Origin of the sequence: Citrobacter gillenii, assembly GCF_013337685.1 — a bacterium.
GTDB lineage: Bacteria > Pseudomonadota > Gammaproteobacteria > Enterobacterales > Enterobacteriaceae > Citrobacter > Citrobacter gillenii.
On the sequence record NZ_SUQN01000001.1, the window covers coordinates 632,863 to 690,150 of the forward strand.

A 57,288-nucleotide genomic window follows, 5' to 3' on the forward strand; every position below is an offset into this window, starting at 1 on the left:
TATGAATAAAAAAACAATTGTTGCCTATGCAATTGGGCCAATTGGCTCAGCATTAGTTAGTTTTGCAAGCCTTCCTTTAATAGCTTGGTTTTATTCGGTTGAAGATGTCGGAAAGATATCAATATTTAATGCCGTCGCCAGTCTTGCTACCTTAGTTTTTTGCCTCGGACTCGATCAGGCCTTTGTTCGTGAATACCATGGTAGCGCGAACAAACCGGGGCTGCTGAAGCAAGTTGTTCTGCCAGGCATCATATTAATGACTGCATTAGTCATACTGGTTACCGCATACGATACAAGATTGCTCTCAATACTTATATTTGATCAATCAAGTAAATTTCTTAGTATTATGGTGATTGTCTGCTTTTTTGTTCAATACATCGCTCGATTCTTATCACTTATTCTTCGTATGCAAGAACGTGCGATGGCATATTCGATGAGCCAATTATTACCTAAAATTTTCTTTCTCTTATTTTTATTGCTAGGGGTTGCATTAGGAAAGGACAAAACACTATATCAACTTCTGAGCGCTTATGTATTATCAGCGTGCTTGGTTTTTATTGTATATTTATTTAATACAAGACGAGACTGGTTACCCGCAATCAATACAAAAGTAGACCAAGACCAAATGAGTTCACTTTTCAAATTTGGTCTTCCTTTGGTATTTGGCAGTTTAGCCTCTTGGGGTTTGAATGTTGCAGATAGATTTTTCCTGCGTTATTACTCTAGCTTTTCAGAACTCGGTATCTATTCAGTAACTATGAGCGTTGCTGCTGTAGCGACACTTTTTGCAGGTATTTTTAATACAATTTGGGCTCCTTTAGTTTATAAATGGCTCAGTGAAGATAAAATAGATAATGAAAAAATTGACGAGATAGGTGAACATGTTTTGGCTGCAATATATTTTGCTATTGTAGGCTGTAGTACATTTGCATGGATAGTTCCATATCTGCTACCACCACAATATAAAGCTATTGAATACTTGTTGCCAATTTGTCTTCTTGCTCCTCTGTTATATACCCTGTCTGAAGTTACGGCTGTAGGAATTGCAATATCAAGGAGAACCATCTTTTCAATGTTGGCATCTGTTGCGGCCATGTTATGTAATTTGGCAGGAAACTACCTACTAGTACCTCACTATGGCGCTTCAGGGGCTGCAACGTCTACACTGTTGGCATTTATTGTCTTTTATGTCCTCCGAACTGAGTTTTCCAAGCGTGTCTGGCGAGGCATTGCAACAAGAAAAATTTACTTGATACTGACAATATTAACCATACATGTCTTAATTAATGTATGGAGTCTGAAGGGGGGCATGATTGAAGTCTTGATTTCACTATGCCTACTGCTACTAGGTATTTATATGTTTAAAAATACAATTACTAGTTTATGGAACAGTGTGCGCACTGTTGCATTTAGATAATTGGGAGAAGTGTGTGGGTCGCTATAATAATTCGCTCTTAAAGGATAATATTCTAATATCCAAGTTTTTTTTGCTTTGTTTTTTTTGTTTTTATATTTTGAGTTTTATTATTCCGCAACCGAGTATGTTTATAATACGAATTTCACCATTGGTTGTTGGTGTAATTGTGTATATTGCTTATTTCCTTTTTATTAATGCAAAGCTTCAAAAAGATGAATTAGTTCCATTAATTTTCCTTACCTATTTTTCTTTACTTGCCTCAATATATTTGATTTGGGATAAGGGGTTTCTTAGCATACTTTCAATGGAAAATTTCTTTTTCCTTTCCTTACCTCTTTTTTTTATTATTGCGGGACGATTAAACAATGAAGAAGGATTGAACTTTACGTATAAATTCTTCCTTTACTTTATCTATTTCCAATTATTCGTGATAATTGGGCAAAGTATGAAAATGTTAACTGGAATAGGGTTTAATACTCCGGCAGAGTACACTGCAGGCATTGAACAGGCTGATTATGAAAATATGCTTTCTGGAACATTTTTGAATTCGAATGATCTAGCGAGTTTAGTTGCTATGATCGCCGTTTTCTTCTTATTGCTAAAACATTATCGTGGTTATAAAGTAGAGTTGGGCTTAATAGCGGTTTTTGTAATTCTAATATTAACTGCTTCACGAATGTCAATTTTACTATTTACAATGAGTATAATTGTTTTCTGGTTCTGTAATAAAAAAGTTAAGAAAAAGAAAATACTATTGCTGTTACCAGCTGTTCTCTTGGCCTTGGTGGCGATTTATAACCTTATCGATAGTTACAGTAATAGCTTTGAAGCTCTAAATCGGGTTAAACAAAGAGTTGATACGATATTTATCGTACTTAATAACGGGATTTCTTTTGATAATTCAATGAGTATCAGATTTGAATCGTATCTCAACTTTATCGATAACCTGGATAGTCTGGGGTATGGGACGATGAAATTTCGAGATTATGGCATTTTCGTAAATCACTTAGGTGCGAAATTTAGTCTATTGGCTGTTAATCCCCACTCATTCATTGTTGAGATAGGCTATTGGATGGGATGGTTAGGCCTATCATTATTTTTAATGTTCATGATCTTCTTATTTGTTAAAAAATGTACAGTGTTGAATTTTTTTGTTTTCGTTTCTTTCATATTGATTACTATGATTAGTTCTTCAGTAATTACTAACTTTCTCTTATTCTTTTGTTTCTTCAGTTGTGCTCTAATATACAAAGAGAGTTTAAATACTGAGACGGCTTCTGTGAATAATATTATGTAATCCATGTTTTATTTTTGCCACAATATATACTCCAAACCATAGGTAATCATGAAGAAAATAATCATTATTAGACCGGATAGTCCAGAAGGAAGTCCTGTATACGAGAGAAGTAATTCCTTTTCTAACTACTTTAAAAGAAAGGGATTTCATGTCAATACTATTGCGTCGCCTGATGGAATATTACATCTTTTAAAGCTAATAATTACTATTGTGCGCTGTAACCCGACGTATATTTTCATTACTATGCCACCGTTTCGCAACTGGAGTATTTTTCTATTACCCTTTGCTAAAATAATTTTAGATCTTAGGGATGGTTGGTCTATTGCGATTGAAAGTGGTTATGGTGGTGTATTTGAACCAAATAAAAAGAAGGCTAAACTTGCTAAGTTTATAGAATACTTTGCCATTAAAAAAAGTTTTGCAACTATTACTTGTACCCCTGGGTTGGTACAGTACTTGAGTTCATTAACAAAGAAGAAAATTTACTTGGTGAGAAATGGCTTATCACAGGGTGACTATTTAATGGCTCAAAATCTTCTTGTTAACGAATCATTATCTAGTAATGAAAATATCAGAAGATTTATTTGTGCCGGCAAGTTCTCTGAATATGGTAAAGATAAAGTTAAAAAAATACTGTCTATAATCAATGAACGCTATGGTGACAAAAAATGTCTCATTCAACTCATAGGTTCTGATGTAAACGAAAATAAATGGATTGCAGAGTATTTAAAAGAAAAGCAGCTACTAAGTATCGATGTTGAAATATTAGGAAGACTATCAAAATACGAAATGTATAATGTAATGCACAATGCATTCTGTGCTATCACAATTATTCGTGATCCAGATTATGATTTTGGAACGAAGATATATGATTATTTGGCCTTAGAACTAAAATATTTAGATTATTTCGATGAGTCTAATAATTTTCAGGATTATTTCTATCAATATTCAGACACATATCATGGAGAGAAAGAGATAATTCAAATTGTAAGAGAGAAGATCCTGGAAGAGAGTGATTTTAATTCAATTATTGTGTAATGAAACAATTTTAAAACTACAGGTTTTGTTCTTTTATTTTGCATGTTGCAGTACATACAAAAAAGCAGGCAGATATTGTTCTTGACTTAGTGTTATTTAACTAAAAGAATAAATTGGTTTTCTGTGATGTCAATTTTACTATATTTTATACGTTTAATTTATGAATTAAGTACTCGAACACGACTGGGGAAAAAATGAAGATAGTATTACTCTCAGCAGCATCATCTATCCATACTGTTCGCTGGGCAAACGGTCTAAGTGAAGCTGGCCATGAAGTTTTCGTGATTTCTCAGCATGAAAATATTGATCCTTTTCTACCGTCCGTTTCAGTATATACTTTTCCATTTCGGGGAGTGTTAGGTTATTTCACCATAGTACCTGCAGTCCGTAAGCTATTAAAAAAAATACAACCTGATATTGTTAATGCGCATTATGCTAGCGGCTATGGAACTACAGCAAGACTAGTGGGACATCACCCGTGGATACTATCTGTATGGGGAAGTGATATTTATGATTTCCCGCATAAATCCCCTTTGCATAAGTGGTTGGTAAAAAAGAATTTACGCGCGGCTGATAGAGTAGTCTCTACAAGTCATTGCATGGCTGAGCAAACCCGCACGTTAACTCCTGAATTGAAAGATATCACTATAACTCCATTTGGGGTCGATTTAAGCGCCTATCAATCTATTGATATTGGAGGCGAAAAACAAACTGATAAAATTATAATTGGCACAGTTAAAACTATGAAGCCAAAGTATGGGATAGATACTTTAATCGAGGCTTTTGCGATTTTAATAAATTCATTACAATCTAAATCTGAAATAGATACTAAAAAAATAGAGTTACGATTAGTTGGGGGCGGTGAGCAAACAGCAGAATTAATTACGCTCAGTGAAAAGTTAGGTATTGCTGACAGTGTAAAATTTATAGGGCAAGTGCCCCATACATCAGTACCTCAAGAGCTTGCCCGTCTTGATATTTATGTTGCCTTAAGTCGTATGGACAGTGAGAGTTTTGGTGTGGCAATTATTGAAGCCGGGGCTGCAGGTAGACCTGTCGTAGTATCAGATGCAGGAGGCCTACCCGAAGTAACCATTGATGGTGTTACCGGTCTGGTGGTTCCACGTGAAGATTCTTCCGCCGCAGCTGCAGCATTAGAAAAATTGGTATTGGATTATAATTTACGTAAAGAAATGGGTTATGCAGGAAAAATTCATGTTGCTAAAAATTACTCATGGAGCGCTTGTATAAAGACTATGCTTGAAGTCTACAATACTACAGTTTCAAAATATTCAAGGAACTTAAATGAGTAAAATATTGACGATCATTGGAGCTCGCCCTCAGTTTATAAAGGCTAGCGTTGTATCGCGTGCAATTGCGCAAACCTCGGGTCTTAATGAAATTATACTACACACTGGTCAGCATTTTGATGCAAATATGTCTGACATCTTTTTCAAACAGCTAGGGATCTCAAAACCAGATATTCAGCTTGATATACATGGCGGTTGTCATGGGGAAATGACAGGGCGGATGTTGACTGAGATTGAGCGTGCATTAATAGAGCATAAACCTGATAGAGTGTTAGTTTTCGGAGATACAAACTCTACCTTAGCAGGTGCACTGGCTGCCGCAAAACTCCATATCCCGGTAGCTCATGTCGAGGCTGGGTTACGTAGTTTTAATATGCAGATGCCGGAAGAAATAAACAGAATACTCACAGATCAACTTAGTGATTTTCTTTTTTGCCCAACGGACACAGCAGTACAGAATTTGCATAATGAGGGTTTTGTAAATAAACCAGTAACAGTCCTGCAGGTAGGGGATGTGATGCAAGATGCAGCAATCTTTTTTTCACAAAATGCGCTTGAGCCCAATATTGACTTACCAAAACTGTTTATTCTAGCTACGCTGCATCGTGCTGAAAATACAGATAATCCTCAACGTTTAGCACAAATAGTTTCGGCATTAAACAAAATAAATTCCTCAATTGCACCAGTGATCTTACCGCTACACCCGAGAACTCGAAAACTGATTGCGGAACAAGATTTACGACTCGATGTCCAGATTATTGACCCTGTTGGCTATTTCGAGATGGTATGGCTTCTCAAGTCATGCAGTCTGGTTGCCACTGATAGTGGCGGCGTACAGAAAGAGGCATTTTTCTTTGGTAAAGCCTGTGTAACAATGCGTGATCAGACGGAATGGATTGAGCTAGTCAATATAGGTGCCAATGAATTGGTGGGTGCTGATGAAGATAAAATTCTCGCATCTGTTACTCGAAACATTGGACGGAAAGTGCAAGACCCACACCAACTTTATGGCGGTGGTCAGGCTTCTGTGAGTATAGTTCAGGCGTTAGTTTAATAGGGTTTATATATGTGTGGTATTTTTGGCATTATTTCAAAACAAAAAGTTAACTTGTCAGAGCTCAAGTTACTCGCAGAACATGCAAGGCAACGAGGACGTGATTCCAGCGGTCTTATTATTGATTCTGCTGATAAATACAATGTTTATCGAGCGGACTATGATATTAAGAAATTAATGTCAGGAATTAATGTATCCGACTCGACGATTGCCCTGGGACATAGTCGTCTGATTACTAATGGCCTTTCTGATAATCAACCAGTTATTCGCGGTGACGTATGTGTTATTCACAACGGCATTGTTGTAAATTATGAATCTCTGTGGGAAGAGCTTAAATTAGATCGTTGTCAAGAAATTGATACAGAGATTATCGCTGCAGTCACAGAACAATACATAAATGAAAAATTCTCACTTGAAGGCTTGTCAAATAAAGTCCTTTCTCTATGCAAAGGGGTAGTGGCCACTGCAATTATTGTCCCTAAGTTAGGGAAAATGATTTTGTTTTCTAATAACGGTAGCCTTTATGTTGGTAGCAAAGGAAATACATTTTACTTTTCTTCTGAGCAATACCCGTTAACCAAGCTTGGCTGTAGTGAAATTAGGCAAATTATTAATGAGGAAGTGATACTAGATATCCCTACGGAAGAACATATCATTGTTAAAGATGATAATTCTCGGAAATTTAATCTGATACCAAAATTTGTAAAAATTCAATCAGAGATTAATTTATTAGAGTACCCTCATCCGCAATTACGCCGTTGCACGAAGTGTATTCTGCCTGAAACAATGCCTTACATTTCATTCGATGAGCATGGAGTCTGTAACTATTGTCGCAGTTACAAGCCAAGAAATAACCCAAAACCAAAAAAAGAGTTATTTGAATTAGTTAAGCCATATAGACGTAATGGCAAGTTAGATTGTATTGTTCCTTTCTCGGGCGGGCGTGATAGCTGCTATGGTTTACATCTAATAGTAAAAGAACTGGAGATGAAACCTGTAACTTACACTTACGACTGGGGAATGGTCACTGATTTAGGACGGAGAAATATCAGTCGAATGTGCGCTGAGTTAGGCGTCGAAAACATCATTATTGCTGATGATATTGCTAAAAAAAGACATAATATAGCAATGAATTTGAAAGCATGGCTTAAATCTCCTCATCTCGGTATGATCAGCATCCTTACTGCTGGCGATAAACATTTTTTCCGTCATGTTGAATCAGTGAAAAAACAAACGGGAATTAATCTCAATCTTTGGGGGGTAAACCCACTCGAAGTAACACATTTTAAATCCGGATTTTTAGGTGTTCCTCCTGATTTTGCTGAAGAGCGTGTTTATAGTCATGGATGGCAAAAACAGCTCGAATATCAAAAGCTCAGATTTAAAGCAATGTTACAAAGTCCTGGTTATTTCAATAGTTCCTTGTGGGATACGCTGTCAGGTGAATATTATCGTAGTTTTACAGAGAAAAAAGATTACTATCACATCTTTGACTACTGGCGCTGGGATGAAAAATTAATTGACGATACGTTAATTAATCAATATGACTGGGAAACTGCAGTTGATACAAGCACTACATGGCGAATTGGCGATGGTACAGCGGCATTTTATAACTATATATATTATATCGTTGCAGGCTTTACTGAACATGATACATTCCGCAGCAATCAGATTAGAGAAGGCCAAATTACAAGAGAGGAAGCCCTTACCCTTGTCGCGGATGAAAACCAACCAAGATATGAAAATATCCGTTGGTATTTAGATGCTTTAGGAATGGATTTCTCTGATGTTATTAAAATAATTAATAATATCCCTCGTTTATATGAAGGTCTTCATGAGTAAAAGTATTTGGTATATATCTAAGTATTTTTCTGCTAAAACCAAAAACTCGGCCGGTGGTCGAGATTGGTTTTTAATGAATGAACTTGGTAAATTAGGTTTTGATGTCACAGTTATTGCTTCGGATTCTAATACTGCCAGTGAGGTGCCACTTATCTCATCAGCTGTTCAAAAGGATCAAAGAGATAATTTAGTTATTTATTGGCTTAAAACATACAAGTACACGATTCCAAAATCAGCTAAAAGGGTATTAAGTTGGTTTCATTTTGAATGGTTGCTCTTTAAATTTAATAAAAAAGAGCTTCATCGCCCCGATGTTGTTATAGCTTCAAGTTTATCTCTTTTTAGCATCATTAATGGATATCTGCTGCGTCGAAAATATGGTTGTAAACTAGTGCTCGAAGTTAGAGATATTTGGCCATTGACGATTGTTGAGGAAGGTGGATTTAGCCCTAAACACCCTTTTGTTATGCTTCTAGCCAGACTTGAACGTTTTGCATATAAAACTGCTGATGTCATTGTTGGTACAATGCCTAATTTAGGTGAACATGTTCATAATATCTTAGGCTTTCAAAAGCCAACATATTGTGTACCAATGGGTTTCGATCCAAATGTACTTTCTATACAAGAAAATGTTGATGAAGAAATAGTTAAAAAGTATTTCAAAAATGGAAAATTTCATGTGGTTTATGCGGGGACCATTGGCATTACCAATGCTTTGGATACTTTATTCGAAGCGGCGGAGAAACTCGTAGACAATGAAAATATTCATTTTGTGATTTTAGGTGAAGGCGCATTAAAATCTGATTATATGAGGCGCTATGCCCATTGCAATAATATAAGTTTTATGCCAAAGGTTTCACGACTTATGGTCCAGTCTGTTCTAAAAAATGCTGATGCTCTTTATTTATCGGCATTTGATTCCAAGGTTTGGCAGTATGGACAGTCATTGAATAAAATTATTGACTACATGGTTGCTGCAAGACCGATCATCGCATCTTACAGTGGTTATCAGTCAATGATTAATGAAGCGAAGTCAGGATTCTTCGTTCCTTCTGAAAATGCAAATGCTGTCGTTGAGAAAATACTTTTATTAAAAGATATGTCTAAACAAGATAGAGATGCTATGGGAGAAAGAGGTCGGGAGTGGATCTTGCATAATAGAAATTATGATAAGCTAGCCCGTTATTATGCTGATATTATTTTTGAATAGTTATCAGTATCAATATTTTCCAATCTTATAACTCATTTGTTTTGTGATCAACCTGCTGTCTTCGGTTTTAAATTATTAAAAATGAGATGCAGGTTGATTATTTTGGGTTAATCATTATTAATGCCATTGGGTTTGCTGAAAGTTAAATTAAAAACCCTGGCGATAGCAGTAATAACTCCGCAACCAAATAGCAGAATTATATCGAATAGGCTTTAATGTATGAAACGTTTACTAGATATTATTATTTCCTTTTGTGCATTGATTGTTTTATCGCCATTATTACTATATCTTGCATATAAAATAAAAGTAAAAATAGGTTCTCCCGTTCTATTTAAGCAGCAGCGTCCAGGGCTAAATGGTAAACCATTTAATATGATTAAATTTCGGACAATGCGTGATGCTTATGATAAAGATGGAAATCCGCTTCCAGATGATGAACGGATGACGGTTTTTGGTACTAAGCTAAGAAATATGAGTCTGGACGAACTTCCCGAGCTATGGAATGTACTGCGTGGGGATATGAGTTTGGTTGGCCCCCGTCCATTACTAATGCAGTATCTTAGTTTGTATAATACAAAGCAAATGCGTAGACATGAAGTTCGCCCTGGTATTACAGGATGGGCTCAAGTTAATGGTCGTAATTCGATTAGTTGGCAAGAAAAATTCGATTTAGATGTTTGGTATATAGATAATCATTCATTACTATTAGATTTGAAGATACTTTTATTGACAATTCAAAAAGCATATAAAAGAGATGGTATATCTGCTGAAGGGCACGTAACTGTAGAACCATTCAGGGGAAATGATGAAAAATAAAATTGCTGTCTATGGCGGTGGAGGCCATGGAAAGGTTGTTGCAGAAATTATTGAATTATCTGGTGATAATGAAGTTTATTTTTTTGATGAACAGTGGCCCTCTTTGCTTAAACACGAACATTGGCCACTTATTGGGAATTTGGATAAGTTAATCGAAAATATAAATAGCTATGATGGTGTTATTGTCGCAATAGGTAATAATAAAATCAGAGCTAGTGTGTTTAACAAGTTGAAAAGCATAAATGCTCCACTTCAATCATTTATTCATCCGTCGGCGTGCGTCAGTCGTTATAGCCAAATAGGTATTGGTTCCGTAGTTATGGCTCATGCTGTAATTAACCCATTTGTGACTATAGGCAATACTGTTATTATTAATACTGCAGCAACTATCGATCATGATTCAGTTATAAGTAATGGTTCGCATATATGCCCGGGAGTACACTTATCAGGTGCTGTTAAAGTTGGAGAGAGCGTTATGATCGGTGTAGGGGCACAAGTAGTTCAGTGTATTAATATCGGAAATGACGCTGTCGTTGGTGCAGGTGCGAATGTAATATCTGATGTTGAGCCTAATGCAATCGTTGTGGGTAACCCCGCTAAATTAATACAGAAGAAAGGATGAGATTGTGCTTAATACATTATTTTCTCCATGGCCATCATTTACGCAGGAAGAAGCAGAAGCTGTTTCTTCAGTTTTATTATCCAATAAAGTAAACTATTGGACCGGAAATGAATGTCGTCAATTTGAAGCAGAGTTTGCAGAATGGGTTGGCACGAAGTATGCCGTTGCTTTGAGTAATGGAACACTGGCACTGGATGTTGCTTTAAAGGCATTAGACATCGGGGCTGGAGATGATGTTATCGTAACATCGCGTACCTTCTTGGCATCTGCTTCATGCATTGTAACTGCGGGTGCTAACCCAGTATTTGCCGATGTCGATCTCAACAGTCAATGTATTACGGCAGAAAGCATTGCTGAAGTTCTGACTCCAGAAACAAAAGCTATTATTGTTGTTCATTTAGCGGGAATGCCTGCTGAAATGGATCCCATTATGGAGCTGGCTGAGAAGCATAACTTGTATGTTATTGAAGATTGCGCACAGGCGCATGGAGCCCGCTATAAAGGTAAGAGTGTAGGTAGTATTGGGCATATTGCAGCCTGGTCATTTTGTCAGGATAAAATCATGACTACGGGCGGTGAAGGCGGAATGGTGACAACGAATGATAAATCGTTGTGGTCTGCTATGTGGAGTTATAAGGATCATGGCAAAAGTTATGATGCCGTTTATAACCGGGACCATAAACCGGGATTTCGTTGGTTGCATGAATCATTTGGTACTAACTGGCGCATGCTTGAAATGCAAGGTGCAATTGGTCGCATTCAGCTTAGAAAAATGAAAGATTGGACTCAGCGTCGTCAGGAAAATGGTAACGCTATTGATAGCGCGCTTGTAGATTTGGCCGGTGTTAGGCTTGTTAATGTACCTGAGTACATTGAACATGCGGAATACAAGCATTACATCTTCATCAAACCTTCTGGTCTGAAAAATGGGTGGAGTAGAGATCGTATTATTGAAGAAATCAATGCTGCAGGTGTACCCTGCTATCAAGGTAGTTGCTCAGAGATTTATCTTGAAAAAGCATTCGATAACACCCCATGGCGTCCGCAAACGCCGCTTGCTAACGCAGTTGAGCTTGGTCAAACAAGCTTGATGTTTTTGGTTCATCCGACATTAACGCCAGAAGAAATAGATTTAACATGTAAAGTCGCACGTAAGGTATTGTGTGACGCATTAATCTAACATCAACGATTGATAGTTGATATAGGATAAACTTCTTGAGGTGGTTTTTGGACCACCTCGTATCTATTTAGATGTGGTAAAGAATGTTAACGCAACTGCTCAGTTTGCCTCGTAATATAAAGCGCATAATCATGGTGGCAATAGATTTCCTTTTATTGCTAATTGCTTTCTGGGGTGCCTTTTGGATCCGGATGGATATTTCTGCACCATATACAAGTTACGAGCACTGGAAGTTACTTGCTTGTCTAATAGCTATTACTGTTTTTATCTTTATAAAAATGGGGCTATATAGAACAGTCTTAAGATATGTAACTGCAAAAATATTTGTTACTGTCTTGTTTGGTATGTGTATTTCAACATTGTTCTTAATAACAATGGCTTATTTTTCCGATGTTTTTCTTCCTCGTGCTGTCCCTATTATTTATTTCGCGTTTTCTTTGTTATTTATTTGCGGTTCCAGACTCTTCTTCCGTATGATGCTCACCTACGCAGTCCGCGGGCGAATACCTGTAATTATCTATGGAGCAGGTGCTTCAGGTAGACAATTGCTAACAGCTTTAAGACAAGTCGATGAGTACTTCCCTGTCGCATTTGTCGATGATAACCCTTTGTTGAGTAAAGTGGTTATTCATGGAGTCACAGTTTATCCCAGTAAGAGTCTGGACAAATTAATTCCTCGCTATGGGATAAAGAAAATACTTCTTGCAATGCCTTCGATATCTGTCGAAAAACGAAGAGAAGTTATTACAAATCTAGAGAATTTTCCTTGTGAAGTGTTGTCTATACCGGGAATGGTCGACTTGGTAGAAGGCAAAGCTCAGATTATGTCCTTGAAAAAAGTCTCTATAGACGATTTACTTGGTCGAGAACCCGTAGCGCCTAGCGAACAACTTTTAGCAAAAAATATTCGTGGTAAAGTTGTTATGGTCACAGGAGCAGGGGGATCAATTGGTTCGGAAATTTGTCGTCAAATTATTACGCAAAAACCAAAAATTTTAATTTTGTTTGAGGTCTCTGAATTCGCATTATATTCAATTGAAAAAGAGCTCTCAATGGCGGTCAATAAAAGTGATAACGATATTGTGATCATTCCGCTTATGGGTTCTGTCCAGAAGCTGCACCGCCTGGAAACTATTATGCGAGTCTTTAATGTTAATACTGTATATCATGCAGCAGCTTATAAACATGTGCCGCTAGTCGAATACAATGTCGTTGAGGGTGTGCGAAATAATATCTATGGTACTTTTTATTGTGCGAAAGCAGCAATTTCTTCTCAGGTTGAGACCTTTATCTTGGTTTCTACTGATAAAGCTGTGAGGCCTACGAATACCATGGGAGCAACAAAACGTGTCGCTGAATTAGTTTTACAGGCATTAGCTAAAGAACAATCGGTCACATGTTTCAGCATGGTTAGATTTGGTAATGTTTTAGGTTCGTCAGGATCCGTAGTCCCACTGTTTGAAAAACAAATTGAACAAGGTGGGCCAGTAACGTTAACGCATAAAGATATCATTCGTTATTTCATGACGATCCCTGAAGCATCGCAGCTTGTCATCCAGGCAGGGGCTATGGCGAGAGGTGGTGATGTTTTTGTGTTAGATATGGGAGATCCAGTCCGTATTTATGATCTTGCTACCCGGATGGTTAAGCTAAGTGGCTTAACAGTTAAAGACGAATCTAACCCTGATGGCGATATAGAGATTTGTATTACAGGGTTGCGTCCGGGCGAAAAATTATATGAGGAGTTGCTTATTGGTGAGCAGGTTTTAGCTACAACGCATCCGCGCATTATGACTGCTCATGAAGATATGCTTAGTTGGCAAGAGCTTGAGGTCTATCTTAAACAGATGGATGAGGCGTGCAATAATTTTGAACATGATAAGATTCGCGAGCTTTTACTCAAGATACCAACCGGATTTCAACCAACTGATGGGATTTGTGATTTAGTTTGGCATGCTAAAAACAATGCATTAGAAAGTAATTTTAACGTTACATGCTGAATCAGCATATCAACTGCTAACTACTTTCAAGTATCCTGAGTTAACATCTAGAACACATTCAAGCCGCGCATATGTCGCGCGGTGACCACACCTGACAGGAGTATGTAATGTCCAAGCAACAGATCGGCGTCGTCGGTATGGCAGTGATGGGGCGCAACCTGGCGCTCAACATCGAAAGCCGTGGTTATACCGTCTCCATCTTCAACCGCTCCCGCGAAAAAACTGAAGAAGTTGTTGCCGAGAACCCGGGTAAGAAACTGGTTCCTTATTACACGGTGAAAGAGTTTGTTGAGTCTCTTGAGACCCCACGTCGTATCCTGTTAATGGTGAAAGCGGGCGCAGGCACCGATGCTGCCATTGATTCCCTGAAGCCGTACCTGGATAAAGGCGACATCATCATTGATGGTGGTAACACTTTCTTCCAGGATACTATTCGTCGTAACCGTGAACTGTCCGCAGAAGGTTTTAACTTCATCGGTACCGGTGTTTCCGGTGGTGAAGAGGGCGCGCTGAAAGGGCCTTCTATCATGCCTGGCGGCCAGAAAGAAGCGTACGAGTTGGTTGCGCCGATTCTGACTAAGATCGCTGCTGTTGCCGAAGACGGTGAGCCGTGCGTAACATACATCGGTGCTGACGGTGCGGGTCACTATGTGAAGATGGTTCACAACGGTATCGAGTATGGCGATATGCAGCTAATTGCTGAAGCCTACTCCTTGCTGAAAGGTGGTTTGAACCTGTCTAACGAAGAGCTGGCAAGCACTTTCACCGAATGGAACAATGGTGAACTAAGCAGCTATCTGATCGACATCACCAAAGACATCTTCACCAAAAAAGATGAAGAAGGTAAATACCTGGTTGACGTCATTCTGGATGAAGCCGCTAACAAAGGTACCGGTAAGTGGACCAGCCAGAGTTCCCTGGATCTCGGTGAGCCGCTGTCGCTGATCACTGAATCCGTATTCGCTCGCTACATCTCTTCTCTGAAAGAGCAGCGTGTTGCGGCCTCTAAAGTCCTGACCGGACCTAAAGCTCAGCTAGCGGGTGATAAAGCCGAATTTATCGAGAAAGTGCGTCGCGCGCTGTATCTGGGTAAAATTGTGTCTTACGCCCAGGGCTTCTCTCAGCTGCGCGCAGCTTCTGACGAACACCACTGGGATCTGAACTACGGTGAGATTGCCAAGATTTTCCGTGCGGGCTGCATCATTCGTGCGCAGTTCCTGCAGAAGATCACCGATGCTTACGCTAAAAATTCCGGTATTGCTAACCTGCTGCTTGATCCGTACTTCAAGAACATTGCTGATGAATATCAGCAGGCGCTGCGTGATGTGGTGGCGTATGCCGTGCAGAACGGTATTCCGGTTCCTACCTTCTCCGCGGCGGTTGCCTATTACGACAGCTATCGTGCAGAAGTTCTGCCTGCTAACCTGATCCAGGCGCAGCGTGACTACTTCGGTGCGCACACCTATAAGCGCACAGATAAAGAAGGCGTGTTCCATACGGAATGGCTGGATTAATCTGATTTAGCCCTAACGAAAATGCAGGCCCGGAGCACTCCTCCGGGCTTTTTTATGGGCAAAAAACGGCATTCGGTCAGGTCTGATAGGCGTAGCTGTGCTAAATCACGATATAATGCAACTATGCTGATCCGATACGACAACGTTGGGTCTAACGATGGTGAGTTGTTCACTCTTTAATGTTTAACCAGAAGAAGTTAGAGCTAATGAAAATAACGATTTCAGGTACAGGTTATGTGGGGCTATCGAACGGTATTCTGATTGCCCAGCACCACGAAGTGGTTGCGCTGGATATTGTGCAATCCAAAGTGGACATGCTGAATCAGAAACAGTCACCGATTGCTGATAAAGAAATTGAAGAGTATCTGGCCACAAAAGATCTCAACTTCCGCGCAACCACCGACAAGCAAGAGGCTTATCGCAATGCTGATTATGTCATTATTGCCACGCCAACTGATTACGATCCTAAAACCAACTACTTCAATACGTCCAGCGTGGAATCAGTCATCCGAGATGTACTGGAGATAAATCCGCAGGCGGTAATGATTATAAAATCAACTATCCCGGTTGGTTTTACCCAGTCGATTAAAGAGCGCCTGGGTACGGAGAATATTATTTTCTCACCGGAGTTTCTGCGGGAAGGTAAGGCGCTTTATGACAATCTTCATCCTTCACGAATTGTGATTGGCGAGCGTTCCGCGCGTGCTGAACGATTTGCTGCTTTGTTGCAGGAAGGCGCCATCAAGCAAGACATTCCCACGTTATTTACTGATTCTACCGAAGCCGAAGCCATTAAACTGTTTGCCAATACTTATCTCGCCATGCGCGTAGCGTACTTTAACGAGCTTGACAGCTATGCTGAAAGCTTAGGTCTCGATACCCGCCAAATCATTGAAGGCGTCTGTCTGGATCCGCGTATTGGTAATCACTATAACAACCCCTCATTTGGTTATGGCGGCTATTGCCTGCCGAAAGACACCAAACAGTTGCTGGCAAACTACCAGTCGGTTCCCAATAATCTTATCTCTGCCATTGTGGATGCCAACCGCACGCGTAAAGACTTTATTGCCGACTCCATCCTTGCACGCAAGCCGAAGGTGGTGGGGGTTTATCGCTTAATCATGAAAAGTGGTTCTGATAACTTCCGCGCATCGTCCATTCAGGGGATCATGAAACGGATTAAAGCCAAAGGCGTGCCGGTGATTATTTTTGAACCGGTAATGAAAGAGGATGAATTTTTCCATTCGCGCGTGGTACGTGATTTAGACGTGTTTAAAAATGAAGCGGACATTATCATTTCTAACCGTATGACGCCGGAACTAAGTGATGTCGCCGATAAGGTGTACACCCGCGATCTGTTTGGTAATGACTAATCTATATCGCGAATAAAAGAGGCCGTTTAAAAGGCCTCTTTTATATTTCAGAACGAATGAATTTATACCGCGTAGAAATCGCGATACCAGTCCACAAAGTTTTTTACACCATCTTTAACGGTTGTTTCGGGTTTAAAGCCAATCACGTCGTACAGTGCTTGAGTATCTGCGCTGGTTTCCAGCACGTCTCCGGGTTGCAGTGGCAGCATATTTTTAGTGGCTTCAATACCTAGCGCTTCTTCCAGTGCTTTGATGTAATCCATCAACTCAACCGGGGCACTATTGCCAATATTGTAGACGTGATAGGGGGCAATACTGGTAGCCGGAGTACCGGTTTCAACGGTCCATTGTGCGTCGGTCTGCGGAATAATGTCCTGCAGGCGAACAATCGCCTCGGTGATATCATCAATATAGGTAAAGTCACGCTTCATTTTACCAAAGTTATAGACGTCGATGCTTTTCCCTTCCAGCATCGCTTTGGTGAATTTAAACAGCGCCATATCCGGGCGACCCCACGGGCCGTACACGGTGAAAAAACGCAATCCCGTGGTCGGCAGGCCATATAAATGAGAGTAGGTATGCGCCATCAACTCGTTGGCTTTTTTGGTTGCCGCATATAAGGACACGGGGTGATCAACGGAATCATCTGTGGCAAACGGCATCTTGCGGTTCAGGCCGTACACCGAACTGGAGGAGGCATAGAGCAGGTGTTGGATTTGGTTATGTCGACACCCTTCCAGTACGTTCAAAAAGCCGGTCAGATTGGAGTCTGCGTAAGCATGTGGATTGTCGATTGAGTATCGAACGCCCGCCTGTGCGGCGAGATGGATTACGCGATCAAAGTGCTCGTCCGCGAAAAGTGCCGCCATGCTTTCCCGGTCAGCTAAATCAAGCTTATGAAAATGGAATCCGGGGTGTACCAGCAACGCCAGGCGCGCCTGCTTAAGGCTGACATCGTAGTAATCGTTGAGATTATCCATACCGACCACTTGGTGGCCAGCGTCCAGCAAGCGTTTACTAACGTGGAAGCCGATAAAGCCGGCGGCACCCGTAACCAGGTATTTCATTTTTGCACCTCTTTCTGGCTTTATAGTTGCCAGGCGCCATCAGGCGCCAGAAAGGGAGAATCATACCGTTTGACGATAAAAAAGATAATCGTTATGTGTTATTACCCTGTTCGGTTTTTCTGGTTACGTCATTTTTATTCACAACGTGAATTGATAGGATGGCATGAATAGTCGCGCCAGTCAGATTTTCATTGTTGACTGCGATGATTGCCCGCTTAACTTTTTAAGTAGTGATTAAAATACCAATCAATATCACTTAAATAATCTGTATTTTTTATCAGTAATCCTATGGCATTACCTGAATTTATGGCTAAACTATTGGCGTTAAGTCTTTCCTCATTTAGGGTAATTATGTCTGTCGGTGATAACAACGTATCCGGGCGCAGTAACGATCCGGAACAGATTGATTTAATTGATTTAGTAATGCAGTTGTGGCGCGGCAAAATGACGATTGTTGTCTGTGTTGTTGTTGCTATCCTCCTTGCTGTGGGCTATCTGGCGGTAGCGAAAGAGAAATGGACCTCGACGGCGATTGTGACTCAGCCCGATGTCGCGCAGATAGCCACTTATAATAATGCGTTGAACGTATTGTATGGCAGCAGTGCGCCAAAAGTGACTGAGCTACAGACTAATGTCATTGCCCGCTTTAGCACCTCGTTTTCCGCGTTGGCTGAAACGCTTGATCATCAGCAAGAACCAGAAAAACTGACTATCGAGCAGTCGGTTAAAGGTCAGCAATTACCCTTGGTAGTCTCCTATGTGAGTGATTCTCCTGAAGGTGCGCAGCGTCAACTTTCTGAATATATCCAGCAAATTGATGACAAAGTTGCCAAAGAACTGGAAACTGACTTGGTTGATAACATCAAGCTACGTACAACTACACTGAAAGACTCGTTGAGAACTCAAGAAGTGGTTGCGCAAGAGCAAAAAAACCTCCGTATTAAGCAGATTCAGGAAGCTTTGCGTTACGCTGAACAGGCGGGGGTGACCAGGCCACAAATTCAGCAAACTCAGGATGTGACGCAGGACAGCATGCTGCTGCTGGGCAGCGATGCCCTGAAATCAATGATTGAGCACGAAGCGACGCGTCCGTTGATTTTCTCTGATAGCTACTACCAGACCAGGCAAAACCTGCTGGATATTGAGGCTCTGAAGCCTGACGGTGCTGAACTACATACTTACCGCTATGTGATGAAACCAACCTTACCGATTCGTCGCGACAGCCCGAAGAAATCCATTACGCTGGTACTGGCGGCACTGCTCGGGGGAATGATTGGCGCGGGCGTGGTGCTGGGGCGCAATGCGTTACGGGTCTACAAAGCAAAAGCGCAGTAAGTCAGTATGACGCAGAGCTAAAAAAACCGGGTATCGCCCGGTTTTTTTACGCCCGAAGTTTACTGATGCCGCTGACGCAAATTCTCTATTACCGTGGTCAGATCGAGATCCTGATCCTGCAGCAGTACCAGCAGGTGATACATCAGATCGGATGCCTCATTGGTCAGTTCGAAACGGTCATGTACCGTTGCTGCCAGCGCGGTCTCCACGCCTTCTTCACCGACCTTCTGAGCGATGCGTTTGGTGCCGCTGGCATACAGCTTAGCCGTGTAGGAACTCTCCGGGTCTGCCGTTTTACGCTCAGCAAGTAGCTGTTCAAGCTGATACAGGAACAGCCACTGGTGGCTGGCCTCGCCAAAACAGCTGCTGGTCCCTTTATGGCAGGTGGGCCCAATCGGGTTCACCAGCACCAGCAACGTGTCGTTATCGCAATCGGGCGTAATGCTGACCACATTGAGGAAGTTGCCGGAGGTTTCGCCCTTGGTCCACAGGCGCTGTTTGGTGCGCGAGAAAAAGGTCACTTTGCCGCTTTCAAGCGTTTTGTCCAGTGCTTCAAGGTTCATATAACCCAGCATTAATACTTCGCCAGAGACCGCATGCTGTACGACAACCGGCATCAGTCCGTCGGTTTTTTCCCAGTCCAGTTCTCGGCATTGTTGCTTCGTTAACATATCCTGATCTCCACGCCCTGCGTTGCCAGGTACGTTTTTAATTCACCAATATTAATAATCTGCTTGTGGAACACTGAAGCGGCGAGCGCGCCATCGACATCCGCATCCTGGAAGGCAGCAAGGAAGTGTTCCATGGTTCCTGCGCCGCCGGAGGCGATCAGCGGAACGTGGCATACTTCACGTACTTTTTTCAGCTGTTCGAGATCGTAGCCGTTACGCACGCCGTCCTGGTTCATCATATTGAGGACGATTTCACCTGCGCCGAGTTTTTGCACCTCTTTAACCCAGTCGAGGGTTTCCCACTGGGTGACGCGGGTACGGCTCTCATCGCCGGTGTATTGATTAACGTGATACTTCCCGGTTTCGGCGTCATGCCAGGTATCGATCCCAACCACGATGCACTGCACGCCAAAGCGTTCGGCCAGGCGTGTAATCAGCGACGGGTCAGCCAGCGCAGGTGAGTTGACTGAAATTTTATCAGCGCCGAAAGTCAGTATTTTCGCGGCATCGTCCACTGACTTAATCCCGCCCGCCACGCAGAACGGGATGTCGATCACTTCTGCTACGCGCGATACCCAGCTCTTATCGACTACACGTCCATCGCTGGAGGCGGTGATATCGTAGAACACCAGCTCATCTGCGCCCTCGTCGGCATAGCGTTTCGCCAACGGGACGATGTCACCGATGACCTCGTGATTACGAAACTGGACGCCTTTCACTACCTGACCATCGCGAACGTCCAGACACGGAATTATGCGTTTTGCCAGCATTGAATGGCCTCCTCAACGGTGAATTTTCCTTCCAGCAGCGCGCGTCCGACGATCACGCCGCGCACGCCGGTTCCGCGCAGGGCGGCAACGTCGTCGATATCACCAATACCACCGGATGACTGAAAGGCCACCTGCGGATATTTAGCGCAGACTTCTTCATAAAGCGATACGTTAGAGCCTGCCAGCGTGCCGTCGCGGGAGATATCGGTGCACAGCACATGCTTCAGGCCAACGGGCAGGTAGGTTTCCACCAGTTCTTCCAGCGAAACGCCGGAGTCTTCCTGCCAGCCGCTGACCGCGACCTGCTTGTTGCCTTGTTCGTCAATACGCACATCCAGCGCCAGCACCAGTGCATCTGCACCGAAACGCTCGAACCAGCCTTTGACGACTTCAGGTGATTTTACCGCCGTCGAGCCAACCACCACGCGCGCCACACCGGCTGCCAGCAGGGCCGCAACGTCCTCTTCTGTGCGCACACCGCCGCCAACCTGCACCGGTATGTTGACACCGGCGACCAGCGTTTTAATCAGCGGGATCTGACGCTTGAGCGGATCTTTCGCGCCGGTTAAATCTACCAGGTGCAGAACCTCTGCACCCTGTGCGGCGTAATCCTGCAAGCGCGGCAGAGGATCGTTGCCGTAATCACGCTGGGTGGCGTAATCGCCCTGGTGGAGACGCACAACTGTGCCATCGATTAAATCTAATGCCGGAATAATCATCACATCTCCAGAAAATTTTTCAGCAACAGCGCCCCAGCGGCACCCGAGCGCTCAGGGTGAAACTGTACGCCGAAGAAATTATCTTTTTGTACCGCTGCAGTGAACGGTTCACCGTAATGGCACTGGGCGATGGTCGAGGGATTGACTGGCATTGCGTAGCTGTGAACAAAATAAAAATATGCGCCATCGTCAATGCCGCGGAACAGGCGATTTCCCGCCTGCGGATACACCCGGTTCCAGCCCATATGCGGCAGTGGCAGGCCAAAGTCAGTCATCTTAGGTACGTCTTGCTCAATAATACCCAGCATATCGACGCCATTGCTCTCTGCACTGCGCCGACCGAGCAGTTGCATACCCAAACAAATCCCCAGAACCGGTTGGGTACAGGCTTTGATCAGCTCAATCAGTTCGCGTTCACGTAGCTGATCCATCGCCGCCTGCGCGGTCCCGACGCCGGGCAGAAAAAGCTTATCGGCGCGCAGTACCACATCGGCGTCGCGGCTGACGATGGGGTCATAACCGTGACGCGCCACGGCAGATTTCACCGAGTTGAGGTTGGCGCAGCCGGTGTCGAGGATCACGACGTTCATCACAGCACTCCTTTTGAGGAGGGAAGGGTATCGCCCTCAACGCGAATCGCCTGGCGCAGCGTGCGACCAAAGGCCTTGAACAGGCTTTCCACACGGTGGTGATCGTTTTTGCCCTTGGTCTTCAGGTGCAGCGTCACGCCCATGGTGTAAGAGAGCGAACGGAAAAAGTGCTCGATCATCTCGGTGCTCAGATCGCCAACGCGCTGATAGGTGAATTCAGCCCGGTATTCCAGGTGCGGACGTCCGGAGATATCCAGCGCGCAGCGGGCCAGGCATTCGTCCATTGGCAGCACAAACCCGAAGCGGTTGATGCCACGCTTGTCACCCAACGCCAGTTTTAACGCTTCGCCCAGCGCCAGACCGGTATCTTCTACGGTGTGGTGATCGTCAATATACAAGTCGCCCTTGACGGTGATTTCCATGCGAAAACCGCCGTGGGTCGAGATTTGATCCAGCATGTGGTCAAAGAAGCCGACGCCGGTATTAATTTTGCTGCGGCCCTCGCGGTCCAGCCACACTTTGACGTCAATCTGCGTTTCTTTGGTATTACGCTCAACGTGGGCGTAGCGGTCGCGTTTGGTCAGCTGTTCGCTAATCATCGACCAGTTCAGGGTGTCACGGTGGTAGCGTAACCCGCCGATTCCCATGTTTTCAGCCAGCTGAATGTCGGTTGCGCGGTCGCCAATCACGTAGCTGTTCGCGGTATCCAGCGCCTGTTCAGCCAGATACTGTTCGACCAGCTTCACTTTTGGTTTACGGCAGTCGCATTCGTCCGCGGGCAGGTGCGGGCAGATCAGCACCTCATCAAACACCACGCCCTGCGAGGTGAAAATCTGCATCATCAGGTTATGCGGCCCGTCAAACTCAGCCTGCGGGAAGCTTTGCGTTCCCAGTCCATCCTGGTTGGTGATCATCACCAGTTTATAACCGGCTTTTTGCAGCTTGAGCAGGGCAGGGACAACCTCCGGCTCAAAGGCCAGTTTGTCAAAGCGATCAACCTGAAAGTCACTTGGCGGTTCTGAAATCAGGGTTCCATCACGGTCAATAAAAAGATACTTCTGGCTCATACTTGCTCCGCACGTAAAGCGTCAATGACGCGCTGGCTTTCTTCACGGGTGCCGACGGTGATCCGCAGGCAGCCGCTTAATGAAGGTTGTTTGTTCTGGTCTCGTAAGATAATGCCCTGATCCCACAAAGATTTAAACACAGAACTGGAAGCGGTAAAGCGGGCCAGAATATAGTTGGTTTCAGAGGTGAAAACCTGCTCCACGCAGGGGATAGTGTTCAGGGTATCCACTAGGTACTGACGCTCTTGTAGGATCTGCGCTACGCGTTCACGCATGGCGGCAATGCCTTGTGGCGTCAGCGCCTGGGCGGCGATATCGGCTACTGGCGTCGACAGCGGATAGGGGGCGATCACTTTCAACAGCAGATTAACCACCTCTTCATTGGCCAGCGTAAATCCGCAGCGCAACCCTGCCAGCGCAAACGCCTTGGAAAGGGTACGCAGAACCACCAGGTGTGGATATTCCGTTAACCAGCCGGCCAGCGTCGCCTGCGGACAGAACTCAATGTACGCTTCATCGGCGACCACAATGGCTTTACCTTGGGTCATTTCAAGCAGCGAGCGTAGATCTTGTGGGTTAATCAACTGGCCGGTCGGATTGTTAGGGCTGCAAACGTAAACCACCTTCACGCCATCAAGCTTGTCGGCAATGCCCTGGAGATCGAGCTGCCAGTCGGCAAGCGTAGGCACGGTGCGGCATTCCACGCCGATGGTCTCAGCGCTGACGCTGTACATGCCGTAGGTCGGCGGGCAGTAAAGAATGGCATCCTGGCCAGGTTCACAAAACGCGCGTACCAACAGTTCGATACCTTCATCTGCCCCTCGGCTAACCAACACCTGCTCCGGTTTAACGCCCGCGTACTGTGCGTAATTCTCAATCACCGCTTTTGGCTGACATTCCGGGTAACGGTTAAGCGTCTGCTGGCTGAGCTGAAACTCAACGGCCGTCGGGAACTCGTTGGCATTCAGCCAGACGTCGCCATTACCGCCCAGACGACGGGCAGACTGATAGGGCGTCAGTTCGCGGACATTTTTACGGGCTAAATCGGTGACGCTAAGAATGTTGTCAGTGCTCATGCTTGCTCCTTGAGGGCGTTAACACGCAGGGTGACGGCATTTTTGTGGGCGGTCAGTCGCTCCGCGGCGGCCAGCGTTTCGATGGTTGAGGCGAGAGCTGAGAAACCTTGTGGCGACAGTTCCTGGACGGTCATCCGCTTTTGGAAGTCTGCCAGCCCGAGGCTTGAACAGGTCGCGGTGTAACCGTAGGTCGGTAGCACGTGGTTTGTGCCTGAGGCATAATCACCGGCGGATTCCGGTGACCAGTCACCGAGAAACACGGAGCCGGCGCTGGTGATATCATCGACCAGTTCACGGGCGTTACGGGTCTGAATGATCAGGTGCTCTGGGCCGTACTGATTAGAAATGGCGATGCACTGCGCCAGATCCCGGGTCACAATCAGACGGCTGGCGCTCAGCGCCTGACGCGCTGTTTCCGCGCGTGGTAGTTCAGCAAGCTGGCGTTCAACGGCGTCAGCCACGCGGCGGGCCATCCCGGCATCCGGCGTCAGCAGGATCACCTGAGAATCCGGGCCGTGCTCGGCCTGCGAGAGCAGATCGGAGGCGACGAAATCCGGGGTCGCGCCACTGTCGGCAATCACCAGGACTTCGGAAGGGCCGGCCGGCATATCAATGGCCGCACCGTCCAGACGCTGGCTTACCTGGCGCTTGGCCTCAGTTACCCAGGCATTACCGGGGCCAAAAATTTTGTCGACTTTGGGTACCGATTCGCTACCGAAGGCCAGAGCGGCAATTGCCTGGGCGCCACCGACGTTAAACACCTCTTGCACACCGCACAGCTGCGCCGCATACAAAATTTCGTCGGCGATAGGCGGTGGCGAGCACAGCACCACGCGTTGGCAACCAGCAATACGGGCCGGGGTGGCAAGCATCAATACCGTTGAGAAGAGTGGGGCCGATCCCCCCGGAATATACAAACCGACGGAGCTGACCGGACGGGTCACCTGCTGGCAGCGCACGCCGGGCTGCGTTTCAATATCTACCGCGGGCAGTTTTTGCGCGTTGTGAAACGTTTCAATATTTTTCACCGCGACCGCCATCGCCTGCTTGAGGTCCTCACTCAGACGCGCGCTGGCGGCAGAAATCTCTTCGGCACTGACTTTCAGCGCGCTGACGGTGGTTTTATCAAATTTGGCGCTGTATTCGCGCAGCGCCGCATCACCGCGTGATTTGACGTTATCCAGAATGTCGCTGACGGTACGGATGATGCTGTCCGAAGCAGAGATTGCCGGGCGCATCAGCAATTCGCGTTGCTGTTCGATGCTGCAGGTATTCCAGTCAATCAGGGTATTGAAGCTCATGGTCGTTACTCCATTATCGGGTGTTGCCGGATGGCGGTGCTGCCTTATCCGGCCTACAAGACCCGTAATATCAATGATTGTGACAATTCTTGTAGGCCTGATAAGCGAAGCGCCATCAGGCATCAGATCACTCCATCATCTTCTCAATTGGCAGCACCAGAATCGAACTGGCACCGAGCGCTTTCAGTTTTTCCATGGTTTCCCAGAACAGGGTTTCGCTGCTGACCATGTGCATGGCCACGCGCTGCTGATCGCCTGCCAGTGGCAGAATAGTTGGACGCTCTGCGCCTGGCAGCAGGGCGATGACCTCGTCCAGACGTTCGGTTGGGGCGTGCATCATGATGTACTTGGATTCGCGGGCCTGAATCACGCCCTGAATGCGGGTCAGTAATTTATCGATCAGCTGCTGCTTGGCTTCCGCCATCTCGCCGTCGCGCTGGATCAGGCAGGCTTTGGAGCGGTAAATCACTTCGACTTCACGCAGGCCGTTGGCTTCCAGCGTGGCGCCGGTTGAGACCAGATCGCAAATCGCATCGGCCAGGCCCGCACGCGGGGCAACTTCTACTGAGCCGTTTAGCAGGCAGGATTTAAACGTGACGCCTTTCTGATCCAGATAACGTTTCAGCAGGTGCGGGTAGGAAGTGGCAACACGTTTACCGTTCAGCGAAGCCGGGCCGTCCCAGGCTTCGTCAGCCGGGGTGGCTAACGAGAGGCGACAGCCACCGAAGTCGAGACGACGCAGCGTAAAGTAGTGCGGATCTTCGCCCTGCGCCCGGCGGTTGAGCAACTCTTCTTCTAAAACGTTTTCACCAATGATGCCGAGGTCAACCACGCCGTCCATCACCAGACCCGGAATATCGTCATCACGCACGCGGAGAATATCAATCGGCATGTTCTCTGCCATCGCAATCAGGCGCTGGGTGTGAAGATTAATTTTAATGCCACAGCGGGCCAGTAATTCGCGTGAATCATCGCTTAAGCGGCCTGATTTCTGCATAGCTATGCGTAAACGGGTATTGTCTAACATTCTCTTGTCCTCGTTATCCTGTCTGAATCGGTCTGGGTCACGCACCAAAAAAAAAGCCCCCGGAAAAATTCTTCCGGGGGCTTTCTCATGCGCTCATGCACCACTGGAAGAGTTAAATGTCTCCCAGCACACATCGCCTGAAAGACTAGTCAGGATGATGGTGATGATGGTGTTTAAATTGAGCGCGTGTCATAAAATGTTCTCGATGAATGTTTATTCATTTGATGTCTTTTAACCTAAACCACTTTAGTCACCGAAAGCAAGGGCTTTTTTTGATCATTAATTCATTTCATATTGATACTATGAATTGTCAGCCACCGTGGGCTGGCGTAGCCTTGGGTAACAGGCCACAAGTCAGGAGAGAAGGCATGAAAAAGGTCGCAATTGTCGGGTTAGGTTGGTTAGGCATGCCGTTAGCCATGTCGCTGGCGGCGCGAGGCTGGCAGGTCACCGGCAGCAAAACCACGCTGGATGGGGTGGAAGCGGCCCGTATGAGCGGTATCGAAAGCTACTCGCTGCGCCTTGAACCTGAGCTGGTGTGCGCGTCAGACGATCTTGATGCGCTGATGGATGTCGATGCGCTGGTCATCACGCTGCCCGCCCGCCGTAGCGGTCCGGGTGAAGATTTTTATCTGCAGGCGATGCAGGAACTGGTCGACAGTGCGCTGGCATACCGCATTCCACGGATTATTTTTACCAGCTCGACGTCGGTGTATGGTGACGTACAGGGAGCCGTGAAGGAAGGCTCGCCGCGCAATCCGGTGACGGCAAGCGGTCGTGTGCTGAAAGAACTTGAGGACTGGTTGCATAACCTGCCGGGGACCTCGGTAGACATTGTGCGCCTCGCCGGGTTGGTTGGACCGGGCAGACACCCAGGGCGTTTTTTCGCCGGTAAAACGGCACCGGATGGACAGCATGGTGTCAATCTGGTGCATCTGGACGATGTGGTGTCGGCGATCGCTTTGCTGCTCCAGGCACCGAAAGGAGGACACATCTATAATATATGTGCGCCTATGCATCCGGCGCGTAATGTGTTCTATCCCCAGATGGCGCGTTTGCTGGGGCTGGAACCGCCGGAATTCCGGGACGGTGTGGATAACGGTAAAGGTAAAATCATTGACGGCAACCGAATTTGCAATGAACTTGGGTTTGAGTACCAGTATCCCGACCCGCTGGTGATGCCGATGGAGTGACAGACCAGCAGCGCGCCGTCATATACCGCCAGGGGGCGAGTATGAAACCACTGCTGGACGTTCTGATCATCCTCGACGCGTTAGATAAAGAGGGAAGTTTCGCGGCGGCGTCGGCAAAATTGTTTAAGACGCCGTCCGCGCTGAGCTATACCGTCCATAAGCTGGAAAGCGATCTGAATATTCAATTGTTGGATCGCAGCGGGCATCGGGCGACGTTTACCCGCACCGGGCAGATGCTGCTGGAAAAGGGGCGGGAGGTACTGCATACCGTCCGCGAACTCGAAAAACAGGCCATCAAACTGCACGAAGGTTGGGAGAACCAGCTGGTTATTGGCGTGGATGACACCTTTCCTTTTTCACTGCTGGCCCCGCTTATCGAATCCTTCTACCAGCACCACAGCGTCACGCGGCTTAAATTTATCAACGGTGTACTGGGCGGTTCCTGGGAGGCGCTCACCCAAGGGCGGGCCGATATTATCGTCGGGGCGATGCATGAACCGCCTTCCGCGAGTAACTTTGGTTTTGCGCGTTTAGGTGACCTCGAACAGGTGTTTGTGATCGCACCGCATCATCCGCTGGCGCAGGAAGACGAACCACTGCAACGGCGTACCATTAAACGTTTCCGTGCCATTGTGGTGGGGGACAGTCCTCATCTGGCGAGCTTGTCGGGTTCTCAACTGCTTGACGATCAGGATGCAATCACCGTTTTTGACTTTAAAACCAAGCTGGAACTGCAGATCAGTGGGCTGGGATGCGGGTATTTACCGCGCTATCTGGCACAACGTTTTTTGGACAGCGGTGCCCTGATAGAGAAGAAAGTGGTCGCACAAATTATGTTTGAACCGGTGTGGATTGGCTGGAATGAACAGACGTCAGGATTAGCCAGCGCCTGGTGGCGAGATCAGATTTTAGCAAATAGTGCTATCGCAGGCGTTTATGTAAAATCGAGTGTCGATAAATCAGGCGGTTAGATAAAAATATTTATTTTTGGCTATCTCATTCTCTTGTTATTTCTCTCCAATTTAGTGCAAAATACGCCGCTTGCAAAAAATGACATTAGCCGACGTTTTAATACGCGTCGGTTATTTTTTTGCATCAAACCAATCATTCATAAAAGAGGCCGGGCTTCGTACCGGATAGATACTTACTAAAAACCGACAGTTGTTGTCGCTGAGGAATTCGTAAAAATGGGGCAATTTTTTGCTTACGCGACGGTATTCACCGTAAAGGGGAATGACCATGTCGCATAACGTTACTCCAAACACCTCTCGCGTGGAATTACGTAAAACGCTTACGTTGGTTCCGGTTGTCATGATGGGCCTTGCCTATATGCAGCCGATGACGCTGTTCGATACATTTGGTATCGTTTCGGGCTTGACCGATGGTCATGTCGCGACGGCTTATGCTTTTGCGTTGGTTGCCATTCTCTTTACTGCGTTGAGCTACGGTAAACTGGTTCGCCGTTTCCCGTCAGCTGGCTCTGCGTACACCTATGCTCAGAAATCCATTAGCCCGACCGTAGGCTTTATGGTGGGCTGGTCATCGCTGCTGGACTATTTGTTCATGCCGATGATCAACATCCTGTTGGCTAAAATCTACTTTGAAGCGCTGGTGCCGTCGGTACCGTCGTGGATCTTTGTTGTCGCGCTGGTGGGCTTTATGACCATCTCGAACCTGCGCAGCATCAAGGCCGTCGCGAACTTCAATACCCTGATTGTTATTTTGCAGATGGGTATTGTGGCAGTGATTGTTGGCCTGATCATTTACGGCATTATGCACGGCGAAGGCGCAGGCACGCTGACCAGCACCCGTCCATTCTGGTCTGAAGGTGCGCACGTGGTGCCGATGATTACCGGTGCAACTATCCTGTGCTTCTCGTTCCTTGGTTTTGACGGCATCTCTTCGCTGTCAGAAGAAACCAAAGACGCAGAGCGCGTTATTCCGAAGGCTATCTTCCTGACCGCGCTGATTGGTGGCCTGATCTTTATTGGTGCCTCCTACTTCCTGCAGCTGTACTTCCCGGATATCTCTCGCTTTAAAGATCCGGACGCGTCACAGCCGGAAATCATGCTGTACGTTGCGGGTAAAACCTTCCAGTGGGGCGTGCTGGTGTTCTCCAGCGTCACCGTACTGGCATCCGGTATGGCGGCACATGCGGGCGTTTCTCGTCTGATGTACGTGATGGGGCGCGATGGCGTATTCCCGACCCGTTTCTTCGGTTATATTCACCCGAAATGGCGTACTCCTGCATGGAACGTGCTGCTGGTGGGTGCGATTGCGCTGCTGGCAATCAAATTTGACCTGGTGACGGCGACGGCGCTGATCAACTTCGGTGCGCTGGTGGCGTTTACCTTCGTGAACCTGTCTGTGATTTCACAGTTCTGGATCCGCGAAAAACGCAATAAGACGCTGAAAGACCACTTCAACTACCTGGTCATGCCGGTGTGTGGTGCTCTGACCGTCGGCGCACTGTGGGTTAACCTGGAAGAAAGCTCGATGGTTCTGGGTCTGATCTGGGCGGGTATTGGTCTGGTTTACCTGGCTTGCGTGACCAAAAGCTTCCGCAATCCGGTTCCACAGTACGAAGATATCGCGCAGTAATTGATGTTTGCCGGACTGGGGGCCTTGCGCCACCATCCGGCAAATTGCCTAACCGGAGACATGTTCTCCGGTTTTTTTATACCTGTGTGTTAGTTTCTCTTCTTACACAATCTCTTCGGCGTATTGCCAGAGTGATTTCAGCAGCACCAGCTTCTCTTTATTATCCGCATACTGTTGACTCAGCATCTGCAATTCATTGGCATATTGCTGTAAAAACTCTGCGGTAAACACCTGACGGCGATGCTCCAGCCAGCGCTGCTGTTCAGACTCATCCAGCGTGCCGGGGAAGTTACGCGCGCGGTAATTAAACAGCAGCTTTTCAATACGCTTATCAACAAAGGTAATATCCAGTGCCGGTAAATTGCGTGGGTCGGTTTCCAGCACGATTTTCATCGCAGCGCGGTCGGCATCGCTGAAAAAACCGTTATACAGTTGGGCATCCACGTTGTCTGACGGTGTGAAGGGTTCTGCCTCGGAAAAAATAGCCACCACTTTATCGCGAACCTGCGGGTTTTCACGCAGGATTTTGAGGTTATCCAGACAATGCTGGCGGTTAATTCCCAGTCGGTCAGCATCTTCCGGGCGTAGCGTGTTGGCCTGTGCCAGAACCGGGCATTTGTTGATGTGCACCAGTTTCACGGGTACCGCTACGTTATCGCCCAGGTCGGCTTTGGCGGTGTAAAGGCGCTCACGCAGCGTGTCGCTGTCCAGCTCAAGCAGGGGAGAAATATCACCGGCTAAGTCAACCATGATGACCGCGTTACGATTGTCCGGGTGCCAGGCGAGCGGCGCAACCCAACTGGTATTGCCGCGCCATGCGCCGAACATGCCAGAGACATGAACCAACGGTTTCATTTGTGGGACATCGATCAGGGCGGCCAGCTTGTGTTTGTTCCGGTGGCTATAGAGATAGTCGAACAGACGAGGCTGACGCGACTTAACCAACTGCGCCATCGCAATGGTGGCGTACACGTCGGCCATCGCATCGTGGGCGTTGGCGTGTTCAATGCCGTTGGCTTTGGTCAAATGCTCAAGGCGGAAACTGGGTAACCCGTCGTCGTTTTCTGGCCAGTTAATGCCTTCCGGGCGCAGGGCATAACAGGCGCGCATAACATCCAGTAAATCCCAACGTGAATTATCGTGCTGCCAACTCCAGGCGTAGGGGTCGTAGAAATTGCGGTACAGGATATTGCGCGTCACTTCGTCGTCGAAGCGCACATTGTTATAGCCCACAATACAGGTTTTGGGCACGGTAAACAGGGCGTGAATGCGGGCAGCAAACGTTGCTTCGTTCTCTCCTTTTTCACGCGCTTCCTGCGGGGTAATACCGGTGATAAGTACCGCTTCCGGGTGCGGCAGATAGTCGTCCGCAGGCTTACAATAAAAAACCTCTGGATCGCCGATAATGTTGAAATCGTTATCCGTGCGGATGGCCGCAAATTGCGCGGGCCTGTCCAGCGCCGGATGGGTACCAAAGGTTTCGTAATCGTGGAAGAGAAACGTAGGATGCTGCTTGCCGTCATTCATTGTTCAGTTATGTCCGGGATCAATTTAGCGCTTTTATAAGAGTACCAAAAATTAGCGAGGTAATCAGCAAAGCGATTATCTGTTCGGGGAATCAGGTCGCAATAAAATTGAGATGAACGGTGCTTTTATATATTTCTTGAATTAATTAAACGAACGAAACTGTATTTATTGGCATGATTATCATCAAGGATAATTTCATTTTAATAATTTGATTGATAACCATTATTGTTATTTTTACGGTTAATTGTTGAGTTTTGGAAGTTTTAAAAGTCTTTGTAAACAATAGGTTCTGATTCGTCAGGATGTTCTTGCTTCACTGTAAGGAAATGTGAGTGAGATTAAAAATTAATAATATAAACTCCATATAATAATTGGATATATCTAATAACAGGGGGTTATATGAGCATTAGTCGGCGTAACTTTTTGCGCGGCGTGGGTATTGGCTGCTCCGCTTGCGCAATAGGAACTTTTCCACCGGGGGCACTGGCGCGTAATGCACCAGAGAGTATCAAGGGGAAAACCTCACTCACGCCAAGTCTGTGCGAAATGTGTTCATTTCGCTGTCCCATTCAAGCTCAGGTCATTAATAATAAAACCGTTTTCATCCAGGGGAACCCTAATGCGCCGCAGCAGGGTACCCGGGTCTGTGCCCGAGGGGGCAGCGGCGTGAGCCTGGTTAACGATCCGCACCGTATTGTTAAACCGATGAAGCGTACCGGCCCGCGTGGCGCTGGAGAATGGCAGGTCATTAGCTGGCAGCAAGCCTATCAAGAAATTGCCGAAAAGATGAGTGCCATAAAAGCGCAATATGGTCCTCAGGGCGTTGTCTTCTCTTCTAAATCCGGCTCGCTTTCCGGTCATTTATTTCACCTGGCGACGGCCTTCGGTTCGCCGAACACCTTTACCCATGCCTCGACATGTCCCGCCGGGAAATCCATTGCCGCTAAAGTGATGATGGGCGGCGATCTGTCCATGGATATTGCCAACACCCGTTATATGGTCTCTTTTGGCCATAACCTCTATGAAGGTATTGAGGTTGCCGACACCCACGAACTGATGACCGCGCAGGAGAGAGGCGCGAAGATGGTCAGCTTCGACCCTCGCTTGTCCGTATTTTCCAGTAAAGCGGATGAATGGCATGCCATCAGGCCTGGCGGCGACTTGCCGGTACTGATGGCAATGTGCCACGTCATGATTAAAGAAAACCTGTATGACGCGCAGTTTGTGGAGCGTTATACCACGGGGTTTGCACAGCTGGCAGAGGCCGTACAAGAGACAACGCCTGAATGGGCGCAAAAGCTGGCTGATGTTCCTGCTGAAGTTATTACCCGCGTAACCCGAGAAATGGCGGCCAGCGCGCCTCGTGCCATCGTCAGCCCAGGCCACCGCGCGACGTTTTCTCAGGAAGAGATCGACATGCGGCGGATGATCTTCACCCTCAACGTGCTGCTGGGCAATATCGAACGTGAAGGTGGCATGTACCAGAAAAAGGCGGCGGCAACCTACAACAAGCTGGCTGGCGAAAAGGTCGCGCCAGTGCTGGCAAAACCGGATGTGAAATTACCGAAGCCAACCGCGCAGCGCATTGATCTGGTGGCACCGCAGTTTAAATACATCGCCGCGGGTGGCGGGGTCGTGCAAAGCATTATTGATGCCGTGTTAAAGCAGACTCCTTACCCGGTGAAGGGATGGATCATGTCCCGACATAATCCTTTCCAGACCGTGACCTGCCGGCCCGATCTGGTCAAAACCGTGGAACAACTGGATCTGGTGGTCAGCTGCGATGTCTATTTAAGTGAAAGTGCGGCCTATGCTGACTATCTGTTACCGGAATGCACCTACCTTGAGCGTGATGAAGAAGTCTCTGATATGTCAGGGCTGAATCCAGCTTATGCATTACGCCAACAGGTAGTTGAGCCCATTGGCGATGCTCGTCCGAGCTGGCAAATCTGGAAAGAACTGGGTGAACAGTTGGGTCTCGGGCAATTTTACCCGTGGCAGGATATGCAGACGCGCCAGCTGTACCAGCTCAATGGCGATCACGCCTTATCCGCAGAACTGCGTCAGAAGGGATACCGGGAGTGGGGCGTACCGCTGTTATTTCGTGAACCTGAGACCGTGCGCCAGTTTGTCGAGCGCTATCCTGGCGCAGTGCCCGCGGACAGCGATGGTACTTACGGGGAGCAACTGCGATTCAAATCCCCGTCAGGCAAAATCGAGCTTTATTCCGCAGAGCTGGAATCGTTACTTCCCGGCTACGGTATTCCACGCGCCCGCAATTTTGCCCTGAAGGGTGAAAATGAACTCTATTTCATCCAGGGCAAGGTGGCGGTTCACACCAACGGAGCAACGCAATATGTGCCTTTACTCAGTGAACTGATGTGGGACAACGCGGTGTGGATCCACCCGACGACCGCGCGTGAAAAAGGGATTAAAAGCGGTGACGACATCTGGCTGGAAAACGCCACTGGCAAAGAAAAAGGTAAGGCGCTGGTCACGGCCGGTATTCGACCCGATACGCTGTTTGTTTATATGGGGTTTGGCGCCAAGGCCGGGGCTAAAACGGCGGCAACCACGCACGGTATTCACTGCGGTAATTTACTTCCGCACGTGACCAGTCCGGTTTCCGGAACGGTGGTGCACACCGCTGGCGTGACGCTGCGTCGGGCATGAACAAGGAGAACATCATGAATCAATCCACAAATCCCTATGTCATGCTGCATGACGAAAAACGCTGCATTGGCTGCCAGGCATGTACGGTTGCCTGCAAGGTTCTGAACGATGTGCCGGAGGGGTACAGCCGCCTGCAGGTGCAGATCCGCACCCCGGAAAAAGAGTCAGACGTCCTGTCTCATTTTCAGTTTGTGCGGGTTTCTTGCCAGCACTGTGAAGATGCGCCCTGCGTGAGCGTTTGCCCGACCGGTGCTTCATTTCGTGACGAAAACGGTATTGTGCAGGTGGACAAGTCGCGCTGTATTGGTTGCGACTATTGTGTTGCGGCCTGCCCGTTCCATGTGCGTTATCTGAATCCGCAAACGAGTATCGCTGACAAATGCAATTTTTGTGCAGATACCCGCCTCGATGCCGGGCAAGCGCCGGCCTGTGTTTCTGTTTGTCCAACCGATGCGCTGAAGTTTGGCCGCCGCGACGACCCGGAGATCCAGCACTGGATAAGTCAAAAAGAGGTATATCGCCAGCAGGATACGCGCAGTGGTGAGGTGAGTCTTTATCGGCGTAAAGAGTATCATCAGGAGGGGAAAGTATGAATGCTATCTGGGGAGCAGAGCTTAACTATGCGCCGGACTACTGGCCGCTGTGGCTCATTTACGCAGGTGTGGTCATCCTGCTGATGATTGTGGGTCTGGTGGCGCACGCGCTGCTGCGCCGGATGCTGGCACCTAAAACCGCAACCGGTGAAGAGCATCGTGATTACCTCTACTCGTTAGCGGTCCGCCGCTGGCACTGGGGAAATGCGCTGTTGTTCGTTCTGCTGCTGGTAAGCGGGTTGTTTGGTCACTTTTCGATAGGGCCGGTGGCGCTCATGGTGCAGGTACACACCTGGTGTGGCTTTGCATTACTGGCCTTCTGGGTGGGTTTCGTGCTGATAAATGCCACTACCGGCAACGGCTGCCACTATCGGGTGAAATGTAGCGGACTTATTTCGCGCTGCCTGCAGCAAACACGCTTTTACCTGTATGGGATAATGAAGGGTGAAGCGCATCCGTTTGCCGCGACGGCAGAGAGTAAATTTAACCCGCTACAACAACTGGCCTATCTGGCCATCATGTATGCGCTGGTACCGCTGTTGATCATCACCGGTTTGCTGTGTCTTTACCCACAAGTTATCGGCGCAGGTCCGGTTATGCTGGTGTTGCATATGGCGTTGGCGATTATTGGCATTCTGTTTATTTGTGCGCATATCTACCTGTGCACACTGGGCGACACGCCGGGGCAAATCTTTCGCAGCATGATCGACGGCTATCACCGGCATCGCAGCCATCACGCAGATGTATCACCGCGTAAAGGGTAATGTAGTGCGAATTTATCACTACCCGTTTATCTGATACCTGCATTCCATTGCAAGAAAATGTGCCTTAAGTCACATTTTCTTGCAATTTATCCCTGTTTGTTCTTCAGAATTTCCGTAAAAAGAACGGCTATTTTTCCTTTTCCTGAGGACATGCTGTTGAAACGCCGTTTGTTTATTACCGCTTCCCTTTTCGCGATGAGTTTTTCCTCCGCTTTTGCGGCGGATGTCGCCAGTTTTGCTCCCCAACCTCCGGCTATCAATGCGGGTGCGTGGGTGCTGATGGATTACACCACAGGCCAAATTCTTACCGCAGGTAATGAGCACCAGCAGCGCAACCCCGCCAGTCTGACCAAGCTGATGACCGGCTATGTTGTTGACCGCGCCATCGACAGCCAGCGTATTAGCCCGTCAGATATTGTCACCGTTGGGCGTGACGCGTGGGCGAAAGACAATCCGGTATTTGTCGGTTCATCGTTAATGTTTCTAAAACAAGGTGACCGCGTTTCAGTACGTGATTTAAGTCGCGGCTTAATTGTCGATTCCGGCAACGATGCCTGCGTTGCGCTGGCGGACTATATCGCCGGTGGGCAGCCACAGTTTGTCGCGATGATGAACAGTTATGTGCAAAAGCTGAAGTTGCAGGACACCCATTTTGAAACGGTGCACGGACTGGATGCCCCAGGCCAGCACAGTTCGGCTTACGATCTGGCTGTGTTATCGAGGGCTATCATTCACGGCGAGCCTGATTTCTATCATATGTACAGCGAGAAGAGCCTCACCTGGAACGGCATCACCCAGCAGAATCGTAACGGTTTATTGTGGGATAAAACCCTGAACGTGGATGGGCTAAAGACGGGACATACCTCTGGTGCCGGGTTTAACCTGATTGCATCTGCGGTAGACGGACAGCGTCGATTAATCGCCGTTGTAATGGGGGCCGAGAGTGCGAAGGGGCGTGAAGATCAGGCGCGTAAGCTGCTGCAATGGGGACAGCAAAACTTTGACACAGTGCAGGTTCTGCGAAGTGGTAAGCAGGTAGGCGTTGAGCGGATCTGGTATGGCGATAAAGAAAAAATCAGTCTCGGTACCGAGCAGGATTTTTGGATGGCGTTGCCTAAAGCCGAAGTGGCGAATATTAAAGCAAAGTATGTGCTTGATAAGAAAGAGCTGGTCGCCCCCATTGCCGCACATCAGCGCGTGGGCGAAATTGAACTCTACGACCGGGATCAGCTGGTGGCACATTGGCCGCTGATGACGCTGGAGTCAGTCGGTGAGGGGGGCGTGTTTTCGCGCCTGAGCGATTATTTTCACCATAAGGTGTAGATTTCTGTTTGTGCACCAAACTGGCAAGACTGCGAATCTGCTCACATAATAATCACTATTTCCTTGAGGCCGTAATACGCAGAAATTATACTGTATTTTTATACAGTACCATGCGGGAGGTTATATGGAGTATGAGATAAAGCAGGTAGAAAGACGCAGGATTGCCGGGTTTCACATGGTTGGACCGTGGGAACACACGGTAAAGCAGGGGTTTGAACAGCTGGTTATGTGGGTCGACGGTAACCAGATTGTGCCGCTGGAATGGATAGCCGTCTATTACGACAACCCAGACGTGGTTCCGGCAGATAAACTGCGCTGCGATACCGTAGTTTCAGTGCCTGAAGGTTTTGAGATCCCGGAAAACAGCGAAGGGGTGATCCTGACTGAACTGGCGGGCGGCGACTATGCCGTGGCCGTTGCCCGTGTTGAAAACCATGACTTTGCCACACCCTGGTATCAGTTTTTTGACCGTCTGTTGCAGGATTCGTCCTGGCAGTTATCGGCCAAATCGTGTTTTGAAATTTACCGAAACAATGGTGTGGAGGACGGATACTGGGATATTGAAATGTACGTGCCGGTGCAGGCGAAGTAACGGTTTTGGGTGTGAATCAGGATAAAAGGCCTGTTGATAACGGTGATGTTTTCACTGAAAAAACAGGTACAATTCTGTTCTTTGCTATTCCCTGACGGAGTGCATGAGTGCGTGCAGATAAGTCACTGAGTCCTTTTGAAATTCGCTTGTATCGTCATTATCGTGTGGTGCATGGTATTCGCATCTCGCTGGCGTTTCTTCTCACTTTTCTGCTGGTTCGCCTGCTGGACATCCCTGAAGGTACCTGGCCTCTGATCACGCTGGTGGTGATCATGGGGCCGATTTCCTTTTGGGGCAATGTCGTCCCCCGAGCTTTTGAGCGTATTGGTGGCACGATTCTGGGTTCGGTCCTTGGGCTGGTGGCGCTCCGGCTGGAGCTCTTTTCATTGCCGCTGATGCTGATATGGTGTGCGGTGGCGATGTTCCTGTGCGGTTGGCTGGCATTGGGTAAAAAACCGTATCAAGCGCTGCTGATCGGCATCACGCTGGCCGTCGTGGTTGGCGCACCTGCGGGCGATATGAACACGGCACTCTGGCGCGGGGGGGATGTGATTCTCGGCTCGCTACTGGCAATGCTGTTTACCTGGATCTGGCCGCAACGCGCATTTATACACTGGCGTATCCAACTGGCGCACTGCATTACCGGCTATAACCGTGTATATCAGGCCGCGCTATCACCCAACTTACTTGAACAACCCCGGCTGGATAAGCACTTACAGCAGTTGCTGAGTGACGTCGTTAAAATGCGCGGCTTAATCATTCCGGCCAGCAAAGAAACGCGCATTCAAAAATCAGTTTTTGAAGCCATTCAAACGATTAATCGAAATCTGGTGTGCATGCTTGAACTGCAAATCAACGCGCTGTGGGCAACGCGGTCCAGTCATTTTGTGATGTTGAATGCGCATACGCTGCGTGAAACTCAGCTCAGAATGCAACAGGCACTGCTGACGATAACGCACGCTCTCTATGAAGGTAATCCGCAACCGGTGCTTGCCAACACCGAAAAACTCAATGATACGGTGACCGAGATGCGTCAGCTGATTGATGAACATAAGGGCGACAACGTTGCAGAAACGCCTATTCATGGTTATGTCTGGCTGAATATGGAGATGGCACGACAGCTGGAACTCCTCTCACATTTAATCTGTCGTGCTTTGCGCAAATAAAGCGCAGATGAGGGGATTGGTTCTACTGCTGCTTCGATTCAGCAACGATTAAGGGTATGATACTGAAAAAGGCTAAAACCATTGGTAACTGCAATGGCTTTACCCTCGATAATTCAGGTTTCAACCGTGTATTGTCAATGCAGATGCAACTTGAAGTATGGCGGGCATGAAAGTAATGTTGACCCACTTTAGCCGTTGTTTAAACGAATCCGAATCTCACATTATCAGGGGTGTAAAAATGGAAACTACCAAGCCTTCTTTCCAGGACGTACTGGAATTTGTTCGTCTGTTCCGTCGTAAGAACAAACTGCAACGTGAAATCCAGGACGTTGAGAAAAAGATCCGTGACAACCAGAAACGTGTCCTGCTGCTGGACAACCTGAGCGACTACATCAAGCCAGGTATGAGCGTTGAAGCGATCCAGGGCATTATTGCCAGCATGAAAAGCGACTATGAAGATCGCGTGGATGATTACATCATCAAAAATGCCGAGATCTCTAAAGAGCGTCGCGACATTTCTAAAAAGCTCAAAGCCATGGGCGAAGTGAAAAACGGCGAAGCGAAAGCAGAGTAATTGTTGCAAACGATAGGGGCGTAATGCGGCCCCTATCGTCCCTACTGTAATTCAACCCCACCCGTTACCATCCGTAGCAAATGCTGTTCCGGCCAGTGTGTAGTCAGTTTTTTCTGCACCAGCATCCATTTGATGTAGTCAATGTCATGACGCGTTCTGTCCAGCATCAGGCCAACCACGCTGCCGCTGTGGGCAACGTTCACACCGTATAAATCACATTCTTCAACCAGCGATAATAACGAATCGAAATCCGGTTTTGGCAACAACATCTGGCTGGCAATGGCGCTTAGCGTGGCCGCTTCGCCCATCCGGTACGGGTTTTGACTTGAGCAAGCTTCCTGTACTTTTTCCCATGCTCGTTTGAGGGCAGGCACACCAGCTTGTAATCCGGCCTGGCGCGGGATCCGGTGATAGTCTGCCGTGCGTAACGTTTCCGGACTTTCGAGAACCAGCAGGTCGAGGTGGGGCTGCGCTTCACAGGCGATCTGAGTGGATGCGTCGTTATGATCAAAAAGCGTTAACTGGCGAAAAACGGTGCTGTCGGTAGGTTCGAGCGAAACGCAAAGCTGCGCTAACGTGGCTTCATCTAACTGATGGCCCAGATGGTGGGCGGTAGCGATGGCGGTGGCGGCAATATCTGCCGTACTGCTGGCCATCCCTTTGGCGATGGGGATCGTAGAGTGGATATCAATACGAATATCCTGACTGACATGTGCCGGATATTGCCAGTGCTGCAACAAGCGGTCAACCATCGACCGTGAAAGAGGCCGCTCATCGGCAAGCGGCGATCCGGAGCTGACTTCAACGGTGCTGTACCATTCAACCGGGCAGGAGACCAATTTCTCGCTGCCCAGAATCCAGCCCTGGATAAGTTCTCCGCATGATGCGGGGCATTGCGCAACAGCCACGTCTTTTCACCTTTGTGATTAGCAATCTTCGGCGCATAGTGTCATGGCGATCGCGCTATTACCATGATGTGCCGCAATCTGCGGCACAGCAGTGTTAAGCGGGAATGCTCAGCGTCACAGTTTCTGCAATCGCTATACGCATTACGTCTTGCGCGATCATCAGCTCTTCGTTGGTATTGATGACGGCCACTTTGACCATCGCGTTTTCTGTCTGAATGAAGGTCGCATTACGTTGGTTTTTGTCCTCATCTACCGCCAGCCCTAAGAAATTGAGGTTGTGGCAAATTGCTGCCCGGGCACGAGCAGAGTTTTCGCCGATACCACCGGTAAACACCAGCGCATCCAGACCGCCCATTTGCATAATGTAGCTGCCAATGGTGGCTCGAATTCGTTCGGCAAACAGCGTCAGCGCCAGCGCTGCCTGACGGTTTCCGCTATCAGCCGCCTGTTCCACGTCACGGTAGTCAGGTGATATGCCGGATACGCCAAGTAACCCCGACTCGTTGTTGAGTAGCTGATTTAGCTGCTGTGGCGTTTTACCTTCACGCTGGGCAATCCACGGCAAAATGGACGGATCGATGTCGCCGCTACGGGTGCCCATCATCACACCAGACTGTGGGGTAAAGCCCATTGACGTATTAACGGATTGTCCGCCCTTGATGGCGCAGATGCTGCTGCCGTTGCCCAGATGGCAACACACAACTCGTAGAGCGCTGAGCGGCACGCCCAGTTTTTCAGCCAGCGTATGGCTGACGTATTTGTGGCTGGTACCATGGAAGCCGTAGCGACGAATACCCAGCTCCGAATAATAACGCCAGGGCAGGGGATAAATAAAAGAAGGCTCGTCGAGTGTCTGATGGAAGGCCGTATCGAAAACTGCTACAGCAGGTGTCGCCGGTAACAGTTGGCGAAAAACAGCAATGCCCAACGCATTAACCGGGTTATGCAACGGAGCCAGTTCTGCCAGACGTTCTATTTCTGCCAGCGATTCATCGGTGACTAAAACTGAATCTTTAAAGGATTCTCCGCCGTGTGCGACGCGATGCCCAACACCGTCTATGTCTTGTAAGCTATTAATGATGCTGTGACTGAGCAGTTTTTCCAGTAACAGCGTTACCGCTTCACGGTGATCGGCAATCGGCAGTGTTTCCTGCCATTTTTGCACCGGAGTTTTTATCGTGACCTTTGCATCAGGCATCCCGATGCGCTCGAGCAGCCCCTGACAGAGCATCTCGCCCTGTGGCATCGCCAGTAACTGAAACTTCAGAGAAGAGCTGCCTGCGTTAATGGCCATTATTTTGTGAGACATGACGGTTCCTTTGCGTGCAGAAAATTGAACATCTCATCAACGCCGGTATTGTTCACCGCGCTGGTAATAAAAACGTTTTGCGCCCCGGCCTGCATCAACCAACCCTCGACGAGGGCAATCTGCTGCGGGTTAGCTAAATCGGCTTTGGTCACCAGACCGATAACGGGCCGGTTCATGGGGCCGGTAAATCCAGGAGAAAAAGGTGACCAGGGCGCGTCAGCGCTGAGCACCAGCGCGATAACGTCGGCTTCACAGGCGCTGACCAGCAGCGCACTGTACAGGCAGCGGTTCTCCAGATATTCCCCAGGTGTGTCTATCGCCGTGGGAGACCAGACGATAGCCTGGGTTTTCTGATAATGAAGCGCTTCGCCACGCATACACTGGGTGAGCGATGTTTTCCCACTTTGGCTGGGTCCAATGAACATGATGCGTTTCATTACGTCATGTCCGCGTAATCGGGCAGGCGGTAAAACGCATCATTTCGCCCAGCGTGCGGGTAACTTGTTTCAGCGCGTACTCAACGGCCGAAACATCACCGGTTAATACGACTGCGCCGGTAAAGCGGTCCAGAAAACCAATCTCTACTGCACCCGATTTAGTGGCGATATCACAGGCGATAATGGAGGCTTCGCTGGGCGTAATAGTTAAAATGCCAATCGCCGAGACTGAATCCTGCAAGCCCAGTTTCTTGAACAAATCTTTACCAGGATTAGCAATAAGATGCGCCAGTGTGACCTGTTTTCCGGGCACATATTCCTGAATCATACGATCCGTCGTCGGCTGCATTTCCATCACCCCTCCACCATTTGGCGCCACATGCTTTCATGCGGACGTGGGATCACCGAGCGATAGACCAGCAGACCTTTTTCACCAGCACTTTCGCTGGCGACCGTCACGGCGTTATTCACATCGGAAACATCGCCCGCGACAACCATGTAGCACTTACCGCCAATACCAAACGCCATATGCACTCTTACCAGCGTGATATTGGAGGCTTTTACCGCGCGGTCGGCGGCACAAATACAAGCCGCAACGCTCCAGGTTTCAACAATCCCTACCGCCTGACGTTTATCTACACTATTGAGTCCGCTGATCGCCGGCAGAACGCTGGCATGAATGTTAGGCAGGACCAGGCTGTCGACGAGCATATCTCCAGCAAGTGAGGTTCCTGTGGCAATGGCCTGCTGTATTGCGCCAACGTCACCACCCAGCATCAGCAAAAATTTTCCCGGGCAGATGGTTTTACTGACCAGCAAATTCACATTAGCGCTTTTCAGCATCGCATCGCCGGCTTCCATTCCTTTGGCAATGCTGGTGAGTTCTAAAATCCCTATAGCCTGAGACATGGTTAACCTCTTATTACCGTGATGGACTGATCTGTGATTTCGCTGACAATACCGTCAATACTGGCGTGAACCTGCGCACCTAATGCGCCCTCGGGGATCTCTGCAACACATTGGCCGCGCACAACGCGCTCCCCTTTTTGCACACAAGGAATGGCACTGGCACCAATATGCTGGCGTAACAACAACGTTGTTTTTTCAGTGGGATGATCTGTCTGGTCTAATGGTGCATCGTGATACCAGTCACTGAGACCCAGTTTGGTAATAAGCCGTTTCACCGGAATCAGACGGTACTTCGCCATTTCATCTTCAGGGTTTAACGGGCCTTCATAACGATGATTGAGCGCACGTAGCTCGCGTTTGAGCATGCGGTTAATGCGCATCGGAGAAATCCCCACCGGACAGGCCACGCTTTCACAGACGTTGCATTCTGAGCAAGTCAGGGCGGTGAGCAGTAATTGCGGTGTGGCGGCCTGCTGATAGTTGACCGCGCGAACCAGCAAATGTGGTGAGAGTTCATGACCAATCAAGTGTCGTGGACACAGATCCGTGCACAAGCGGCACTGCTCGCAGACGGTTTTGGCAACTGAGAGCACGGTCCGTTCATCCTGCATCCGTCGCTGGATCAGCGCATGGGATTTCGGTAGTACCAGCAGGCCACCGGTCGTTTTACTGACTGGCGTATCCAGAGAAGTAATCAGACCGCCCATCATCGGACCGCCGTTAATAAATCCGGGGTCATCGACGGTAGCGCCGCCAGCCAATGCCAGCACTTCGCGCAGCGACATACCGACAGGTACGGTCAGGGTAACCGGCCGGGCAACTGCGCCATTGACGGTTAATGTACGACGCGTAACGGGGAACTGCTGTTCAACGGCTCGTGCGATGTTAAGTACGGTCTGGACGTTATTGACCACCACGCCCACACTAACCGGGAGAGCAGCAGGAGGCACCCGCCGTCCGGTTGCCATCCAGATTGTCAGCACTTCATCGCCAGCCGGGTAGACATCAGGCAAAATGTGTAACCTGATATCGGCGGGCAGGAGAGGTGTTAACGCACTGATGGCTTTCTGATATTTTTCTTTAAGGGCGATAATGCCGGCGCTGGCGCCAGTGGTCTTCATGGCATACTGCACGCCGCGTATCAGTCGGGCCGCCTGCACGGCCATTAATTGCTGATCAACCTTCAGCATCGGCTCGCATTCTGCAGCATTGACCAGAAACGTATCGACCTGCGCCTGCAGTTTTACATGGGCAGGAAAGCCGGCACCACCGGCTCCCACTACACCTGCAGCGCGCACGCGATCGCGTATTGTCTGAGCATCATAACAAATGGGTTCAGCCGTCATGGCTGTATTCATAATAATTCCTCAAGCAGTTCCTGGATGGCAGCGGCATCAGCATCGCGGGGATTCGTTTGCAGCGTGGCATCCGCCAGAGCCGCCTGAACCATCGAGGGAATACGCTGTGACCAGGTTTGCTTTCCGTCTTTGAGCGCGTCTGTGAAAGAGGGTAACGCACACTGTTTTTTGAGTTGCTCAATATGATGAATTAGCGCATTGAGTGCCGCCGTATCGTTTGCGTTATCAGGGCATAAGTGGCAGGCCTTCGCGAAGCGGGCATACCGTTTTGCGGCCCTGGGATCGCGGGCATTAAAGTGAATCACAGAGGTCAGGAGTAGTGCGTTAGCAAGGCCGTGCGGCAGATGAAACTGACCGCCAAGCTGATGCGCTATGGCATGGTTAATTCCAAGACCAGCCTGGCTAAACGCCATCCCCGCGAGGGTTGAGGCGTTGTGCATCTTTCCTCGGGTAGTCAGGCAATCGCCTTTGCTGACGGCGATGGGCAGATACTGGAAGACAATTTGCGCTGCTTTTTCAGCCAGCGCGTCAGTGAAGTCGCTGGCCTTGGTGGAAACGTACGCTTCAAGCGCATGCGTCAGCACGTCCATTCCGGTATTGGCGGTGATGGCAGGCGGTACGCTGACCACCAGCATTGGGTCAAGGATCGCCATATCCGGGTAGAGGGCATTATTAAATAACGGATATTTAATGCCTTTCTCCGGATCGCCGATCACGCAGGCGCTGGTCACTTCAGAGCCTGTTCCGCTGGTGGTGGGGATGGCTACACAGGTTTCGATTTCGATGCCAAACTGACGGCTGAACCAGACAATCGCTTTCGCTGCATCAAGCGCCGACCCTCCACCAAAGCCAATCACTACATCCGGTCGCAGGGACTGCATTTGCGCAATCCCTTGTACTACCGTATTGATGGTGGGATCGGGTGTGATATCACTGAACACGCTAATGCGATTATCCGCAGGTAACGCATCGCGCAGCGTTGCAATCAGCGGCGAACGCGCAAGAAAACCATCGCAAATAATCCAGATATGCTTATTCGTGAAGCGTTTGAGCACGCTCAAACTGCCCTGGCCGCTGTACAATCGAGTTTGCAGTGAAAAGCTATTCATTACGGCCTCATTAGCGGATAGAAAAACCGTTGGTCAGCACGCAACGACGAGAACGTGCAAACGTTCGCGCAGACGTTGTCCCTTCACCGGTTGGGGTGGCGATGGTAAAGGTGGTGAAACCTTCGCCGCCGACGCCAATACCGGCGTAAGAGGGGCCATTTTTCACAAAAATAGACGTTTGCAACGTGCGAGCAGCAAGATTCAAACGCGACACATTTTGCGAGTGCATAATGGCAGTATGGTGCAGTCCCTCTTCAACCTTCAGCGCCAACGTTAGCGCACTGTCAAAATCGTTAACCGTCACGACAGGGAGCATGGGCATCAACTGTTCGCTGGTAACCCACACATCGTCAGCCTTGACGACGCCTATCAACAGACGAGGCGCTTTTGTTGGAACGGGTATACCTGCCGCTTCCAGTAACGTTGCCGGGCTTTTTCCGACAAGTTTCTTATTCGCCATTCCCTCTGGCAGACAGGTGGCGCGTAGTTTGTCCACTTCTTCGCTGTTTAGCAGCAACGCCCCAAAAGACTGCATTTGTTGAATCAGTCGTTCGGCAACCGCTTCGACAACAATTAGGCTTTTCTCTGCAATGCAGGGCAGATTGTAATCAAACGATGCGCCGTTGATGATGTCTTCCGCGGCCTTAACCAGATCGGCGGTTTCATCAACGATGCAGGGGGGGTTCCCGGCACCGGCACCAATGACTTTTTTCCCGCTTTTCATACCCATAGCCACAATGCCCGGGCCACCGGTAATCGCCAGAACTGCGATTTTAGGGTGCGCCATCATCTGCTGGGTAGCTTCAAAAGTGGGTTCTGTGACTGTGACAACAAGATTTCGGATCCCGCAGCAGCGGAAGGCAATATCTTCAATCATGGCAATCAGCTTGAGTGAAACCACTTTAGCGCCCGGGTGCGGGCTGAAGTAAACGCTATTCCCGGCAGCTAACATACTGATGCTGTTGTTAATAATGGTTTCCGTTGGGTTGGTGCTAGGAGCAACGGAACCCATTACGCCAAAGGGGGAATATTCAAATAGCACCATGCCGCCATCACCGGTGAGGGCGGTTGTGGTTAGATCTTCAATACCGGGGGTGTTATCCAGCGCGGCTTTATTTTTGAGAAATTTATCTTCTTTGTTGCCCATTCCCGTTTCGGTTGCGCTTTCTGCCGCCAACGAGGCCAGATGAGGTGTCAGTTCTTCCCGCAGAGCGCTAATAATGGCACTACGGGTTTTCAGTGGGCATTGCTGATAACGTAAAAAGGCCTGATGCGCGGCATCGATTGCTTCACCGACGGATGGAAAAATACCGCCACCCTTTATCTCTGCTTTTGCCGGTTCGAGCTGTTCAGTCAAAATAGTGCGGATAAGGGTTTCAAGTTCTGACGTATTCATTGATGTGTTCTCACGTTAATCGCCGCAATGGCGGTTTCTGCAATGTCCATATCCTGCTCAACGCTTCCTCCGCTGATGCCAAGACCCCCAAGGAGTAAACCTTCTCGCCATAGTGCGTATCCGCCACCAAACGTGACGACTTTTCCCTGCATATGGCTTTCCAGACCGTAAAGTGCAGCGCCCGGTTGCACCGCTGAGCTCAGTTCATGGGTGGCGGTTTTCATCGCCACGGCGGTCCACGCTTTTTTCGGTGCCAGCTCGCTACTGACGAGCAGGGCATCGGGCATGCGCCAGGTCACTGTTTGTGTGCCGTTTGCATCCACAATGCTGATGACAACCGGAACTTTGAGTGCTTGTGCACGCGCTACCGCCGTACGCGTAAGCTGATGGAGTTCCTGAAATGACAATGACATAGCAGACTCCTGAACTGCCGATGTCTGGGTCGCTGCCACGTAACGCTCAGCCACCTTCTGAATGAGCGTGTTTTGGTGCGCGTCATAATCTTCAGACCTGGCGAGCGCATATAAGCAATCGGACAGGCGGTTGATATAGCGCATCAGTACCTGTCGGATGGAGGCATCTGTGGAGAGTTCGACAAGCCGTCTTTCAGCGCGACGGGCAAGCGTGCGGGCGAAGTGCAGACGGCTGGCGGCTTCACAGCGTCCGGGCAAAATAAAACTGTGCAGGGGAGGCACTCGCGCCATCGCGGTATCGATGGCAGCCTCAAGTGCTGCAATGTCCTCCGAGCTGATGTAGCGTTGGGAGGGCGTGGGCTGTTCGCTTTCACTGGCCAGTTCGGCACTGAACCAAAACAGCTGTAACTGAATTTCTTCAAGTAACACACGGTGTTGCGGGCTTTGTGCCGCGCAGACGCATAGGCTCAGCGCCGCGTTGAGTTCGTCCAGCGTGCCGTAAGCCTCAACGCGCGGGTGTGTTTTACTGACGCGCTGTCCGCTAAAGAGCGCTGTCGTACCGGCATCGCCTGTTCGGGTATAAATCGCCATAGTTCCTCCTAGCGAGAAAGCGTGTCGACAATGCCAACGATGGCCAGATCGATAGCCTCATTGGGGCCGCTAAAAACGTGTCTGGCGCTGGAGCCGCTGCTGAGTAAAACCAGCTCACCGGTACCGGCACCTACTGAGTCAACTGCGACCTCGTCACCCGCTGTTGGCGATTGCGGTAGTTCGCCGTCGGCTGTTACCCGACGTACCAGTAACAGTTTTTTTCCAACCAGTGACGGTGATTTTTGCGTGGATACCACGACGCCTGTAACGCGTGCCAGATGCATGGTTCACTCCTGCTTAATTAATTGGATATTGCGCATACTGACGGTTTCTTTTGCCAGTGCGGTCACAACACATCGACGGCGTAGCACCAGAAACCCACCTTGTAATCGGGCTACATCGGCATAACTTAAAAGCGTCTCGGGATGCAGAATGATGGTTTGCCCGCGTTCATCACTGAACTCCAGCGGCAGTCGCGCGAGTTTTCGTACGGGGATCGCCGGTAGCAATTGATGCTGCAGCGATATCTTCACGCGAACGCCACAGGCCAGGGCCTCGTGGAGAGTGATCGCTGACACATCGGATGAATCGTGTTGCGCAATATGCGCCAGCAGCGGTAAATCAGCGTGCTCGATAATCAGAGCGGAGTACTGACAAACCAGCGCCCGGGGATCGGCTTCCCGTAACTGCGCGACGCTCAGAGAGAGCGAACTGTCCGCGCGTTTTTGTAATCGGGAGACGACCTCCCCGATGATGCGTTGCAGCAGTTCATTGTTCATCGTGAGCTCACCAGCGTGGCGAATGCCTGTGGGCTATCCGCCCCTGCAGCATTGGCTTCGTCAGTGTCGATATGCATTTCAAGACGCATATCCGGCGATACGCGAACGGCAACGTTATCGAAGATCAGTCTGCGTTCATCTCCATTGATGGCGACGGAGACTTTATCGCCATGTGACACGCGTAGGATCAGCGCATCAAGCGGTGACATATGAATGTGCCGCTGGGCGACAATCACTCCGCATGAGATATCCAGTTCAGCAAAAGGACTCACCAGGCGAATGCCCGGCGTTCCCTGAATATTGCCGGACATACGCAACGGCGCAGCGATACCCAGCGTGCGGGCGTCGGTGCGGGAGATTTCTACCTGGCTGGTGCTACGCAGCGGTCCCAGCAAACGCACATTTTTTAGCTGGCCTTTTGGACCCACCAGCGTAACGGTCTGATCTGCGGCATATTGTCCAGGCTGCAGCAGACCTTTTTTCTCGCTGATGGGCTGATTGGGAAACAAACGAGCGTAATCTTCAGCACAAAGATGGATATGACGATTAGAGATCCCCAGTGGAATAGGGCGCTCGCGCATTTCATCCAGTACTTTACTGACCGTAGTCTCCAGTTGCTGTTTATCCATTACGCTTCACCTCGTTTACCAGAATGCAGGCAGAGTGAGCGAGGCTCTCCCTTCTGGCGCGGACAGGCAGGGTCGAGACACAGATTGCAGCTAATCAGGTCTGTATCTTGTGGTGCTTCGGGTAATTCACTTTCCACAACCACCTGTACTTCCACCTCGACAGGTGTGGGTTCAGGGATGGGCTCAGGCGTCGAAACGACGCTGTGCGAAAGGATGCCTTCCCCGGGTCTGGAAATGACTTTGTGCGCAACCAGACCTTCCCGCTGGTCTGCAAAGCTGGCACCGGTGGAAATGGCCGCCTGCACGGAGGCCACATCCCCGATGATTTTGATCACCGTCCAGCCTGAGCCGTTGGTTTTTTCGAGGCCCACCAGCGTGATGGAGGCGGCTTTCGCCATGACATCCGCGCAACTGATGGCTAATGCCAGACCACTAACTTCAAGTAATCCCAGTGATTGCTTCACGCTGTGCTCCTTGTTGCAACGGTTTAAGCGGATTTAGGTAAAATGGCTTCGACGTCGCTGTGTGGGCGCGGGATGACGTGGCAGGATTTCACCTCGCCAACGGCACTTGCGGCAGCACTGCCAGCGTCTACAGCAGCTTTAACCGCGCCGACATCCCCACGAACCATGACGGTGATAAGGCCCGAGCCAATTTTTTCGTAACCAACCAACTGCACGTTAGCGGATTTCACCATGGCATCAGCGGCTTCAATAGCGCCGACAAGCCCTTTTGTTTCAACCAGTCCCAGTGCGTTATTCATACTGCTTTTCTCCTGTGGATTATGAGTGGCATTCCCGGAAGGGAATGCCTTTAACCAGCCGCGCAGCGTTATTGCCGATGCGCCGACGAGCGTGGCTATCTTGTTGATACGTCAGCGTAAAAAGTGGCGCTGAGGTCGGTAAATTTTTGTAGTGCACAACCAGTTGTTCCCGGTTACATCCAATGCCGACGAGCAGCGGTGACTGACATGCCGCCAGCCATGCGCTGTGGATGATGTCGGCGGAATGGCTCTCCTGAACCACAAAGGGGATCCCTTCTTCTTCAATACCCAGCAGGACGTCATTCCAGAGTGACATGTCCTCTCCCAGGGTGAAGATCACGATAGCCGGTGCGCTGAGGTTACTTTCCATGAGCAAATGCCTTGTACCAGGAGAGGATAAGCCCAGTTGCGACAGCATTTCGTGGGCCTTCGGTACCGCGAATATTGCCGCGACCCGCAACCAGGCGGTAGTGCGCCAGCGCATCCGTTACCAGCTGTGGAACTTCGAAGTCCAGAGAAGAGCCACCAACCAGAACCACAAACGGGATGTCGCGAATATTTCCTGTGGGGCTAACCTGACGAAGCGCTCTCAGCGCATTGGTGACAAAAACGCGCTCCTTGGCGCTGCGGCGAATGACGCGAACTTTCTCCAGAGCCAGGTCCCCAGGTAATGGCACCAGTTCATCGGGTTTCACCACACAGACCCGGGCGAATACCGTTGGCGGCAGGGGAGAAGGAAAGAACTGAACGCTGCCATCTTCGTGGCGAAGGTGGAACAGGCTTTCTACTTTCGCCAGCGGATATTTTTTGATCTCCTCGGCGAGGTAACGATCTTCCAGTCCCAGTTCACGGGCAATAATCATCGTGACCATATCGCCCGCACCCGCCAGGTGTGTGGCAATAATTTCGCCTTTTGGATTAATGATTGAGGCGTCGGTGGAACCTGCGCCGAGATCCAGAATGGCCAGCGGACGCGTTGTGCCCGGCGTAGTGAGGGCACCCAGGATGGCCGCTTCGGCTTCAGCGCCGCCTACCTGAACGTCGATGTTGAGCTTTTGCGTGATCTCCTGGGCTATCATCGCCATTTGCAGGCGATCTGATTTCACCATTGAGGCAATACCCACCGCCTGTTCCAGCGAGAACTCTCCGGCGAGTCCCCCCGTCACGCTGACGGGAACGGAGGTATCAACTGCCAATAAATCCTGGATGAAGATTTCATGGCTGGGCTTGTTGGTTAACTCCGCCATGGTCTGGCGTACATGTTCCAGCATGCCGCCAATATTGGTTCCTGCTTCGCCGATAACGTTATCAAGCCGTGGGCATTCGCCTACCGCCTTCATAATGGCTTCCGCGCCTGCGGCAACGTCGACGCGAACAGTACGTCCTTGCGACTGGAGTTCGAGGTTTCCGGCAGGAATGGCTCGCGCTTTTACATCGCCCGACGGTGTTTTCACGACGACCGCTGAGCGGTTACCAATCAGGGCACGTGCCATAGGGACAATATTTTTGGTCTCGTCCGCATTCAGGTTAAAAACAGTCGCAATCCCGTAAGGATTAGAGAGCGTTTCAATCACCTTTCCGGGGATGGCGACCTCAATGGCCGCCAGCATCCCTAACGGGATCCGATCGATATAGCGCACTTCGTCGACGATGGGCAGCGGCGTAGTAAGACGGTTGCTGACCAGCACGCCATCGTCCTGTTGCAAAATAACGCCGGTTAGCTGATATCCGGCGCGAACGGAGGCATTAATCATGGTAGCAACATCGGCAAAATCGAATGCCGATGACACCACCAGGATATAAGGCATATCCGCCGGACGGGTTAATAACTCTTCCGGCGTAATTGTGACGCCAACACCTAACCCGACCCCACCAGGCGTTTTAGGGTTGTGGCCGATCATGGTCGACTCGGTGATGATGGTTTCGGTGATCGTCTCCATCGCCACATCACCAATGACCGGCGTGGCTTCGTTAATACGGATGAGCGAAATATCGCTGACATTGATGCCTGCATTTTTTGCTGCAAGCGTAAGCGCCTCCTGAATACCAAACACATTACGTAACGTGCCCTTAATTCCAGTCGTTTCTGCCAGTGCGCTGGTTGTAATGCTCAGCGTGCCAGCGTCATCCAGAGTCGCGAGAGCGACTTCTGTTGATGAGTTGCCTATGTCAATGCCAGCTATATATCGCATCATTTTTCCCTAAAATTAATCGTCACCTTTGAGTTTCTTACGTTCGACGTACAGCACTGCTGCTTCACGTACGAAGGCTGCGCAAATCTTTGCCTGATAACGATTTTCGAGATCGTCGGCGATGGCCATCAGCTCGTCTTTGGTTGAGCGGTATGGGCGCAGGGCGTTGTAGATCTCAAGGATGCGATCGTCAGGCACCGCGGTCAGTTCTGCGGCACGTTCAAAGTTCATCGCCAGCCTGTCACGTCCGGCATCTTTGGCGATATCCGCCTGAATGCGCAGCGTTTCTGGTGTGATACGCATATCCTGTGCGGTGACCTTATTGCTCAGCACATTTTCGAGTGTGAAGTCATCCAGCGTTTTATTGGTGGCGGTTTTTACCCACTCAGGGTGTTTATTGGCGAGCGGGTAATCCGTCACTTTCGCGGTATGCGCTGATGAACCAGTCGCGGCTGGAGTGACGGTCTCTCCCTGCAGACTGTTCATTCGGCTCAACACATCCCGAACCATCGATTCAATTGCGTCGGTATTCATGGAGTTATCCTTTATCAAAGCGCCACGCGCAGTTCCTGCGGGTTTTTGCCCGTCACGACGTATTTGGTCTCTTTAATGTGCAGAATGGCTGATTTCGCCTGGTACTTCGGACGCGCCATCTGATCATTCAACGTCGGGACCGGTTGTGGAGATTCACGCTTGGCGTAACGCGCGGCGTTCTTACCAATCTGACGGTAGGTTTCCAGCGTCAGGAGTGGGGCCTGAGGGAACAGCTCCAGGTTAGAAAGCGGCGGTAACCCCTGCTGGTGGATAACCGTGGTGCCTTTGGACTGGATGCCGATTGAAATACCGGAACCACTCAGACGGTTACCTTCCACGGCGACAAACGCCACATCGGAGGATTTAAAGCAGCGGATGACGCGTGCTTTAATGCCTTCTTCTTCAATACCCGCGATCACTTCGCGCAAAATATTCTTGTGCGGAATACCGACGATATTGACGGTCTGCGAGAGCCCAAACGCCGGACCAACGGCAATAATCACTTCATCCTGCTGCTGGCCCTGTTTGGCTTCGCCAATTTCGGTCAGAAAACTGTCACCTGGCGCGGTTGCCATCTGCGGTGCGGTTGCCGCGGCAGACGAGCGGAAAGAAACAGGCTTATCGCTGGTCTGCATTTCAGACAGCACATCTTCAATTATCTGGCGCAGTAGCTTTTCATTGATTTCCATAGTTCACCCCTTAGCCAAGCTCGTTGGGATCAAGTGCGCCGGGGATGTTTTTAATTTCTTCCCAGCGTTCGCCTTGCAGGCGATAACCTGTTGCCGGACCGGCATAATCGTTGACGTCATTCACCGCGGAAAGCACCTGTCCGTCGCCGACGATAATGGCGGAGGTATGCAGATAGTCTCCGGTTAACTTGGCTTTCTGGATGTTGAGCATATCCTGAGCAACATCGGTAAATCCGCCCTGGGCCAGGGCTTTCACCACTTCCAGTCCGTTGCGGTTTTTGCTGATGATCTCTTGCGCAAACTTAATGTCTTCAACGATGTTGCGTTCTGGCATATCTTTCGAGCCGTGGGCGTAAGTCGCGGCTTCAACTTCTTCATCGGTGATGGGTGGCAATCCCATTCCAGCAAACACTGCCTGCAGTGCGCGGGCCGCTTTGTTACGAATGGCGATGACGTCTTCTTCACGCACCGGACGCAAACCCCCGTCGACTTTAAGGTCACGCTGGAGAACGTTGTAGTCGTCAAAGTCTTCGGCATCTTCGTTAGAGCCTGCAAACATGTTGTCGTAGTTCGGCACGGCGGAATAACCGGAAGAGATGAAGTCAGTTCCTGGCAGGAATTGCATCAGCAAACGCGCGGTACGGCGCATATCCGAGTGGGTAAAGGTTTGGTCGTTACTGGAGGCGCATTCGAGATCCAGTGACGAGCAGATCAGGTTTTCTGCCAGCACTGCGCGGATACCTGACGGTACGGCGGAAGGGACGCCGATGCAGCTAACGGACCCGTTCTGTAAACCCTGCACGCCAGCGGCTTTGGTGATGTAAATGCAGCGGGCTTCCAGATACAACATGGATTTGCCTTCTGCATAACCCATCTGCACTTCTGAGCCTGAGCCTGAGGTAAAGCGCATTTTCAGACCGCGTGAGGCATAAGAAGAGGCCAGGAAGCCTTTTGACCATGGGGTATCGTCACCATCGGTAAAGACCGGCTCAGTACCGTACACGGAAATCGTTTCTGCATAGCAGGTGTGGCCTAACATGCCGAGTTTGAGTTCGGTGGCTTCTTCCAGCGAGCACTGGGTTAATACGCCGGGACGCCCAACCTGTGAACCGACCAGCAGAGCAATAGCGTTAAACGGGGCATAGCGTGCCACGGCAACGGTTGTTTCCTGCTCGTCAAATCCACGCCATGCGCCTTCTGCTGCATCGGCCGCAATCTGCACCGGGTTGTCTTTAACGTTAGTGACGTGCGCTTGTTGAGAAGGGGTTCTGCGGGCGCGCATTTTCTGCATCGACATCATCATTTCGACGACGTTCATATGCGAAACCACTTCGACAATTTTTGCCGGTGTCATCGCGGTGGTCAGCGGAACGATGTCTTTGCGTTTCACATTAGGATCGCAGAGCATATTGGCGAGTTTGATCGAGTCCATCGCCATCACTTCTTCAGCGCGCGCCAGATTAATACCGTAGCGGGCAATGAAATGGTCTATCAAATCAAATTCACTGGCGGCTTTACCATCCAGTTCGGTGACCATACCGTTAACGATTTTTATGGACGGTTTTGGGTCGTTCGGGCTTTCCATCGCAATGAAGCCTTCTTCGATCCACTCCTTAACGAAGCCGTCCTGATTCACAGGGCGTTTCGCCAGTGCTTCAAATCTTTTCGATCTCATGAATCAGCCTCACGGGTATCAGATGTAGGACGGACGATCGTTTTTCGGTTCTGAGCCGAGGGTCGCAAGCACGGTTTTACCGATTTCGCGCGCGGAGATGACGGCCTGACGTACGGCGCCAGAGTCACCGGAAATAACCAGAATGGCTTCGTTACTGAAGCTGGTACCATGGGCAGGGGAGCTATAAGCCACCACTTCGACGTTGGCCGATTTCAGTGCGGTATCGGCCATCAGTACACCAACAGATGCCGGTGCGCCGACGATCACACCACAGGCACGACCAATGGGTGCGCCGAAGGCTTTTTCCAGCGCATAGCTGGCACGTGCGGTGTATTGCATTTCGATGTGACCGGCTTCATTGGCGTAGACATCACCAAATGTGCGATCCAGTTCTTTCAGCGCGACTTCAATTCCGCGTTTTACGTCGGAAACATCGTTGCCGCCGAGGATAATCAGTGAACCGTGGCCTGCTCCGCCTTTGGTATCTCGCGGAAGCTCAATGCTCACCACTTCAGTATTAGTGGCTTTTACCGCTTCATCCGCGGCCATGATATGGGGGCCTGCGCCGGTACGGGCGCCTAGAATGCCAATGGAGCGATAGCGTTTTTCAAGCTTCATCGCGTCCAGTAAGGCGCTGTCGACGTTGGCGATCACCAGACCGACGGTGTCGCCAATCGCGGTGCCGACAAATTCCGTTAAACTGCAGCTTTTCTCTGCCATAGCCGTCTCTCGTGTTGGAAGATTATTTTCAGGGATAGCCTTGTGTTCTGGCGTTGCCACCCGAGCAATCACCTGCGCCATGATCTGTTCAACCAGCTCATTGCTGCTCATCAGCTAATTCCCTTCGGTAAGATTTTTTCGACATCGGTATGAGGACGTGGGATCACGTGTACGGCTTTCACTTCACCCACATTACGTGCGGCAGCGGCGCCTGCATCTGTTGCCGCTTTTACCGCGCCAACATCACCGCGAACAATCACGGTGACCAGCCCTGAACCAATTTTTTCGTAGCCGACCAGCATCACATTGGCTGACTTCACCATTGCATCTGCGGCCTCTATGGCTGCAGTTAAGCCTTTGGTTTCTACCATTCCTAACGCTTCTTGTTGCATAAAGACCTCGCCTGGGTTGTTCCGATTTTCATGACTATAAAAAGAAGCGAGGAAAAAGAATGGCTGACTTGAAACGGAGAGTGAAAAAATAGTAAGCGATCGGTGATATAAAATTGCTTGATATTCTTTTATCTGATTGTTTTTAAATGTTTTTTATTATTTTGCGGATGTGAAAATTTGGTTATGTCAATACCAGATTTACATTTTTGCTAGTGACACGATAAATATCATTTGCTATGCGGGGGAAATGAAATTGTGATGTTTGTTTGAAAACAGAAATCTGCTGTTGGCAATATTTTATTATTTTTATAATGCGTTTTTAATAGGGCTAATGCCCGTTTTTGTTAGCTGTTTTAATAATGCTGACAGCAAGAATTTGTTATCACTACACGATTTTAAAAAGGTGGAAGTGCTCAGATTGCCAACAATTTGCCGACGGCGCTTTTTATAGTAAGCCTTGAAGTACTCTACTGCCAGCAGGGAGTCCGCTGGTACAGACACGAACTCTGCTTAGAAGGTGTCACAATGAACGATTCACTAAAAGCGCAATGCATTGCCGAGTTTTTAGGTACCGGGCTGTTCCTGTTTTTTGGCATTGGATGCCTGAGTGCCCTTAAGGTGGCCGGTGCGAGTTTAGGGTTATGGGAAATATGCATCATTTGGGGTCTTGGGATTTCGCTGGCGGTCTACCTGACTGCCGGAATATCCGGGGCACACCTCAACCCTGCGATTACCATCGCTCTGTGGCTGTTTGCCTGTTTCCCTGGGCGTAAAGTTTTACCCTATACGGTCGCGCAAGTCGCGGGTGCCTTTGGCGGCGCGTTGCTGGCCTATTTGCTGTACGGCAGTTTATTCATTGAATATGAGACGGCGCACCATATGGTTCGTGGCAGTCTTGAAAGCCTGCAACTGGCCAGTATTTTTAGTACTTATCCGGCCTCTGCGCTTAGCGTATGGCAAGCTGCGCTGGTGGAAGTGGTCATCACGTCCATTCTGATGGGTATGATTATGGCGCTGACGGACGATGGCAATGGGGTGCCTAAAGGTCCTCTCGCGCCATTGCTGATTGGTATTCTGGTTGCCGTCATCGGTGCATCAACAGGTCCGCTCACAGGATTTGCCATGAATCCGGCGCGTGATTTTGGTCCTAAGTTGTTTGCCTGGTTTGCCGGATGGGGAGATG

General features: G+C 49.0%; 58 protein-coding genes, 1 pseudogene and 1 other annotated feature (2 of these 60 cut by a window edge). Of the genes and pseudogenes, 27 read left to right on the top strand and 32 right to left on the bottom strand.

Going from position 1 to position 57,288, the window contains the following annotated elements:
- From FCH32_RS02910 to ugd, 14 genes are all read left to right on the top strand, one after another.
- Positions 1–9, top strand: the 3' portion of a protein-coding gene (locus FCH32_RS02910) for a glycosyltransferase (RefSeq protein WP_217438877.1). Its footprint begins 1,182 nt before the window's first position; only the last 9 of its 1,191 coding nucleotides appear in the window; the start codon falls outside the window, past its left edge; the stop codon is at positions 7–9.
- The gene (locus FCH32_RS02915; protein WP_174360463.1) at positions 2–1,417 is read left to right on the top strand and encodes a lipopolysaccharide biosynthesis protein; all 1,416 of its coding nucleotides are present in this window, start codon (positions 2–4) and stop codon (positions 1,415–1,417) included. The genes FCH32_RS02910 and FCH32_RS02915 overlap by 8 nt, the downstream gene beginning before the upstream one ends.
- A 13-nt stretch (positions 1,418–1,430) precedes the next feature.
- A complete protein-coding gene (locus FCH32_RS02920; protein WP_174360464.1) occupies positions 1,431–2,714 on the top strand; it encodes an O-antigen ligase family protein in 1,284 nt (427 codons plus the stop codon).
- 48 nt (positions 2,715–2,762) lie between these two features.
- Complete coding sequence (locus FCH32_RS02925; protein WP_174360465.1) at positions 2,763–3,752, top strand: glycosyltransferase family protein; 990 nt, start codon at positions 2,763–2,765, stop codon at positions 3,750–3,752.
- Between the two features lie 194 nt (positions 3,753–3,946).
- On the top strand, positions 3,947–5,065 hold the full coding sequence (locus tag FCH32_RS02930; protein ID WP_174360466.1) for a glycosyltransferase: 1,119 nt from the start codon (positions 3,947–3,949) through the stop codon (positions 5,063–5,065).
- Positions 5,058–6,116: a non-hydrolyzing UDP-N-acetylglucosamine 2-epimerase gene (wecB, locus tag FCH32_RS02935; RefSeq protein ID WP_174360467.1), complete on the top strand. Its 1,059-nt coding sequence runs from the start codon at positions 5,058–5,060 to the stop codon at positions 6,114–6,116. The genes FCH32_RS02930 and wecB overlap by 8 nt, the downstream gene beginning before the upstream one ends.
- A 12-nt stretch (positions 6,117–6,128) precedes the next feature.
- Entirely contained in the window at positions 6,129–7,958 is a 1,830-nt protein-coding gene (locus tag FCH32_RS02940) for a glucosamine 6-phosphate synthetase (RefSeq protein ID WP_174360468.1), read from the top strand.
- Entirely contained in the window at positions 7,951–9,168 is a 1,218-nt protein-coding gene (locus FCH32_RS02945; RefSeq protein WP_174360469.1) for a glycosyltransferase family 4 protein, read from the top strand. The genes FCH32_RS02940 and FCH32_RS02945 overlap by 8 nt, the downstream gene beginning before the upstream one ends.
- Positions 9,169–9,387: 219 nt before the next feature.
- Positions 9,388–9,984, top strand: a complete 597-nt coding sequence (locus FCH32_RS02950; RefSeq protein WP_174360470.1) for a sugar transferase — start codon at positions 9,388–9,390, stop codon at positions 9,982–9,984.
- Positions 9,974–10,606, top strand: coding sequence for an acetyltransferase (locus tag FCH32_RS02955; protein WP_217438878.1), 633 nt, complete (start codon positions 9,974–9,976; stop codon positions 10,604–10,606). Before FCH32_RS02950 ends, FCH32_RS02955 begins: the two co-directional genes overlap by 11 nt.
- A 4-nt stretch (positions 10,607–10,610) precedes the next feature.
- On the top strand, positions 10,611–11,786 hold the full coding sequence (locus FCH32_RS02960) for a DegT/DnrJ/EryC1/StrS family aminotransferase (RefSeq protein ID WP_174360472.1): 1,176 nt from the start codon (positions 10,611–10,613) through the stop codon (positions 11,784–11,786).
- A gap of 83 nt (positions 11,787–11,869) precedes the next feature.
- Positions 11,870–13,786 (top strand): polysaccharide biosynthesis protein, encoded by a 1,917-nt coding sequence (locus FCH32_RS02965; protein ID WP_174360473.1) that lies wholly within the window; start codon positions 11,870–11,872, stop codon positions 13,784–13,786.
- 107 nt (positions 13,787–13,893) lie between these two features.
- A complete protein-coding gene (gene gndA, locus FCH32_RS02970) occupies positions 13,894–15,300 on the top strand; it encodes an NADP-dependent phosphogluconate dehydrogenase (protein ID WP_174360474.1) in 1,407 nt (468 codons plus the stop codon).
- A gap of 206 nt (positions 15,301–15,506) precedes the next feature.
- Entirely contained in the window at positions 15,507–16,673 is a 1,167-nt protein-coding gene (gene ugd, locus FCH32_RS02975) for a UDP-glucose 6-dehydrogenase (RefSeq protein ID WP_146716967.1), read from the top strand.
- 62 nt (positions 16,674–16,735) lie between these two features.
- Here ugd and FCH32_RS02980 read toward each other — a convergent pair whose 3' ends face one another.
- Positions 16,736–17,740 carry an NAD-dependent epimerase gene (locus FCH32_RS02980; RefSeq protein WP_174360475.1) on the bottom strand — a complete coding sequence of 335 codons (1,005 nt, stop codon included), beginning with the start codon at positions 17,738–17,740 and terminating at the stop codon, positions 16,736–16,738.
- A gap of 351 nt (positions 17,741–18,091) precedes the next feature.
- Here FCH32_RS02980 and wzzB point away from each other — a divergent pair, with 351 nt between their 5' ends.
- Positions 18,092–19,075, top strand: a complete 984-nt coding sequence (gene wzzB, locus FCH32_RS02985) for an LPS O-antigen chain length determinant protein WzzB (RefSeq protein ID WP_174360476.1) — start codon at positions 18,092–18,094, stop codon at positions 19,073–19,075.
- A 59-nt stretch (positions 19,076–19,134) separates the two neighbouring features.
- Here the strand turns inward: wzzB and hisIE are convergent, their stop codons facing one another.
- From hisIE to hisL, 9 genes are all read right to left on the bottom strand, one after another.
- Positions 19,135–19,746 carry a bifunctional phosphoribosyl-AMP cyclohydrolase/phosphoribosyl-ATP diphosphatase HisIE gene (gene hisIE / locus FCH32_RS02990; RefSeq protein WP_137362966.1) on the bottom strand — a complete coding sequence of 204 codons (612 nt, stop codon included), beginning with the start codon at positions 19,744–19,746 and terminating at the stop codon, positions 19,135–19,137.
- A complete protein-coding gene (gene hisF, locus FCH32_RS02995; RefSeq protein ID WP_174360477.1) occupies positions 19,740–20,516 on the bottom strand; it encodes an imidazole glycerol phosphate synthase subunit HisF in 777 nt (258 codons plus the stop codon). Before hisF ends, hisIE begins: the two co-directional genes overlap by 7 nt.
- Positions 20,498–21,235, bottom strand: a complete 738-nt coding sequence (hisA, locus tag FCH32_RS03000; RefSeq protein WP_174360478.1) for a 1-(5-phosphoribosyl)-5-[(5-phosphoribosylamino)methylideneamino]imidazole-4-carboxamide isomerase — start codon at positions 21,233–21,235, stop codon at positions 20,498–20,500. The genes hisF and hisA overlap by 19 nt, the downstream gene beginning before the upstream one ends.
- Positions 21,235–21,825, bottom strand: a complete 591-nt coding sequence (hisH, locus tag FCH32_RS03005; protein WP_117343300.1) for an imidazole glycerol phosphate synthase subunit HisH — start codon at positions 21,823–21,825, stop codon at positions 21,235–21,237. Before hisH ends, hisA begins: the two co-directional genes overlap by 1 nt.
- Positions 21,825–22,892 carry a bifunctional histidinol-phosphatase/imidazoleglycerol-phosphate dehydratase HisB gene (gene hisB, locus FCH32_RS03010; RefSeq protein ID WP_096756621.1) on the bottom strand — a complete coding sequence of 356 codons (1,068 nt, stop codon included), beginning with the start codon at positions 22,890–22,892 and terminating at the stop codon, positions 21,825–21,827. Before hisB ends, hisH begins: the two co-directional genes overlap by 1 nt.
- Entirely contained in the window at positions 22,889–23,968 is a 1,080-nt protein-coding gene (hisC, locus tag FCH32_RS03015) for a histidinol-phosphate transaminase (protein WP_174360479.1), read from the bottom strand. The genes hisB and hisC overlap by 4 nt, the downstream gene beginning before the upstream one ends.
- Positions 23,965–25,269 (bottom strand): histidinol dehydrogenase, encoded by a 1,305-nt coding sequence (gene hisD, locus FCH32_RS03020; protein WP_174360480.1) that lies wholly within the window; start codon positions 25,267–25,269, stop codon positions 23,965–23,967. Before hisD ends, hisC begins: the two co-directional genes overlap by 4 nt.
- Before the next feature lie 127 nt (positions 25,270–25,396).
- Positions 25,397–26,296, bottom strand: a complete 900-nt coding sequence (hisG, locus tag FCH32_RS03025) for an ATP phosphoribosyltransferase (RefSeq protein WP_174360481.1) — start codon at positions 26,294–26,296, stop codon at positions 25,397–25,399.
- A 47-nt stretch (positions 26,297–26,343) separates the two neighbouring features.
- Positions 26,344–26,466, bottom strand: a sequence feature (His leader region).
- Positions 26,442–26,489, bottom strand: a complete 48-nt coding sequence (hisL, locus tag FCH32_RS03030; protein ID WP_100250077.1) for a his operon leader peptide — start codon at positions 26,487–26,489, stop codon at positions 26,442–26,444. Its footprint overlaps the feature before it by 25 nt.
- Before the next feature lie 175 nt (positions 26,490–26,664).
- On the opposite strand from hisL, the gene FCH32_RS03035 reads away from it, so the two are divergent.
- From FCH32_RS03035 to FCH32_RS03050, 4 genes and pseudogenes are all read left to right on the top strand, one after another.
- A complete protein-coding gene (locus FCH32_RS03035; protein ID WP_174360482.1) occupies positions 26,665–27,489 on the top strand; it encodes an SDR family oxidoreductase in 825 nt (274 codons plus the stop codon).
- Positions 27,490–27,530: 41 nt separating this feature from the next.
- Positions 27,531–28,464: pseudogene (locus tag FCH32_RS03040) on the top strand (LysR family transcriptional regulator).
- Between the two features lie 212 nt (positions 28,465–28,676).
- Positions 28,677–28,739, top strand: a complete 63-nt coding sequence (gene yoeI, locus FCH32_RS03045; protein ID WP_101706264.1) for a membrane protein YoeI — start codon at positions 28,677–28,679, stop codon at positions 28,737–28,739.
- On the top strand, positions 28,729–30,090 hold the full coding sequence (locus FCH32_RS03050; RefSeq protein WP_162604171.1) for an APC family permease: 1,362 nt from the start codon (positions 28,729–28,731) through the stop codon (positions 30,088–30,090). The genes yoeI and FCH32_RS03050 overlap by 11 nt, the downstream gene beginning before the upstream one ends.
- A 102-nt stretch (positions 30,091–30,192) precedes the next feature.
- On the opposite strand, the gene sbcB is transcribed toward FCH32_RS03050, so the two are convergent.
- Positions 30,193–31,617 (bottom strand): exodeoxyribonuclease I, encoded by a 1,425-nt coding sequence (gene sbcB / locus FCH32_RS03055; protein ID WP_135911843.1) that lies wholly within the window; start codon positions 31,615–31,617, stop codon positions 30,193–30,195.
- Positions 31,618–32,016: 399 nt separating this feature from the next.
- Between sbcB and phsA the strand changes: the two genes are divergently transcribed.
- The 7 genes from phsA to FCH32_RS03090 all read left to right on the top strand — a co-directional run bounded on the left by phsA (position 32,017) and on the right by FCH32_RS03090 (position 39,302).
- Entirely contained in the window at positions 32,017–34,290 is a 2,274-nt protein-coding gene (phsA, locus tag FCH32_RS03060; protein WP_174360483.1) for a thiosulfate reductase PhsA, read from the top strand.
- A 14-nt stretch (positions 34,291–34,304) separates the two neighbouring features.
- Positions 34,305–34,883: a thiosulfate reductase electron transport protein PhsB gene (phsB, locus tag FCH32_RS03065; RefSeq protein WP_115258140.1), complete on the top strand. Its 579-nt coding sequence runs from the start codon at positions 34,305–34,307 to the stop codon at positions 34,881–34,883.
- On the top strand, positions 34,880–35,647 hold the full coding sequence (phsC, locus tag FCH32_RS03070; protein WP_117343307.1) for a thiosulfate reductase cytochrome B subunit: 768 nt from the start codon (positions 34,880–34,882) through the stop codon (positions 35,645–35,647). The genes phsB and phsC overlap by 4 nt, the downstream gene beginning before the upstream one ends.
- Before the next feature lie 150 nt (positions 35,648–35,797).
- Positions 35,798–36,970, top strand: coding sequence for a serine-type D-Ala-D-Ala carboxypeptidase DacD (gene dacD, locus FCH32_RS03075; RefSeq protein ID WP_135911846.1), 1,173 nt, complete (start codon positions 35,798–35,800; stop codon positions 36,968–36,970).
- Between the two features lie 124 nt (positions 36,971–37,094).
- On the top strand, positions 37,095–37,562 hold the full coding sequence (gene sbmC / locus FCH32_RS03080) for a DNA gyrase inhibitor SbmC (protein ID WP_174360484.1): 468 nt from the start codon (positions 37,095–37,097) through the stop codon (positions 37,560–37,562).
- Between the two features lie 107 nt (positions 37,563–37,669).
- Positions 37,670–38,728: an FUSC family protein gene (locus FCH32_RS03085; protein WP_115258144.1), complete on the top strand. Its 1,059-nt coding sequence runs from the start codon at positions 37,670–37,672 to the stop codon at positions 38,726–38,728.
- Between the two features lie 238 nt (positions 38,729–38,966).
- Positions 38,967–39,302 (top strand): DUF496 family protein, encoded by a 336-nt coding sequence (locus FCH32_RS03090; RefSeq protein ID WP_003834176.1) that lies wholly within the window; start codon positions 38,967–38,969, stop codon positions 39,300–39,302.
- A gap of 41 nt (positions 39,303–39,343) precedes the next feature.
- Here the strand turns inward: FCH32_RS03090 and FCH32_RS03095 are convergent, their stop codons facing one another.
- The 21 genes from FCH32_RS03095 to pduA form a co-directional block, all read right to left on the bottom strand.
- Positions 39,344–40,210: an L-threonine kinase gene (locus tag FCH32_RS03095; protein WP_174360485.1), complete on the bottom strand. Its 867-nt coding sequence runs from the start codon at positions 40,208–40,210 to the stop codon at positions 39,344–39,346.
- 94 nt (positions 40,211–40,304) lie between these two features.
- Complete coding sequence (locus tag FCH32_RS03100; protein ID WP_137362956.1) at positions 40,305–41,519, bottom strand: acetate/propionate family kinase; 1,215 nt, start codon at positions 41,517–41,519, stop codon at positions 40,305–40,307.
- Entirely contained in the window at positions 41,504–41,956 is a 453-nt protein-coding gene (gene pduV / locus FCH32_RS03105) for a propanediol utilization protein PduV (protein ID WP_174360486.1), read from the bottom strand. The genes FCH32_RS03100 and pduV overlap by 16 nt, the downstream gene beginning before the upstream one ends.
- Positions 41,957–41,960: 4 nt before the next feature.
- Positions 41,961–42,311: a propanediol utilization microcompartment protein PduU gene (gene pduU, locus FCH32_RS03110; protein WP_096756638.1), complete on the bottom strand. Its 351-nt coding sequence runs from the start codon at positions 42,309–42,311 to the stop codon at positions 41,961–41,963.
- The gene (pduT, locus tag FCH32_RS03115) at positions 42,311–42,865 is read right to left on the bottom strand and encodes a propanediol utilization microcompartment protein PduT (RefSeq protein WP_174360487.1); all 555 of its coding nucleotides are present in this window, start codon (positions 42,863–42,865) and stop codon (positions 42,311–42,313) included. Before pduT ends, pduU begins: the two co-directional genes overlap by 1 nt.
- A 2-nt stretch (positions 42,866–42,867) precedes the next feature.
- A complete protein-coding gene (gene pduS / locus FCH32_RS03120; protein WP_137362955.1) occupies positions 42,868–44,223 on the bottom strand; it encodes a cobalamin reductase PduS in 1,356 nt (451 codons plus the stop codon).
- A complete protein-coding gene (locus tag FCH32_RS03125) occupies positions 44,220–45,332 on the bottom strand; it encodes a 1-propanol dehydrogenase PduQ (protein ID WP_117343315.1) in 1,113 nt (370 codons plus the stop codon). The genes pduS and FCH32_RS03125 overlap by 4 nt, the downstream gene beginning before the upstream one ends.
- A gap of 10 nt (positions 45,333–45,342) precedes the next feature.
- Positions 45,343–46,728, bottom strand: coding sequence for a CoA-acylating propionaldehyde dehydrogenase PduP (gene pduP / locus FCH32_RS03130; RefSeq protein WP_115258150.1), 1,386 nt, complete (start codon positions 46,726–46,728; stop codon positions 45,343–45,345).
- Positions 46,725–47,732, bottom strand: a complete 1,008-nt coding sequence (gene pduO, locus FCH32_RS03135; protein WP_135911851.1) for a two-domain cob(I)yrinic acid a,c-diamide adenosyltransferase PduO — start codon at positions 47,730–47,732, stop codon at positions 46,725–46,727. Before pduO ends, pduP begins: the two co-directional genes overlap by 4 nt.
- An 8-nt stretch (positions 47,733–47,740) precedes the next feature.
- The gene (locus FCH32_RS03140) at positions 47,741–48,016 is read right to left on the bottom strand and encodes a EutN/CcmL family microcompartment protein (protein ID WP_096756643.1); all 276 of its coding nucleotides are present in this window, start codon (positions 48,014–48,016) and stop codon (positions 47,741–47,743) included.
- A 3-nt stretch (positions 48,017–48,019) separates the two neighbouring features.
- Positions 48,020–48,511: a microcompartment protein PduM gene (gene pduM / locus FCH32_RS03145; protein WP_115258152.1), complete on the bottom strand. Its 492-nt coding sequence runs from the start codon at positions 48,509–48,511 to the stop codon at positions 48,020–48,022.
- Positions 48,508–49,140 (bottom strand): phosphate propanoyltransferase, encoded by a 633-nt coding sequence (locus FCH32_RS03150; protein ID WP_115258153.1) that lies wholly within the window; start codon positions 49,138–49,140, stop codon positions 48,508–48,510. The genes pduM and FCH32_RS03150 overlap by 4 nt, the downstream gene beginning before the upstream one ends.
- A complete protein-coding gene (locus tag FCH32_RS03155; protein ID WP_096756646.1) occupies positions 49,140–49,604 on the bottom strand; it encodes a BMC domain-containing protein in 465 nt (154 codons plus the stop codon). The genes FCH32_RS03150 and FCH32_RS03155 overlap by 1 nt, the downstream gene beginning before the upstream one ends.
- A gap of 23 nt (positions 49,605–49,627) precedes the next feature.
- On the bottom strand, positions 49,628–49,903 hold the full coding sequence (gene pduJ / locus FCH32_RS03160) for a propanediol utilization microcompartment protein PduJ (protein ID WP_001057752.1): 276 nt from the start codon (positions 49,901–49,903) through the stop codon (positions 49,628–49,630).
- Positions 49,904–49,922: 19 nt separating this feature from the next.
- Complete coding sequence (locus FCH32_RS03165) at positions 49,923–50,273, bottom strand: glycerol dehydratase reactivase beta/small subunit family protein (RefSeq protein ID WP_096756647.1); 351 nt, start codon at positions 50,271–50,273, stop codon at positions 49,923–49,925.
- The gene (locus FCH32_RS03170; protein ID WP_117343393.1) at positions 50,263–52,095 is read right to left on the bottom strand and encodes a diol dehydratase reactivase subunit alpha; all 1,833 of its coding nucleotides are present in this window, start codon (positions 52,093–52,095) and stop codon (positions 50,263–50,265) included. Before FCH32_RS03170 ends, FCH32_RS03165 begins: the two co-directional genes overlap by 11 nt.
- Before the next feature lie 15 nt (positions 52,096–52,110).
- Positions 52,111–52,629: a propanediol dehydratase small subunit PduE gene (gene pduE / locus FCH32_RS03175; protein WP_115258155.1), complete on the bottom strand. Its 519-nt coding sequence runs from the start codon at positions 52,627–52,629 to the stop codon at positions 52,111–52,113.
- Positions 52,630–52,643: 14 nt separating this feature from the next.
- The gene (pduD, locus tag FCH32_RS03180) at positions 52,644–53,318 is read right to left on the bottom strand and encodes a propanediol dehydratase medium subunit PduD (RefSeq protein WP_096756649.1); all 675 of its coding nucleotides are present in this window, start codon (positions 53,316–53,318) and stop codon (positions 52,644–52,646) included.
- 10 nt (positions 53,319–53,328) lie between these two features.
- Complete coding sequence (gene pduC, locus FCH32_RS03185) at positions 53,329–54,993, bottom strand: propanediol dehydratase large subunit PduC (protein ID WP_174360488.1); 1,665 nt, start codon at positions 54,991–54,993, stop codon at positions 53,329–53,331.
- Between the two features lie 18 nt (positions 54,994–55,011).
- Positions 55,012–55,824, bottom strand: coding sequence for a propanediol utilization microcompartment protein PduB (pduB, locus tag FCH32_RS03190; RefSeq protein ID WP_096756651.1), 813 nt, complete (start codon positions 55,822–55,824; stop codon positions 55,012–55,014).
- Positions 55,824–56,105 carry a propanediol utilization microcompartment protein PduA gene (gene pduA, locus FCH32_RS03195; protein WP_003030255.1) on the bottom strand — a complete coding sequence of 94 codons (282 nt, stop codon included), beginning with the start codon at positions 56,103–56,105 and terminating at the stop codon, positions 55,824–55,826. Before pduA ends, pduB begins: the two co-directional genes overlap by 1 nt.
- Positions 56,106–56,630: 525 nt before the next feature.
- On the opposite strand from pduA, the gene pduF reads away from it, so the two are divergent.
- A protein-coding gene (gene pduF, locus FCH32_RS03200; RefSeq protein WP_096756652.1) for a propanediol diffusion facilitator PduF crosses the window boundary here: on the top strand, positions 56,631–57,288 show its 5' portion. 152 nt of this gene lie beyond the right edge of the window; the window shows 658 of its 810 coding nt (coding positions 1–658); the start codon lies at positions 56,631–56,633; the stop codon falls past the right edge of the window.

What these genes read in the sequence shown, in the direction of transcription:
- wzzB (WP_174360476.1), top strand. Translation starts at nt 18,092, where the DNA reads ATGTCTGTCGGTGATAACAACGTATCCGGGCGCAGTAACGATCCGGAA.
- hisH (WP_117343300.1), bottom strand. Translation starts at nt 21,825, where the DNA reads ATGAACGTCGTGATCCTCGACACCGGCTGCGCCAACCTCAACTCGGTG.
- FCH32_RS02955 (WP_217438878.1), top strand. Translation starts at nt 9,974, where the DNA reads ATGAAAAATAAAATTGCTGTCTATGGCGGTGGAGGCCATGGAAAGGTT.
- FCH32_RS02925 (WP_174360465.1), top strand. Translation starts at nt 2,763, where the DNA reads ATGAAGAAAATAATCATTATTAGACCGGATAGTCCAGAAGGAAGTCCT.
- FCH32_RS03140 (WP_096756643.1), bottom strand. Translation starts at nt 48,016, where the DNA reads ATGCATCTGGCACGCGTTACAGGCGTCGTGGTATCCACGCAAAAATCA.
- FCH32_RS03125 (WP_117343315.1), bottom strand. Translation starts at nt 45,332, where the DNA reads ATGAATAGCTTTTCACTGCAAACTCGATTGTACAGCGGCCAGGGCAGT.
- hisIE (WP_137362966.1), bottom strand. Translation starts at nt 19,746, where the DNA reads ATGTTAACGAAGCAACAATGCCGAGAACTGGACTGGGAAAAAACCGAC.
- FCH32_RS02940 (WP_174360468.1), top strand. Translation starts at nt 6,129, where the DNA reads ATGTGTGGTATTTTTGGCATTATTTCAAAACAAAAAGTTAACTTGTCA.
- hisB (WP_096756621.1), bottom strand. Translation starts at nt 22,892, where the DNA reads ATGAGCCAGAAGTATCTTTTTATTGACCGTGATGGAACCCTGATTTCA.
- pduS (WP_137362955.1), bottom strand. Translation starts at nt 44,223, where the DNA reads ATGAATACAGCCATGACGGCTGAACCCATTTGTTATGATGCTCAGACA.
- pduO (WP_135911851.1), bottom strand. Translation starts at nt 47,732, where the DNA reads ATGGCGATTTATACCCGAACAGGCGATGCCGGTACGACAGCGCTCTTT.
- pduD (WP_096756649.1), bottom strand. Translation starts at nt 53,318, where the DNA reads ATGGAAATCAATGAAAAGCTACTGCGCCAGATAATTGAAGATGTGCTG.
- pduP (WP_115258150.1), bottom strand. Translation starts at nt 46,728, where the DNA reads ATGAATACGTCAGAACTTGAAACCCTTATCCGCACTATTTTGACTGAA.
- hisA (WP_174360478.1), bottom strand. Translation starts at nt 21,235, where the DNA reads ATGATTATTCCGGCATTAGATTTAATCGATGGCACAGTTGTGCGTCTC.
- hisD (WP_174360480.1), bottom strand. Translation starts at nt 25,269, where the DNA reads ATGAGCTTCAATACCCTGATTGACTGGAATACCTGCAGCATCGAACAG.
- FCH32_RS03035 (WP_174360482.1), top strand. Translation starts at nt 26,665, where the DNA reads ATGAAAAAGGTCGCAATTGTCGGGTTAGGTTGGTTAGGCATGCCGTTA.
- FCH32_RS02930 (WP_174360466.1), top strand. Translation starts at nt 3,947, where the DNA reads ATGAAGATAGTATTACTCTCAGCAGCATCATCTATCCATACTGTTCGC.
- phsA (WP_174360483.1), top strand. Translation starts at nt 32,017, where the DNA reads ATGAGCATTAGTCGGCGTAACTTTTTGCGCGGCGTGGGTATTGGCTGC.
- FCH32_RS03100 (WP_137362956.1), bottom strand. Translation starts at nt 41,519, where the DNA reads ATGTCTCACAAAATAATGGCCATTAACGCAGGCAGCTCTTCTCTGAAG.
- FCH32_RS02965 (WP_174360473.1), top strand. Translation starts at nt 11,870, where the DNA reads ATGTTAACGCAACTGCTCAGTTTGCCTCGTAATATAAAGCGCATAATC.
- phsB (WP_115258140.1), top strand. Translation starts at nt 34,305, where the DNA reads ATGAATCAATCCACAAATCCCTATGTCATGCTGCATGACGAAAAACGC.
- phsC (WP_117343307.1), top strand. Translation starts at nt 34,880, where the DNA reads ATGAATGCTATCTGGGGAGCAGAGCTTAACTATGCGCCGGACTACTGG.
- pduM (WP_115258152.1), bottom strand. Translation starts at nt 48,511, where the DNA reads ATGAACAATGAACTGCTGCAACGCATCATCGGGGAGGTCGTCTCCCGA.
- pduU (WP_096756638.1), bottom strand. Translation starts at nt 42,311, where the DNA reads ATGGAAATGCAGCCGACGACGGATCGTATGATTCAGGAATATGTGCCC.
- FCH32_RS03090 (WP_003834176.1), top strand. Translation starts at nt 38,967, where the DNA reads ATGGAAACTACCAAGCCTTCTTTCCAGGACGTACTGGAATTTGTTCGT.
- FCH32_RS02980 (WP_174360475.1), bottom strand. Translation starts at nt 17,740, where the DNA reads ATGAAATACCTGGTTACGGGTGCCGCCGGCTTTATCGGCTTCCACGTT.
- FCH32_RS02945 (WP_174360469.1), top strand. Translation starts at nt 7,951, where the DNA reads ATGAGTAAAAGTATTTGGTATATATCTAAGTATTTTTCTGCTAAAACC.
- sbcB (WP_135911843.1), bottom strand. Translation starts at nt 31,617, where the DNA reads ATGAATGACGGCAAGCAGCATCCTACGTTTCTCTTCCACGATTACGAA.
- ugd (WP_146716967.1), top strand. Translation starts at nt 15,507, where the DNA reads ATGAAAATAACGATTTCAGGTACAGGTTATGTGGGGCTATCGAACGGT.
- hisF (WP_174360477.1), bottom strand. Translation starts at nt 20,516, where the DNA reads ATGCTGGCAAAACGCATAATTCCGTGTCTGGACGTTCGCGATGGTCAG.
- pduV (WP_174360486.1), bottom strand. Translation starts at nt 41,956, where the DNA reads ATGAAACGCATCATGTTCATTGGACCCAGCCAAAGTGGGAAAACATCG.
- FCH32_RS02950 (WP_174360470.1), top strand. Translation starts at nt 9,388, where the DNA reads ATGAAACGTTTACTAGATATTATTATTTCCTTTTGTGCATTGATTGTT.
- pduJ (WP_001057752.1), bottom strand. Translation starts at nt 49,903, where the DNA reads ATGAATAACGCACTGGGACTGGTTGAAACAAAAGGGCTTGTCGGCGCT.
- pduA (WP_003030255.1), bottom strand. Translation starts at nt 56,105, where the DNA reads ATGCAACAAGAAGCGTTAGGAATGGTAGAAACCAAAGGCTTAACTGCA.
- FCH32_RS03050 (WP_162604171.1), top strand. Translation starts at nt 28,729, where the DNA reads ATGTCGCATAACGTTACTCCAAACACCTCTCGCGTGGAATTACGTAAA.
- FCH32_RS03170 (WP_117343393.1), bottom strand. Translation starts at nt 52,095, where the DNA reads ATGCGATATATAGCTGGCATTGACATAGGCAACTCATCAACAGAAGTC.
- FCH32_RS03165 (WP_096756647.1), bottom strand. Translation starts at nt 50,273, where the DNA reads ATGGAAAGTAACCTCAGCGCACCGGCTATCGTGATCTTCACCCTGGGA.
- hisC (WP_174360479.1), bottom strand. Translation starts at nt 23,968, where the DNA reads ATGAGCACTGACAACATTCTTAGCGTCACCGATTTAGCCCGTAAAAAT.
- pduC (WP_174360488.1), bottom strand. Translation starts at nt 54,993, where the DNA reads ATGAGATCGAAAAGATTTGAAGCACTGGCGAAACGCCCTGTGAATCAG.
- gndA (WP_174360474.1), top strand. Translation starts at nt 13,894, where the DNA reads ATGTCCAAGCAACAGATCGGCGTCGTCGGTATGGCAGTGATGGGGCGC.
- hisG (WP_174360481.1), bottom strand. Translation starts at nt 26,296, where the DNA reads ATGTTAGACAATACCCGTTTACGCATAGCTATGCAGAAATCAGGCCGC.
- FCH32_RS02915 (WP_174360463.1), top strand. Translation starts at nt 2, where the DNA reads ATGAATAAAAAAACAATTGTTGCCTATGCAATTGGGCCAATTGGCTCA.
- FCH32_RS03150 (WP_115258153.1), bottom strand. Translation starts at nt 49,140, where the DNA reads ATGGATAAACAGCAACTGGAGACTACGGTCAGTAAAGTACTGGATGAA.
- pduB (WP_096756651.1), bottom strand. Translation starts at nt 55,824, where the DNA reads ATGAGCAGCAATGAGCTGGTTGAACAGATCATGGCGCAGGTGATTGCT.
- wecB (WP_174360467.1), top strand. Translation starts at nt 5,058, where the DNA reads ATGAGTAAAATATTGACGATCATTGGAGCTCGCCCTCAGTTTATAAAG.
- dacD (WP_135911846.1), top strand. Translation starts at nt 35,798, where the DNA reads ATGCTGTTGAAACGCCGTTTGTTTATTACCGCTTCCCTTTTCGCGATG.
- pduT (WP_174360487.1), bottom strand. Translation starts at nt 42,865, where the DNA reads ATGTCTCAGGCTATAGGGATTTTAGAACTCACCAGCATTGCCAAAGGA.
- pduE (WP_115258155.1), bottom strand. Translation starts at nt 52,629, where the DNA reads ATGAATACCGACGCAATTGAATCGATGGTTCGGGATGTGTTGAGCCGA.
- sbmC (WP_174360484.1), top strand. Translation starts at nt 37,095, where the DNA reads ATGGAGTATGAGATAAAGCAGGTAGAAAGACGCAGGATTGCCGGGTTT.